The sequence below is a fragment of the Methylococcus sp. ANG genome (assembly GCF_040730495.1).
Lineage (GTDB): Bacteria > Pseudomonadota > Gammaproteobacteria > Methylococcales > Methylococcaceae > Methylococcus.
Genome location: NZ_CP160399.1, coordinates 3,826,660 through 3,883,209, shown reverse-complemented (window position 1 = coordinate 3,883,209; position 56,550 = coordinate 3,826,660). Strand labels below are relative to the sequence as shown.

Here is a 56,550-nt window from a genome sequence, read left to right as displayed (position 1 = left end):
CCTCTGCTGGTCCATGTGTTGCCCGAGGACTGGCACTTGGCCGACCTGCCCATGGAAACAGGATCGGAGCACGGCGGACATGACACGCCGGCGGATTTCGACCGACGGCGGTACAAGCTGCTCTTCAGCCGGGCGCGCACTCACCTGCCCGAATCGGTCGGGAAAGCCATTGTACGTTCGGCTTATGGTATCGATCCGTTGATCCTGGTGAGAGTCGACATCGAAGCCAGGCGCGTCACCGCGGTCGAAAAACCTCCGACCCACGTGCGTTGGGGCGATATTCCCAGCCCCCTGTTTTAGGCATTGGAACAAAATAACTCTTCCAAATACTGAGGGGTTTGTTCTAAAGTTGCGGTATGGAACATGCCGCAATCAAGAAGCGCTTTGAGAAACTCGATCGGTACCTGGACGAGCGTCTGCGGCGCTTGGTTGCCGGGGCGGAGGCGCTGGCGATTGGCCGAGGCGGAATCTCGGCCGTGTCACGGGAAACCGGTTTATGTCGAGAGGCGATTCGTCAAGGCTGCCAAGAGTTGGAACAACAGAATGCCTTGCCTCAGGGCCGTATTCGCCGGAAGGGGGCAGGCCGGAAACGGACGGTTGACCAGGACTCCACCCTGAAGGCCGATTTGGAGCGATTGATTGATCCGGTGACGCGCGGGGATCCGGAATCCCCGTTGCGTTGGACGTGTAAGAGCACGCGGCAATTGGCCGAAGCCCTCACTGAGATGGGGCACCGAACCAGCCATCGGATGGTGGGCGAACTGCTCCGCGCGCTGGGCTATAGCCTGCAAGGTAATCGAAAAACCTTGGAGGGCGGTTCGCATCCGGATCGCAATGCCCAGTTCGAGCATATCTACACCCAGGTGAAGCAGTTCCAAGGGCGGGGCGATCCGGTCATCTCGGTGGACACCAAGAAGAAGGAACTGGTCGGGAATTTCAAGCAACAGGGCCTGGAATGGCGCCCCGAAGGGCAGCCGGAAGCCGTTCGGGTGTATGATTTTCAAGACCCCGAACTGGGGAAGGTGGCACCGTATGGCATTTACGATCCGACGTTGAATATCGGCTGGGTCAATGTCGGGACGGATCACGACACCGCGCAATTCGCGGTGGAAAGTATTCGCCGCTGGTGGCACTCCATGGGCGCACCGTGTTATCCGAAGGCACGGCACTTGTTGATTACGGCCGATGGCGGTGGGAGCAATGGCTCGCGTGTGCGCTTATGGAAGCGGGAGCTTCAGGCATTAGCCACCGAGTTAGGACTGGCCATCACGGTGTGTCACTTCCCGCCGGGAACCAGCAAATGGAACCAGATTGAGCATCGCCTATTTTCCTTTATCACGATGAATTGGCGCGGTCGTCCGCTCATCAGTCACGAGGTCGTGGTGAATTTGATTGCCTCGACGACCAATCGCAAAGGCTTGCGGGTCTATTGCGAACTGGACGATAGCGAATATCCCAAAGGGATCAAGGTCACCGACGCGGAAATGGACGGCCTCAAAATACAGCGCCATGCCTTCCATGGCGAATGGAATTATACGATCCTGCCGTAGCATTCATATGGCAGATTTATTTTGTTCCAATGCCTTAGCAACGAAGGAACTGCGAGAGACGCTATGAAACCACCCGCCTGCGCAAGTTCATCGACCCGCCCCATTTCCGCACGCCCTTGGCATACCAGCGGACGAGCTTCGCTACCCTCAGCCGGAAAGCCCCCCCTGAACATCATCGTAGCGACGGCGTTGACGTTCGTATTGCCGGGATGCGCCGATCCGTCCTTCGTCGCCGGTTCGCTCGGACTCGACGGCGTCGAGGCGGTCAAGATATCCGGCATCGGCCAAGACGTCTCGGTATCGCACCCCGGTCGTTTCGATCTGGAGGTGTCAGGGGAGGGTCAGACCGTTCGGGTTCCCACAGGCAATGCCGTCAGGATGCTGCGGGTCAGCGGCATCCGCCATGAAATTGCCGTTTCGGGAGGGACTTCGGTGCAATCCGTTTGGCTCTCCGGAGTCGGATCGACCGTACACTTGCCGAAGGATGTACGCCCGGCCGTAAGCATCAGCGGCGTGGACGGACGCGTGCTCAACGATGTCGAGACCACTCGTTCGCAACGGTGATCGGCACACGGGACGACTTGTTCGGAACCTTCGACAGTGCCCGCTATACGGCGGCGCATGTTCCCCACGCCCGTTTCGTCGGCTACCCGGACGGCGGTCATCCGTGGGTCGGACGCCATGAAGAAGTCGTGTCCGAGGTGATGGACTTTCCTAAGGACGGCGGGCAAGCCCTGACTCGGAGAGCGGCGAAGCTGAATCGAGCATTACGCCGGGGAGACGCCGACCGACATCCAGCGCCCCGCCAAATGCGGCAACCCGTCCGCATGGAATCGGCGCTGCGGTCAACTTGCCGCCGGTGTGCCACGCCCGGAAAAGAAAAAGGCCCCCATCGCTGGAGGCCTTGATTTCATTGGCTGGGGGACGTGGATTCGAACCACGGTTGGCGGAGTCAGAGTCCGCTGTCCTACCGCTAGACGATCCCCCAGCAGAACTCGGTTAACGCTTGGAGTACTGCGGGCGGCGACGTGCCTTGTGCAGGCCGACCTTCTTACGTTCGACCTCGCGGGCATCACGGGTCACGTAGCCGGCCTTGCGCAGTGCCGGACGCATGGTTTCGTCCAGTTCGATGAGCGCGCGGGACAGGCCATGACGGATGGCGCCCGCCTGACCGGAAGGTCCACCACCGACGACTTTGACGTTGACGTCGAGCTTGTCGGTCATTTCGACCGCTTCCAGCGCCTGCATGACGATCATGCGGTCGGTCTTACGGCCGAAATACTCTTCCAGCGATTTGTCGTTGATGCGGATCTGGCCGGTGCCGGTCCGGGTGTAGACGCGGGCGATCGCGCTCTTGCGGCGGCCCGTGCCGTAGTACTGCGTCTGTGCCATGTGCCTGACTTATTCGTTAGATTTCGAGAGGTTTCGGTTGCTGCGCCTGGTGCTGGTGGCTTGGCCCAGCGTAGACCTTGAGCTTGCGGAACATGGCCCGGCCCAGCGGGTTCTTCGGCAGCATGCCCTTCACCGCGGTTTCGATGATGAGCTCGGGACGGCGATCACGCAGCTTGCCCAGGCTGATCGACTTCATGTTGCCGATGTAGCCGGTGTGCTTGTAGTAAATCTTATCCTGTTCCTTGTTGCCGGTCACGCGCACTTTCTCGGCGTTGACGACGACGATGTAGTCGCCGGTATCGACGTGCGGCGTATACTCGGGCTTGTGCTTGCCACGCAGGCGGCGTGCGATTTCCGTGCTCAGACGACCCAGCGTCTTGCCTTCGGCATCGACGACATACCAGTCGCGTTTAACCTCAGCCGGCTTTGCGCTAAAGGTTTTCATTCTTGTACGCTCCGTTCTGGCGTCCCAATTCAAAGCGCGGAAGTCTACCGAAACGGCCGACGGAATACAAGCGCATTTCAGCTTCGGGTCCCCGCGTCGCGGTATTCCGGTACCAGATGGCACAGCTCCCGGAAAACCGTGTTCTGGTCGAAACTGCGGCAGGCCGCATCCATCGCGGCGATTCGGGCCGCGACGAGGGAACGGTCGCAGGGGGTCGCCTGGGCCAGCATCAGCTTGGCGTAGCCGGTCGGCTGGAGCTTTTCGGAGCCGAGAAAAAGCTCCTCGTGCATTTTTTCGCCGGGCCGCAGGCCGACGTATTCGATGGCGATGTCCTCTCCGGGCCGCTTGCCGCTGAGGCGGATCATCTGTTCGGCCAGGTAGCCGATGCGGATGGGCTCTCCCATGTCCAACACGAACACTTCCCCGCCCTGCCCGGTCGCCGCCGCCTTCATGATGAGCTGGCAGGCTTCGGGAATGGTCATGAAAAACCGCGTCACCTCGGGATGCGTCACGGTGACCGGCCCACCGTTGCGGATCTGCTCGCGGAACAGCGGCACGACGCTGCCGGCGGAGCCGAGCACGTTGCCGAATCGAACGGTGATGAACCGCGTCGCCGTCTCGCCGTTGTAGCGCTGGACCACCAGTTCGGCGGCGCGCTTGGTGGCGCCCATCACGTTGGTGGGATTGACGGCCTTGTCCGTGGAGATCAGCACGAATTCGCCGACCCCGTGCTCGACGGCGGCTTCCGCCACCGTGCGGGTGCCGATGACGTTGTTGAAGACGGCTTCCCGGACCTGCTGCTGCAGCAAGGGCACATGCTTGTAAGCCGCGGCATGGAAGATGACCGCCGGTGCATGGGCGTCGATCGCCCGTCTCACCGCGGCGGCATCGGTGACGTCACCCAGTACGGCGTGAATCTCCATGTCGGGAAAGGCTTGCCGCAGTTCGAGCTCGATGCGATAGAGATTGAATTCGCTGTGTTCGAAGACGACGAGCCGCCCCAGCGAGAATCGCGCGATCTGCTTGCACAGTTCCGACCCGATGGAGCCCCCTCCGCCCGTCACCATGATGCACTTGCCGTCGAGATAACCGGCCAGTTCGGCGGAATCCAGCCGCACCGGCGCCCGCCCCAGCAGGTCTTCGATGGACACGTCCCGCAGGGCGTCGGACAGCCGCCCGCTCCACATGTCCCGCACCGACGGCAGAGTCAGGAACGGCAGGCCGGTGGTCTCGCAGATCTCCACGACGCGGCGCATTTCCCGGTCGCCGGCCGATGGCATCGCGATCAGGATGGCCTCGATGTCCAGTTTTTCGGCCAGCGAAGGGATGCGGTCGCAGGCGCCCCGCACCCGCACGCCATGGATTTCCCAGCCGCGTTTGTGCGGATCGTCGTCGACGAAAGCCACCGGCGCAAAGGCCGATTCGCTGCTTCGCAGCAGGTCCCTCACCAGGGTTTCGCCGGCCTTGCCGGCTCCCACGATCAGGGCGCGGCGTCCATTCATCAGGTGTACCGAGCGGTCCTTCCACATCCGGTACAAGGCCCGCGGGGTCGACAGAAACAGAACCAGCAGCAGCGTGTAGAGCGGGATGACCGAACGGGGCACCGCGTCCAGCCGCTCCAGGAAGAAAAGGGCCGCGACGATGAGGACGATGCCGCTGGCCGAAGCCTTGGCGATCCGCAGGAGATCGGGCATGGAAGCGAAACGCCAGATGCCCCGGTACAGGCCGAACAGGCGGAACACCGCGCCCTGGATCACGACCACGAGGGGCAGCCATTTGATGGCGACGCTCAGGTGCGGCTCCGGCACTTCGGACAGGTTGAAACGCAGCCAATACGCGCCGAACCACGCCAGCGGCACCATCAGCAGGTCGTGCAGGAAAATGACGGTGCGCGAACGCAGCTTGTCGAGGTGTGCTCGAATCACGGATTAAAGCTCGGGTTGGCCGGCTCGCAGGCGGATCGCCAGATAGAGCAGCGGCAGATAAGCCAGTATCAGCAAGGGCAGTTCCCAGGCCGGATTCCGGGCCGCAAGTCCGGCCATCGGCAGCAGCCACAGCAGGTTGATCGCCAGGACGCGACGATCGACCGGCGCGTGACCACCGAGCAGCCGCGCGGCGTGCTGATAGGCATGGGAGCGATGCGCCTCGTACCAGCGCTGGCCACCGGTCATGCGGCGGACCAGCGTGAAGCTCGCGTCCACCACGAACGCCCCCGCCAGAATCAGCCATACGGCGAGGCTCAGCGTCCCGGCCTTGGCCGTCGCGATCGCCTCGCAGCCCAGCAGGTAGCCCACGAAGCCACTGCCGACATCGCCCATGAAAATCTTCGCCGGCGGCCAGTTCCACATCAGAAAGCCCAGGGTAGCGGCGGCCAGCAGTCCGGGCGCGGGAGGCGGAGAAACGCCTGGCGGCAATGATAACAAAAGCAGGAGGGAGGCACCGGCCCCCACGCTGACCACTTCCAGCCCGGCCAGACCGTCGATGCCGTCCATGAAATTGAAAAGGTTCAGCATCCAGGCGATGACCAGCACACCGATGAAATCGGCGAAGGCTCCGGAACCGAACGACACCGGACCCAGCCGTAAAGGCATGTCGCCCGGCAGGCTCGCCACCGCCAAGGCTGCCGCCGCCAGATGGGCCAACAGACGCCAGCGGGCGGACAGATGGCCATGGTCATCCCAGAACCCCACCGCCGCGACCAGCATGCCGCCGGCCAGGATGGCGGAGCTGACGGCGAAGTCGCCGACGACGAAGCGCCAGTAGACCTCCCCCGCCAATAGCGCTACCACGATGGCAAGACCGCCGCCCCGCGGCGTCGGCACCCGGTGGGAGCTGCGGGCGTTGGGAACGTCCAGCAGGCGCCGCCGCGCATAACGCCGAACGGCGCCGGTAAGACCCAAAGACAGGGCGAATACGCCTAAGAAACCGGCTATCGAGGACAGGAAAGGCATTGAAGGGCGAATCGAACGGGAATCGGAAGAACGGCAGCCATGAAAACTTATAGGAATATATCTATTTCTTTTTATTCTTTCTCGTCATAGTTTGGCATACGTACACTTGTGCCAACTGAGCAACAAGCGTTTGCGCCTATACGAGAAAGGGGGATTCCACCATGACGCAGCATTCGCAGAAAACACCGCCGTCCGAACCGGCGCCCGCAACGCCGGAGGCTCAGGCCGCCCGGATCATCGAGGCGCTGAGTGGCATCCGCTTCGGCTCCGTCGAGATCACCGTGCATGAAGGACGCATCGTGCAAATCGAAAGGCGGGAAAAATTCCGTCCCCAATCCGCAACCTGAACGAACCGCGGACGTTCCGCCGATCGCCAAGCCAACCGGCCTTCCGGAGGCGTATCAGTATAACTAAAACCTGAATTCGCTACGGAACTGACCGGAACACCGGAAGTTCTCCGAACCGACGAACGGAGAGACTTCCCATGTACAAGAAAAAAGCCCCGAGGCTTGCAATGACGACATCGACAAGCCTCAACGCTCCGACTCTGAACGCCAAAACCCACCACGACCGCGTGGAAGCGCGTGCGCGCAAGCTCGAGTCGGCAAAACACCTTCCAAAAAACCGGGGCCACCGCCCGCCTCACTCCCCGCCTTGCTAAGCCTGGACGATTCGTCCGGGGTAAGGCGCGATCGCAGCGCGCTCCTGATAACGGGCGCGGCGAAACAACGATTTCTCCACTTTCGAGAACAATACCACTATGAAGAAACTGCAAGCGATTTTTCTCGGTACTTTCCTGGCCGGGAGCTATCAGGCGCACGCACTGATAAACGACGGCAAGTTCGGCGCACCGGGTGAAGTGTTCGTCTCGGTTTTCGACGAGGCTGGCGAGAAGTCCTACTACAAGGACCTGGGCCGGACCATAGTGCAATTCGTGAATAACCAGGGCTGCATCAACACCAACCTTGGCCAGGATCCGAACTACGCCGGATTCGCCGGCAAGCCCGGCTTGGTCTACAACGTCGCCGCGGTCAATCCGCTGGCCAAGGATTTCGGCAACGTGACGGCCTGGGGTTATGTGGCGACATCCGGCCAGGGGGCTGGGATCTTCAACACGGGCTGGAATTTCATCGACAACACCCTGCAAAAAATCCAGGTCTACATCGGGGCGCTCAACGTCGTCCCCTTCACGAACGCGCCGGGACAGGAGGCTAAAAACCTATCCGGCGTATTCGGGCCGGGTGATGCGGGCTACCACGGCAAGGGCACCTGGGGGCCGAGCATCGGGCAAACCGTCAGGGGCAGCACCCAGGGTAAGCCCGGGGCGGAGCTGGAGTTCTACTTCGTGAACAACCCCACCGGCGCCGATGATGCGGGTAAAGCTACCAAGCTCGGGACATGGTTGCTGACGGAGGGCGGGCAGCTGACCTATTCCGCACCGGGGGAGGCCTGCCCCCAAAACCGCCCGCCGATAGCCGATGCGGGCACTGACCGGACGGCGGCTGTCAATGCGCCGGTCACCCTCGACGGCTCCGCCAGCAGCGATCCGGAAAACGACCAACTGACCTATGCCTGGACCCAGATATCCGCACCCCCAGTGACTTTGGCCGGGGCCAAAGGGTCGATCGCCACCTTCACCCCGACCGAGCCGGGCGTCTACGTCTTTAAGCTCACCGTCAGCGACGGTCAGGCCAGCGCCGAGACTCAGGTCAGCATCACCGTCCAGGCGGGGGGGCCGACGGGTGCGCTCATCAAACTCGGCGCTCCCGCGGCCTGGAAGGTGAAGGAGAAACAGGCCATCGCCTGGTCCGCCCCCGGCATCCCCGCCAAGAAGCTCGTCAACATCGACTTTTCGAAGGATGGCGGCTCCACGTTCAAGCGATTGGGGAGCGTCGCCAACAAGAAGGGGCAAGCGCTGTGGAAACCCACCAAGAAGCACGTGACTGAGCAGGGCGTACTCCGGGTCTGCGCGAAGCCGGACAAGAAGTCCGCATTGGTCTGCGATCAGATCGACGTCACGGTGTCGCCTTGAACCCGGCACGACACCGCGAGGCGGCCCGCCGGCTCAGGCGAGGCCGCTAGGCATAACCACCCAATTTCTCTCAAACAGATAGGAGTCAACTCAATGCAACTCAAAAAAATCGCTGCAGCGGTCGCAGCAGGCACTCTGGGTTTTTGCGGTCAGGGCTGGGCGCTGGAACCCGGCGTTTCGCCCGACATCGAAATCTTCGTGTCCGGCGCCGGAGCCCAGGACAACAACCTGCGCCGATTGTTCGAGGAGCTGTGCGTCGCCGGTACCCTGGACACGTACTTCGACAATGCGAGTCCCGCCAGTCCCGGCGCCCTCTATACCGCCATTTTCTGCACCCTGGACTCCGCGAAGGTTCCGGGTCTGTCCGTGAACAATCCGAAAGTGCTCTTCCACAAACGCACCGCCGGCGCTGCCGCCATGGGCGTCAACCCGGTTCTGGACGCACAGCCCATCGACCAGATGGCCATCAACAACGGCAACTGCACCAGGACTCCCCCAGACCAGTTCTTCCGCTGCAGGATATCGCAGCCCGGCGATTTGGCCCCGGTGGTTTCCGATGCCGGAATATCCAACCCCGGCCCGGAAATTTTTTGGGGGACCAACACGCCGGATGGCGTTGCCCCGGTGAATCCGGGGAAGGTGATAGAGCGCATGGAGGTCAAATCCGGCGGCTCCATCCTGTTCAATGTGCCGGTGACCCGATCTCTGCGCGATGCCTTGCAACGCGCCCAGATCGACAGCGGCGAACTGGCGCCAGAGTGCGAGACCCAGGATACCGAGCCTTGCATGCCCAGCCTGAGCAAGCAGCAGATCGCAAGCCTGTTTACCGGCAGCATCGGCAAATGGAGCGAGTTCCAGGTGGTCTCCAAGAACGGCGGCTCGGCTCCCCTGACCACCTACGCGGGAGCAGGGGACCTTTCCGACGACAAGGTGCATCTCTGCCGGCGCGCTGACGGCGCCGGTGTTCAGGCCCAGGCCAATGTCACGTTTCTCAACTATCCCTGCGCCGACGGTGCGCCGACTCCCGCGCGGACGTCCAATCCGCTCCTGGGTCCCGTGGTGCTGCATGCCCCAAGCCCAGGCAGTATGGATCTGTGCCTGAAGGACTTCAACGACGGCACTAACGACAGCACCTTCAATCCGACGGGTACCAAAGCCTGGGCCATCGGCATACAGAGTACCGAGCGCAACGTCAACCTAAAATGGAATTACCGCTCGATAAAAATCGACGGCGTGGCGCCGACCTTGGGAAACGCCGCCCGCGGTCATTACCAGTTTTGGGCGGACGTCACCTACCAGTGGCTCAAGGCCGCCTTCAACGGTCCCACCGGCGACAAGCTCAAGATCATCGAAAGGCTTGCCGCCGACGCCGGCAAGCCCAGCATCCTCGCCAAAAACAATGCGGCGTTCGTGCATCCCTTCGGTCCAGCCGGTTATCTCGCGACAAGCGTCGCGGGCCACCCCGTGCCGCCCGATGGAGTTTTCGATCCGAATGTCCCGGTTAGCCCGTACACCCGAGGCCCGGGTGGTCTGTCCTTGGACACCTGCCGGGTGCCAGTGATCGACGGCAGAAAACCCAACCGCCTCTAAGCACAGGCCCCTGAGGCCGCGAGACAAGGGCGAAGCCGGCGGGTCCAGGAACCGCGGGCTTCGCTTTTCCAGCCGTGAACGCTTGCAAGCGGGAATCGATACAGCGAGCCCGGGGCGGGCGTTTTGTCATGTGGCTTCTTTAACGCAGCGCATCGCGGCATAGCCGCTCCCACAACCGGGTGGTGGGAGCGGCTGTGCCGCGACACGGGGCGGTCAAAACATCCAGGGGCACCGGCGGCCGGCGCGGCGTGAGCGATTCCGGCATGGCGACCACGGCTTCCAGCCCCATCGAGCCGTGGCGGAAGCTCAACGGCACCCTGTTCCGGTCCTATCCCTTCACCAGGACGGAGAGCATCGCGTCGGTGAAACCCGCGTCGATTTCCGCATCGCTTACGATTACCGATCGGGAAACGCTTCGCGGCATAGCCGCTCCCACAAACGGGTGGTGGGAGCGGCTGTGCCGCGACACGTGCGAATCCGCAACGAAGGAGCACAAGGAAATCGAGCGAAGCGCCTCGTACCAGCGCTGGCCGCCGCCCGCGGCGTCGGCGCCCGGTGGGAGCCGCGGGCGTTAGGAACGTCCAGCAGGCGCCGTCGCACATAGTGTAGAGCGACGCCGGTAAGACCAAAAGAGACCCGAAAAAAAACCGGCGATCGAAAACAGATGAGACATCGTAAGAACGAATCAAACAAGAATCGGTAGAACAGGAACCGCGGCAAAAAACTTATCGTTATATGTCTATTTCTTTTTATTCTTTCTCGTCATAGTTTCGCATGGGTACACTTGTGCCTGCTCAGCAACGAGAGAATCCATCATGACGCTGCATCCGCAGAAAACACCGCCATCCGAACCGGCGCCCGCAACGCCGGAGGCTCAGGCCGCCCGGATCATCGAGGCGCTGAGCGGCATCCGCTTAGGCTCCGTGGAAATCACCGTACACACCGGCGCATCGTGCAAATCGAAAGGCGTGAAAAATTCCGCCCCCAAGCCGCAACCTGAATGAACCACCGGCGATCGGCCGATCGCCATGCCAACCGGCCCTCCGGAGGCGCACCAATATAACTAAAACATGAATTCGCGACGGAACTGACCGGTACACCGGAAGCTCTCCGAACCGATTAACCGAAAAACCTCACTTATGTACAAGAAGAAAGCCCTGACGCTTGCAGTGACGACGCTGACAAGCCTCAACGCTCCGAATCTGAACGCCAAAACCCACCAGGACCGTGTGGACGCTCTGGAGGCGCGTGTGCACGAGCTCGAAGCCAAGCTCGAGAAGGCGTTGGACGCCCTGGATGCGGCCACTTCGAAACAAGCCGCCGCAACCGCCGCCCCGGCTCCGGACATCAAGAAGATCGACCAGAAGGTCAAGTTAATAGAACGCAAACTCGAAGTCGAGAAGGAGACGGCGGATGCGAAATGGGCAAAATTGCCCAAAAACGTGGAACTGGGTACCCAAGGACTCAAAGTCGTCTCGAATGACGAGAATTTCATCATGTACCTGCGAGCCCTCATTCAGGCCGACGGCAGCTTTTACATGGGTGACGACCAAGCGAGCGATTCGACCAATTCAAATGGCGACGGCTATGTGGACCGGTTTTACATGCGCCGCGTGCGCCCCATCATTGAAGGCACCGTGTGGAAATGGTTCGACTATCGCATCATGCCTGATTTCGGCATGGGCACCACTCGCCTGTTCGACGCCTATCTGGATTTCCGCTATTTCCGTGAAGCGAGTCTGGCCGGGGGAAAATTCAAGGCACCCGTTAGTCTCGAGCGATTGCAGAGTGCCACGGCGCTGCCGTTCATTGAGCGCGCTTTCCCTACGCAGCTCGCGCCCAACCGCGAAATCGGCTTTATGCTACACGGCGAATTCGACAAGCCAGGCTATGAAACTCATTTCTCACCCCTTGAGCGCAACAAGACCCATGGGGGTAATTTCCCGATGTTCCAGTATCCGGATTTCTTCAGCTACCAAGTAGGTGTATTTGACGGTTCCAGAAACAACGGCAATATCGACAGCGATACCAATGACTCGAAGGTCGTCGAAGGCCGAATCTTTTCCCATCCCTTCCTGAACACTGGTATCCAGCCACTGGAGGGTTTAGGGATAGGCATAGCCGGAACCTGGGGACAACAAAACGACGATCAGTTGTCGAATTATCAAAGCCCAGGGCTGAACAACATTTTTGTGTACAACAGCGCAGCACGCGGCGATGGAACCCAATATCGCGTGTATCCGCAAGGCTATTGGATATGGGGACCGTTCCAACTGGTTGGTGAATACGCGTTTTCGAGCCAAGTTGTCGCCAATCAGACCGTCAAGAACTTCATCACTAACAATAACCACGAGCTGACCCAGAGTGACCAAGCGTGGAACGTTACAGCGTCTTATGTGCTGACAGGTGAGGAAAATACCTTCCTGAACCAGGGACTCAGACCTCGGCATCCATTCGATCCTCTCTCAGGCAACTGGGGCGCCTTTCAGGTGGCGGCGCGGTGGAGCTATATCGATTTCGACAACGACATATTCAAAAATGTAGGGACCGACTCGAAGCCGATATATCCATTCGCAGATCCGCGCCGGTCGGTATCGGACGCCACAACCTGGGCGTTGGGCATCAACTGGTGGCTGAACCCTAATTTCAAACTAATGGCTGATTACTCACAAACCAGCTTCAACGATGGCGCCGGCATCTACAACCAATCGGGAGCGCTTACCCCAGTCATCGCAAGCCGCGAGACTGAAAAAGTTTGGCAAACCCGTATCCAGCTTGGCTTCTAAAGAAATCGGAGCTGATTCAATCGATCCAACAGGAGTCGACATTATGAAATCGCGGTTTTCTATGACCTTCGTGAAGGTCCTGCCGGTAATCTTTTTGCTGTTCAGCGCGGAAGCGTTTGCCGAAAAAATTGTCCTTCTCAATGTATCTTATGATCCAACCAGGGAGTTTTACCAGGATTACAATGAAGCCTTTGCAAAATATTGGAAAGCAAAAACCGGGGACAGTGTGAGCATTCAGCAATCCCACGGCGGATCCGGCAAACAGGCCCGGGCGGTGATCGACGGCCTGGACGCCGACGTCGTCACCCTGGCCCTGGCCTACGACGTGCACCAATTGCACGAGAAGCGCAAGTTGATCTCATCGGACTGGCAGTCCAAGCTGCCCCACAACAGCGCGCCCTACACCTCCACCATGGTGTTCCTGGTGCGCAAGGGCAACCCGCTGGGCATCAAGGACTGGGACGATCTGGGCAAAACCGGCGTGTCGGTGGTGACGCCCAATCCAAAAACCTCGGGCGGTGCGCGCTGGAACTATCTGGCGGCCTGGGGCTACGCCCTGAAGAAATACGGCAACGAGCAAGCCGCACGGGATCTGGTCGGGAAGATATACAAGAATGCCGCCGTGCTCGACACCGGCGCCCGAGGCTCGACCATCACCTTCGCAGAGCGCGAAATCGGCGACGCGCTGATCACCTGGGAAAACGAGGCCTACCTCATTCTGAAAGAATACGGCGCCGACAACTTCGAGATCGTCACGCCGTCCATCGGCATCCTGGCCGAACCCACGGTCACCGTCGTCGACACCATCGCCCGCCAGCGCGGTACCGGCGACGTCGCAAAGGCTTATCTGGAATACCTGTACAGCCCGGAGGGCCAGGAACTGGCGGCCAAGCACCACTACCGGCCGCGCGACCAGGCGGTGCTGGCCAAGCACGCCAAGGATTTCGCCCCCGTCCAACTGTTCACCATCGACGAAGTGTTCGGCGGCTGGGACAAGGCGCAACAGACCCACTTCGCCGACGGCGGCGTCTTCGACCAGATTTATAGCAGCAAATGACAGCAATGGTACCGGGCGCTCCGGAGTTCGACACCCCGTCATCGGAGCGCACTTTTTTCCGCCGCCCCTTCAATCTCGGAGAAGAGCCAACGCGATGAACCATGCAGCCCGATGTCAGTTTCTTATGACTCCCGCGTTCGCGCCGCGAATGCGGTTTCCCCAATCGGAACGATACGAACCGCCGGACACCGGCCAGACACCGCCTATCGAGGACACCGACCATGCCCCTTTCCGAACTCGTCAATTGCTTCAACCAAAAGCTTAAGGAAGAACAACTGCTCTCCGAAAATCCCCTGGAACTCCGCGGCGACCGCGTCGAGGGACGCTTCGGCGACGCCCGGCTGAGCACGGAGCTGCATCCCATCCGTTTGGCCCACGCGCCTTCCATGGTCGTCGGCTACGATGCGTCGCTCAAAGCCGCCCAGACCACAACATCCGGCGACAGCACCGAACAGGTCTATGCCCTCGCCGAGGACGGTCCGCCGGTAGTCAACCTGGACCGCCTCTGCCGCACCATCCACATGCTGAATTTTCTGCCAATCGCCCATGACGACGGCAGCCTGTTCCTGCATGTCCACCCGCGCCACATCCTCGGTGTGAAACGCAACCACGGCGCCTATTTCGAAGACGTGATCTTCCGTTGCGGGTTGTCGCCGCGCCGGGTGGTCATCACCGTGCAGGTGACGCCGGTCTACGACCGCCCGTTCGTCCGCCTGCTGGAAGGCATGAAGAGCTACCGCGATCACGGCTACGGCACGGCCATCAAGTTCGACGAGCACTCCGACCATGCCTTCCTCGAGCGCTACTGCATCGAGTTTCTCTACCGCTTCGCGCCGGACTTCGTGCGGCTCGACGCCGCCTTCTTCGCGCGCTTGAATACCCGGCCGGAATGGGCGAAAAGGAGCCAGAGCCTGCCCGCCGTCATGCGCGGACTGGATACCCAGTTCCTGCTGGAAGGCGTCGAAAAGGAAGCCGACGCCGCGCTGGCCCGGATCGTTGGCGCCGACCTGGTCAAGGGTGGCTATTACGAAAGGCTGGAATCCGGGGAGCGTGAACCCGATCGAGCCATCGCTTGATCAACACCCGGAACCTAAGGTATACGGCACACATGGCTCGCAGCGCTCAACTCAGCTCAGTGGCTTTCCGCGAACATTCCGTTCCCGGAAAGCCGTTCACCCCCTCCCTCGTTCGGCCGCCACACGAGCGCAGGCTGACCCACCTGAAGCACCTGGAATCGGAAAGCATCCACATTTTTCGGGAAGTGGTGAGCGAATTCGAGCGGCCGGTGATGCTGTACTCGATCGGGAAGGATTCGGCGGTGATGCTGCATCTGGCGATGAAGGCGTTTTATCCGGGCAAGCCGCCGTTTCCCCTGATGCACGTCGACACCACCTGGAAGTTCCGCGACATGATCGCCTTCCGCGACCGGCGGGCGCGGGAACTGGGGCTGGACCTCATCATCCACGTCAACGAGGACGGCGTGCGCCAGGGCATCAGCCCCTTCGTCCACGGCAGCAAGAAGCACACCGACATCATGAAGACCGAAGCGCTCAAGCAGGCGCTGGACCAATACCGCTTCGACGCCGCCTTCGGCGGGGCGCGCCGGGACGAGGAGAAATCCCGCGCCAAGGAACGGGTGTACTCGTTCCGCGACAAGCACCACCGCTGGGACCCCAAGAGCCAGCGCCCCGAGCTGTGGAACCTCTACAACGGCAAGATCAACAAGGGTGAGAGCATCCGCGTGTTCCCCCTCTCCAACTGGACCGAGCTCGACGTCTGGCAGTACATCTACCTGGAAAACATCCCCATCGTCCCGCTCTACTACGCCGCCGAGCGGCCGGTGGTCGAAAGGGACGGCATGCTCATCATGGTCGACGACGAGCGCATGCCGCTCGAGCCGGGCGAGGTGCCGATGCTGAAGAAGGTGCGGTTCCGCACCCTGGGCTGCTATCCCCTCACCGGCGCCGTCGAATCCGACGCCGCCACCCTGCCCGAGATCATCCAGGAAATGCTGCTGACCAAGACCTCCGAACGCCAGGGCCGGCTCATCGACCACGACCAGGCCGGGTCCATGGAAGAAAAGAAGAAGGAAGGGTATTTTTAAAATCATGTCACACCAATCCGACCTCATCGGCACCGACATCCACGCCTACCTGGCCCAGCACGAGCAGAAGGAGCTCTTGCGGCTCCTGACCTGCGGCAGCGTCGACGACGGCAAGAGCACCCTGATCGGGCGGCTGCTGCACGACTCCCAGATGATCTACGAGGACCAGCTCAGCGCGGTGCGGCGCGACAGCCTCAAGTCCGGCACCACCGGCGGCGAGCTCGACCTGGCCCTCCTGGTCGACGGCCTGCAGGCCGAGCGCGAGCAGGGCATCACCATCGACGTGGCCTACCGCTACTTCTCCACGGCCCAGCGCAAGTTCATCATCGCCGACACCCCCGGCCATGAGCAGTACACCCGCAACATGGCCACCGGCGCCTCCACCTGCGACCTGGCCATCATCCTGATCGACGCCCGCCACGGGGTGCAGGTGCAGACCCGGCGCCACAGCTACATCGTCTCGCTGCTGGGGATCAAGCACGTCCTGGTCGCCATCAACAAGATGGACCTGGTGGACCACAGCGAAGCCGTGTTCGACCGCATCCGCGCCGACTACCTGGCCTTCGCCGACAAGCTCGAGCTGCACGACGTGCGCTTCATCCCCATCTCCGCCTTGAACGGCGACAACGTGGTGCACAAGAGCGCGGCCATGCCCTGGTACGGCGGACCGTCCCTGATCGAGCTGCTCAACACCCTCGAGATCGCCCAGGACCGGAACTTCGACGACCCGCGCTTCCCGGTGCAGTACGTCAACCGGCCCCACCTCGACTTCCGCGGCTACAGCGGCACCGTCGCCGCCGGGGTGTTCAAGACCGGCGACCCGGTCCTGGTGCTGCCGGCCAAGACCACCAGCCGGATCCAGTCCATTGTGACCTACGACGGCGAACTGGAGGCAGCCTTCCCGCCCCAGGCCGTGACCCTCACCCTGGAAGACGAGATCGACGTCAGCCGGGGCGACCTCTTGGTGCATCAGGACCGCCTGCCGCACCTCGACAGCCGCTTCGAAGCGCATCTGGTGTGGATGACCGAAGCCCCGCTGATGCCGGGGAAGCAATACCTCCTCAAGCACGCCACCCGGACCCTCACCGGCTCGGTGGCCGCCATCCGTCACCGGATCGACGTCAACACCCTGGAACGGCACCCGGCCGGCCAGCTCCATCTCAACGAGATCGGCCTGTGCGAACTGGCCTTGAGCGCCCCGCTGGCATTCGACGCCTACGCCCGCTGCAAGGGCACCGGCGCCTTCATCGTCATCGACCGGCTGACCAACGTCACGGTCGGGGCCGGCATGATCTTAGGGCCGGTGCAGGGCGAGACCGGCTTCCGCAAGGTCACCGCCGAGGAGCGCGCCGCCCGCTTCGGCCAGAAGGCCGTCACCGTCTGGCTCACCGGTCCTCAGCGCCAGGACGTGGCTTATCGGCTCGAGCGGGCGCTGTTCGAACGCGGCTACGTTTGCGCGGTGATCGAAGCCGATCGGCTCTGCGCTCAAGCCGCCCTGGTGGCGGAGAACATCGTGCAGGCCGGCATCGTCTGCCTCTGCACGTCCGAAACCGCTCCGGAGGCCGACGAACGCAATCGTGTCATTACGGAAGGCTTCTTCGACCTCGAAGAACTGCTCGCTCTGTTGAGTCCTGCGCCCACCACACCGGATTTCGTGATCTGAGCCAGCGCCAGGGCATTACCGCAGTAACTCCGGCGTGCCGGGAGAGCCCCCAATCGGCTACGTAGAAATACCAAGCAGCGGCTTCAAGTCGAGAAGGCTCCTTCTTGCACGGTTCGATAGTGTCGCGCCTGAGAATGGAACATACCCGCATAAACGCCATCGAGCCCGAGCAATTCTGCATGCGTTCCAGACTCGCAAACTTGGCCGTCATCGATCACGAAAATACGGTCCGCCAAACATACCGTAGACAACCTGTGGCTGATCAAGATCGCCGTCCGCCCTTCCGCCAGTTGCCGGAACCGCTCCAGCACCCGGGCCTCGGCCTCCGGATCCAGTGCGCTGGTCGGTTCGTCCAAGATGATGATCGCCGCCGATCGTAAGGCCGCCCGGGCGATCGCGATCTGTTGCCACTGGCCGATACTCAGTTCCTCTCCGCCGGCAAACAAAGTGCCCAGCAATGTGTCGTAGCCATGCGGCAGACTAGCTATGGCTCCGTCCGCTCCGCTGAGTCCGGCCGCTCGTTCGATTCGTCCAGGCACATTCAGAGCAGAAATGTCACCAAACCCAATGTTCTCCCGGGCGGTAAATTGATAACGGCCGAAGTCCTGGAACACGACACCGATTTGCTTTCGCCACTCATCGCTCGAGAAATTGCGAAGATCGATACCATCCACGGTTATTCGACCATCCGTTGGATCGTACAACCTGCATAACAACTTGATCAGCGTAGTCTTTCCGGCACCGTTCTTGCCGACCAGGGCGACCTTTTCGCCCGCGCGAATCGTGAAATCCACTGCTTTCAATACCGGACGAGTTCCGTGCGGATAGTCGAAGCTGACGCATTCAAAGCGAATTTCACCCCGCAGCGGGTGCGGAATCACGCGTGGCGCTTCCGGTTCTTTCACCCGGGGTTCCAGCAATAGAAAGTCGTAAAAGTTCGACAGAAACAGCGTATTCTCGTAAAGACCGGCGGCGCTGGCGAATAAATCCCGCAACAACGTTTGACCCCGCTGCAGTGCCTGGTAATAGACCACCATGTCGCCGACGCTAATGGCTCGCGCCATGGTCTCGTAAGCGAGAAATGCAAGTGCGCCGTAAACACCCAACGAAGCGCAACCTTGAGTAAGCGCCTCGCCTTTGGTTCGATCGCGCGATAACGCCAAGCGGTCCTGACGAATCGACTTCCGCAAGTCCATAAACCGTTGGTGAAGATGGTTCCCCAACCCGAATAGCCTTACCTCCTTGGCGTGGTCCTGGAAGTTCAGCAATTGGCTCAAATAGCGCGTCTGACGTTGCCGAGCAGTCCAATTTTGCCAATGCCGATGCTGAAGTCGCGCATGCCGCAGCCGGACGAAAAGGATGGGCAACATGAAAAGAAACAGGCCAAGGGTCAACTCCCAATGAAACGCCAGCAGCAGCAATGCTACAGCCCCCAGGGAAACGGCATTCTGCAAAAGCCTGATGAGCTGGTCGACGATCAAAGCCGGCCGATAAGCCGCCTCGGTCTGCGCACGGTGCAAATTGTCCTGAAATTCGGGATTTTCGTAATAGCCGAGGTCCAAGCGGATCGCCTGCTTGTGAAGCAAGTCCTGCACGTAATCCGTGACTTGCTGAGATTGAATCTCACTGACATGCGCATCCAAGGCACGGAGCCAGTCGGTGAGTACCGCAATGCTCAAAGCCGCGACGAGCACGCCTCCGATGCTTTCCCACTCCGGCGCCCCCGGCGCGGTCACCGTGTCGATGATGAGTTTGACCAAGTAGAGGCCCGCCACCGGCAGAAGCCCCAGAACCAACATCAAGCCCCCATGTATCAGCGTCGACTTCCGGCTGCTTTGCCAGACGAGTTGCACGGACCGGCGGAGCTGCCAGAGCCGATGCAGGCGGTAGCGATCAAACATTCGCGATATCGTTGGACGGAGCGCAGGTGCCCGCTGCGCCGCCCCACGAAGCGTCAGCGGAACTCCGATCAAACTTCAAGGGTACAGCCGGTCCAGCAGACGCGCATAGGAATACTTAGCCACGCCGCGCAAGACGGTGACGAAGTTGTCATGCCAGAACGCCTGATTCGCCAGAAAAACAAACGGACCGGGCGGCTTGCTCCTGGCTTGTCGATAACGCCTGTTCAACAACCGACGAAGCGCACGCGACAACTCCCATTGCTGGGCTCGTGACCAGACGATATCCATGTCGGGCTTGCCGTGATTCAACAGAAACCACAGATCCCGCTCGACCCTGGCCGGATCGAAGTAGATGTCCGAGCTGGCGTGCAGGATGACCAACAGGAATAAATCTTCTATTTCTGGATAGCGGAAACCGGGTCGTCCGGAAGGTTTCGCGCGAGTAAGGATCTCATCATATGGAATCGGGCGTAAGAGAATTTTGTCGAGACATCGATGCAGTTCGACCAAATTCGGCAATCGTTTTCCTTGCTGAACAAAGCTGCGATCTACGAAATGGAAATGCGTAGAATGCGGTGGAATTTCCTCATAACCCAATCCCGTCAAAACATCAACGACGGCTTCAGCCTCGTCGCCCACCAAAATGTCTACGTCACCAGCTAAACGAATCTCTCCCTTCGGAAACGCGAGATCGACAACGGCCTGTCCCTTGACAATCACGGGCGCCAGCCCAACCGCCGCGAACTCCTTCCCTAACATGCTCAGGCGGTGTTCATAAAACAGCGAAGCCGCCACCGTTTTAGCGGATGGGGCTTGTCCTGACGGAGTAGGGACGTCGTCCATGCAGAAATCCGGGAGAGGTGAGTTAGAATGATTGTTCCTCACGTTCCACCCACTGGCCTTTAACGTTTTACAAGGAATGCATGGAACCATATGACGGTTAAGTGACATTCAATTCCCCTACTCCCGCCCTCTCAGGGACACCAAGAGACATTTCAGGTAGCGCGGGAATCCCCTATCCCACCTCTATGAGTTTTTTCTCTTTCAACTCGCTGATCAGATTCGCCAAATCCTGTTCGAGAACGTCGACAGCAACGTCATATTCATGATGCATGGATTCTACAACGCGCACAGGACTTTTTGTAGCGACGAGCAACTCCCACATGCGGCTACCCGACGGATTGAGTCCGAAATAGGCTCCGGTTTCGAGATTAAGCAGCACCATCTCGTCGCCGACTTTCTCGAAAACCACTTCTTCTGATATAGTAATCATCATATCGCTTAATGACATGATTATTATGCTTCCTGTTCGATTTGCTTCTGTCGGCGTTGACTCTTTCTTATTTCTGGTAACAACTTATTTTCCATCCACAATTTTGATGCCACACGTAAGCGTTGAGCCTTGCTATCCGCGAGTCGCTCCCGCACTATGTTTACGAGTTCGGTATCGTTAGTGATATCCAGGCATAGCTCGCAAATGCCAGAGTATTCCGGGCGGGCCTTGAAGCGCTCTCGCCCCACTGGATGATCTCTAAGTAACTGGTAGAGGCCGTACGGTCCCGCAGTGAAAATGATTTCCAGGATCGGATCCTGGACTGCGCGTCCCAATATGTCTTCGAGCGGCTCGTCATTAGTATTCCCGAGCTTTAAGGGCGAGAATTTCCCACAATAATATGCAGGACCGCAACAAGCATAGACAGCACCATCGGGCTCAATGACGGGAGTCAGGACAACAGCGCATACCCCTAAAGGCGGCTCTTCCGTGCGAACGAAATGCTGCGGCGGCAGAGAAGTCGCTCGTCCCAATTTAACGGGGGCTTGAGATTGCAAATATACGGGCAAGCCATCGAACATGGCGTGATACTCTTCTTTCTGGGCCTCCGTGATGGCAACGACGCGAACAGCCACACCCAATCCTGCTTCAATGGCAAGACGTGCCAGCCGCAGAGGCCGTTCGCGTGATGAAAACTCTTCATGATACTGGTCCCAGGAGATACAGATATGTCCCAATCCCGCTGCAGCCAAGGTATTAATGCGTGACCTGGTCGAGGACTCGCCTCGCACCCATCCAGCCCCGGTAACAAGAGATGATTTAAGTCCAAAATCCCTCGCCTGGCGAACCAGTTCCAAGATATCCTGATAATACAACATGGGCTCGCCCCCGGTGAAGCAAACGCCAGGGGCGAACGATGGGATCACCTTGAGATATTCACTGACTTGTTCCATCTGCATCTTGCCCTTGATATGGGGCGAGGACTCCGTGATGCAATGCCGGCACGTCAGCGGACAAGCCCTAGTGTATGTCAAACCAATGAGGTCATATCGAATCATGGAGTTCCCCAAGGTGAGCCAAAATGGTTTCATACACTTCCGGTAAACGCGATAAATCGCGAGGGACACAGAGTTTGGCCACGGGAATCGAGGCAGCCAGTTCGGCGAGACGGGAAAAACGGGTCTTCGCCAACTCGGTAAACTTGTTCGAAACCCTTAGCCGGCGGTTCCTCGCGAGCGCCACTGCTACCGGCAGTCCCGCGCGCGGTATTACCCGCGCTGGTCCATCGGACAGCTCAAGCAGATAGATAGCCCGTAGCGGCAAAGGCTGGGAAGCGAATCGCTCGACCGGGTTCCCAAGATCCTCGAACTCCCGGTACGGACGGACAAAAGGGACGCTGGGAATTGCCAGGAATACGTCCCTTCGAAAAATACCCAGATGATCGTCGGTCAATAGGCCGTGCCCTTGCTGGACGAAGAAATTAGCAAGCGTAGATTTTCCACCCATGGCATCGGCCAGAAACGCCACGCCTCCGCCATCAATATCCACTGCCGAACCATGAAGAAAATCGAATCGGGGATCCAGCAAGAGATAGACAGGAAGCACGTAATGCATCAGCCAATAGCGCACTCTCTCCATGGAAGTTCCCGGCATGAGGCGACAGCAAATCGCTGATTCCTCAGGACAGAGATGAAACTCTCCCACTTCGTCAATGCGAAATACAGGACTTCCCCCCCCCGCACACACAATATTTACCCATCCTTTAGGCGATTCTATTATGCGTTTCTGATCCGCCAACGTATGGTGAGGGCATCCCGATTTAAACTTTACTGCGCTGACCGGCTTGCCAGAAGGAGGCGGCAAACCGGTCAACGGAATTTCTGACTCAATGAAAGTCCCATAGGCAGAGAAGCGCATGGACGATAGACTACCCCCCCGCCACATCGGCTAAAGTGGCAGTCAGCGGTGTTACAACGGACAAAACTAAGCTACCTTGTGTCAAGGTAGTCATATTTCCGTATTCGCTCAGTACTGGCACCGTGTAAAGTTTTTTTGGCTCTTCGTTGATAAGCCGAATATCTTGCTGTTCAGATACGTTCATGTTTGATCTCCTATTGGTTTGAAGTAAGTGCTATACCAAATTTCCAGGGCAGCCAGTTGCCACAAAACAAGCGAACTCATGGGAGTGGGCTGGACTGTTCGATGTTCGATAACGCTTGCCACCCTGTTTGCTTCCACAATCCCAACCCGGGTGAGCGTGAAAGAGCCCGGATCGAATTTTATAGAATCGAGTATCGATGCGAAGACAGGTGAGAACTCCGCCTTACCTTTGCGCAGTCGTATACTTTCTGGTAATACGGTTTTCATCGCTTCGCGGAGAATATATTTGGTAGTTCCTTGCCGTCTTTTTTCCTCGGATGGAACCGACATAAGAAAGTCCATCAGTCTGGCATCATAGAAAGGATGGCGAAACTCCAACGTGCCGCGATGGCCTAACCCATCCCACTCACCGTCTAGAGCCATACTGCTTCCCGGATTAGCGATGAAACTCGCCTCTTGCCAAGCGCTGGCGCTCTCAAAACGGGCGCGCACTAGATAGGGGTGTTCCTGCCCAACTCCTAGCGCCTCATTTCCCAACAACAACGACGCATCGCTATGAGGCCGTATAAATTCCTTTATCCGCCTGCCGAGCCTGCAAAGCCATTCTGGCAATACGGGCTCCATCATCCAGTACCAGAGTATATTTGGCGAAAAACGATACTGTATCAATTCACCGGCCAAGGCGCTCCAACGACCCGATGTCAGCAGGTCGGCCAGATAATAGGGACTCCCCTGGATCACGGAGTCGCCGCCGACACCAGTCAGCATCACCCTCACCCCGCGGCTCTTGGCCTCGTCCAGCAAGGGCCAGAGGGCTCTCATGGGCATACCCTGGATCGGCCAGTCCCGGTGTAAGCCGTAGCAGGCTTTAAGGCCACCCCAACCCTCGACAGGATCCGCATCCGCCACCGTGAAGATCCGCTCCACGCCAGCTTCCCGGGCCGTCTGTTCGATGAATTTACGCTCATCGCAGGGGAACCGGTCGAAGATCATAGAATAGCTGGTCAGCCGTGCCTTATCCGGGATGAGGCGGGCAGCCATACAAAGGACCGAGGAAGAATCCAGCCCTCCACCGAGTAGGCAACCAATCGGAAAGGCACTACGCGATTGCGCCCTGACGGCTTCACCGAAAAGATGGCGGAACTCCTCGACGTGCCTAGCCAGGTCGGGCTTTCGACTGCCTTGGGCGGGCACAGGCTCCCAGTACCGGCGCACAACCAAGCGTCCATTGCAAAGTACTAGGTTGCAGGCCGGAGGTAAGCGTTTGATCCCCTCGAACAGGGTTCTATCGAAAGCTGTCGCGAATTTCGTAACGACTTCTCGTATGGCGTCCCGGTTGGGCAGCTTTTCCAGACCGGCAGCCTTAAACAGCGGGAAAATCTCGGACGCGAAGACGAATACTCGCCCTTCCCGATGATGGTAATAGAACGGCTTAATGCCAAGTCGGTCTCGGGCTGCGAAGATTGTGCGTTTTCTCTTGTCCCAGATAGCGAACGAGAAATCTCCGACGAGTTTCGTCGGACAGTTTTCGCCCCAAGCCTCGTAGGCTGCCAGGATCAACGCACTGTCAGGGATATCTACAGATAGGGGAAGATCGAGCTGGCGGGCGAGATCGTCGCGGTTGTCGATTCTAGCATCCGCGGTTATCACGAAATTGCCACTCGAACTGACGAGAGGCAGTTGTTCCTTCAGCGACTCGGGAGTAGTCCAGAGCATCCGATGCCCGAGACCGACGGAGCCGTCCAGCCAGATGCCGGAGCCATCCGGGCCACGGTGAGCGATGGAATCGGTTATGCGCTCCAGCTCAGTGCGGTCGACCGAGCGACCATCCTGATAACAAATCCCTATAATTCCGCTCATCAGACCATCCTTATCGTTTCAATACATGTAACGTAGTGAAATCCGCTTTAGTACCGACTACTGGGCGACCGCCGCACTCTACCCAAGCATGAGCACCAAATTCGCCATTTGGTTTTGCCACTCCAATGCAGAGTTCGGCAATATATCCTTGCCGGCTCAACATCAAAATCCCCGCTAAAGCCTGCATCAGGCAGGTAGTCCCTGGAACATATCGACTAGCCCGAGCGAGCGCTGTTCCTGTTTTTTCGGGCTGAATCACAATGCGCTGCTGCATATCACGAGTTCCAACTGATTTCATCCCGCCCAGGTATTTCCACAACCGCTGAAAAGGAACCACAACCAGCGCTACGCGGAACAACAATATAAGAAACAGCGCCTGAAAAAAAAGCCTGCGATCTATCGCTGATAGAGATAGGAATCGCCGCACGCCCCTTGCACCGCGCATCTTGAAGCTCCCACCTGACGTACCAAATCCCCTCGAACGCGACAACCTAAAGATGTCTAACTTCTATTTGTAGTCTAAGCATCGCTCCCTGTCAAACCAAGCCGAATTTTTTTGCTCATCATGAGCTACGCGTCCCCCCGGGGGTTAAGACTCAGCCCCTATAACAATAATGTCAATCTATTTATATTTTATATAGTTAAATTATAGCAATGCGATGTACCACCGCATATATGAAGATTTTGTGAAGAAGCTGAGCGATCGAGTCCGGCTTGGAAAACCGCAACCGTTCATGCCTCCCGCTTCTTTGTTGCTGGGATCGCGGCCGTCTTGGCCGCTTTTTCAGCGGGCGGGACGCCCGCGCTCCCAGGGAACCGAACGGTTACGGAAGACCCGTTCACGATGGCAACACACTCGGTCAGGTCACATCAGGAGGAGGGGCGCACAACAAATCCCGTTCCCCGAAGCATGTTCCCGCGTCATCAGCCGTTTACGCTGAACCACGGCGCCCCCAAAGATAGCAGGCCACTCACATACCCCCGCTCAAAAAAAAACGCTGCCGAAGCAGCGTTTTTTTGGGACCGGCTCGTGTCAGAGCCAGTACACGAAGATGAACAGTCCGAGCCAGACGACGTCGACGAAGTGCCAATACCACGCCGCGGCTTCGAAAGCGAAATGGTGCTCCGCACTGAAGTGGCCGCGGATGCTGCGGAACAGCACGACCGTCAGGATGATCGCACCGATCGTGACGTGCAGACCGTGGAAACCGGTCAGCATGAAGAACGTAGAGCCGTAAATCCCGGAGCCGAGGGTCAAGCCCATTTCGGTGTAGGCTTCGTGATATTCGAAAGCCTGCAGGATGACGAAGAGGAAACCCAGCGCCACGGTGGCGATCAGCCCCTTGATGAGCTGGCCGCGGTTGTCGGCCAGCAAGCCCCAGTGCGCCCAGGTGACGGTGCCGCCGCTGGAGAGAAGGATCAGGGTGTTGAGCGCGGGAATGCCCCAGGCCGCCATCGGCTCGAATTCGCCGCCCACCTTGCCCGGACCGTTGGTCGGCCAAACCGCATCGAATCCCTTCCAGAGGATTTCGTTGGTCAAGCCCAGCTCGCCCTCGCCGCCGAGCCAGGGCAGCGCGTAGATACGGGCGTAATACAGCGCGCCGAAAAAGGCGGAGAAGAAGAACACTTCCGAGGTGATGAACCAGATCATCCCCCAGCGGAAGGAATGGTCGACCTGGTCGCTGTAGATTCCGGCGACGCTTTCGTGGATCACCGTACCGAACCAGCCCACCAGCATGGTCACGAGAATGCCGGCGCCGAGAATCATCATGGTCGGCCCGATGGAAAGGCCGTTCAGGTAGTTCGCAAAACCCGCCAGCAGGCTGGTCAAGCCGATGGAACCGACGATAGGCCAGGTCGCCTTGTGCGGAATGTAGTAGGAAGCTGCGCTAGTCGCCATGTAAATCCCCTGATGAATTTCGAAGAAGGTACAACTTTAGTCTTTCTGAGTATTGGAAATATCGAAAAAGGTGTACGAAAGCGCCATTTCCTTGACGTCCTTGGGCAGACCCGGATCGATCACGAAACGGACCGGCATCTCCCGGCGCTGGTGCGGTTCAAACTTCTGTTCCGAAAAACAGAAGCACTCGGTCTTTTTCAGGTACGCCGTCGCGGTACCGGGCGTGATGCTCGGTATGGCACGCCCCACCATGGGTCTGTCCGTCAGGTTCTCGCCATAAAATTTGACGGTGTAATACTGCCCGGGATGAATCTTCATCTTGGGCGTCTCCACACTGAAGGCCAACGGCATACGTTCGTTCAGCTCGGTGATGAATTCGATCGTAATCTCGCGCGAAGCATCGACGTCGTAGGCAACCTCCTCGACCGCTTCGGTGCGCACTTTTCCATTCAGGCCGGTGATTTCGCAGAACAGGCTGTAAAAAGGAGCCAGGGCAAATCCGAAACCGAACATCGCCAGTGCGACGAAGACGATGCTCCAGACGAGGCGCCCGTGTTTTTTGCTCTCGGTATCCTGATGGTTCACGACGGCGAAGACGATGAAATCACTTTATAAATGGAGAAGAGATACAGCCCGATCACGATGACGACGATGACTCCCGTCAGGATCAGATTCTTCTTGCGTAAGTCCATGGGCCTTGCCGTAGCGGACCCGCCAAAAGGCGGGCCCGAGTCACGTACCGGTTATTTGATGTCCGGCGCGGTGGTCCAGGTGTGGTATGGCGGCGGCGAAGGCAGGGTCCATTCCAGACCGTGCTCGCTCGCGCCTTCCCAGACCTCGTCCGTGGCTTTCTCACCGCCGCGGATCGCCTTGATGACGACCCACACGAAGATCAACTGGGCGAAGCCGAAGATGAAGGCTCCCACGCTCGACATCGCGTTGAACTCGGCGAACTGTACGGCGTAGTCCGGGATACGGCGCGGCATGCCGGCCAGTCCCAGGAAATGCTGCGGGAAGAACAGGACGTTGACCGAGACGGTCGACAGCCAGAAATGCAGCTTGCCGAGCTTTTCGTCATACATATGGCCGGTCCACTTCGGCAGCCAGTAGTAGGTTCCCGCGAACAGCGCGAACACCGCGCCCGGCACCAGCACGTAGTGGAAGTGCGCCACGATGAAATAGGTGTCGTGATACTGCAGGTCGGCCGGCGAAATGGACATCATCAGGCCGGTGAAACCGCCCATGGTGAACAGAACCACGAACGCGATGGCGAACAGCATCGGCGTTTCGAAGGTCATTGCGCCCTTCCACATCGTGGCGACCCAGTTGAACACCTTCACGCCGGTCGGCACGGCGATCAGCATGGTGGCATAGGTGAAGTAGAGCTCGCCCGCCAGCGGCATGCCCACGGTGTACTGATGATGCGCCCACACGATGAAGGACAGGAAGCCGATCGAAGCGGTCGCATATACCATCGAGGAATAGCCGAACAGCGGCTTGCGCGCGAAGGTCGGGATGATGGTCGAGATCACGCCGAAGGACGGCAGGATCATGATGTAGACTTCCGGATGGCCGAAGAACCAGAACAAGTGCTGGTACAGCACTGGATCGCCGCCGCCGGCCGCATTGAAGAAGCTGGTGCCGAAGAACTTGTCGGTGAGCAGCATGGTCACGGCGCCCGCGAACACCGGCATGACGGTGATCAGCAGGAAGGCGGTGATGACCCAGGTCCACACGAACAGCGGCAGCTTCATCAGGGTCATGCCGGGAGCGCGCATGTTGAACACGGTCACGATGATGTTGATCGCGCCCATGATCGACGACATGCCCAGAAGATGGACCGTGAAGATGGCGAACGGCAGGTGCGCGCCGCCCTGCAGCACCAGCGGCGGATACAGCGTCCAGCCCGCAGCCGGGGCTCCGCCATCCATGAACAAGGTGCTGGCCAGCATTACGAAGGCGAACGGCAGGATCCAGAAGCTCCAGTTGTTCATGCGCGGCAGGGCCATGTCCGGCGCGCCGATCATCATCGGGATCATCCAGTTGGCGAAACCGACGAACGCCGGCATGACGGCGCCGAACACCATGATCAGGGCGTGCAGCGTGGTCATCTGGTTGAAGAAGTTCGGGTCGACGTACTGCATGCCCGGTTCGAACAGCTCGGCCCGGATCACCAGCGCCATGGCGCCGCCGACCATGAACATGATCAGCGCGGTCACCAGGTAAAGAGTGCCGATGTCCTTGTGGTTGGTCGTGAACACCCAGCGCATGAAGCCTTTGGCCGGACCGTGATGATCGTGTTCATCGTGATGGCCGTGGGCGATATGCTCGTCATGGATGGCGTGTTCTTCGTGAGTTGCCTCTGTCATGGCTCTATGACCTCATCGAAAGCGTTGAAAAATCAGTTCCGCGCGGAAACATCCGACGGTTGAACCAGATCGCCCTTGTTGTTGCCGAAGCCGTTGCGCTGGTAGGTCACGACGGCGGCGATTTCCACGGGGCTCAGGGAGTCGCCGAAGGCGGGCATCATCTGGCCCTTGCCTTTGACGACCACATCGAGATGGGTATTCAAATCGCCTGTGGCCACCGCACTGCCCTTGATGGCCGGGAACATGCCCTGCATGCCTTCGCCGTTGGCCATGTGGCAGCCCGCGCAGCTCGCGTTGTAAACCTCTTCGCCCTTGGCCATCAGCTCCGCCATCGAGTAGGTCTTGGCGGCGTCGGCGACGGCCTTTTGCGCCTGAGCCTTCTGTGCTTCCACCCATTTGTTGTAATCGGCTTCGCTCTTGACGTCGACGACGATCGGCATGAAGCCGTGGTCGCGGCCACACAGCTCGGCGCACTGGCCGCGATAGATTCCCGGCTGCTCGACCTTGGTCCACGCGTCGGTCACATAACCGGGGATGGCATCCTTCTTCCAGCCGAACTTCGGCACCCACCAGGAGTGGATCACGTCGGCGGCGGTGAACAGGAAGCGGACCTTCTTGCCGGCAGGGATCACCAGCGGCTTGTCGACCTCCAGCAGATAGTTCGGCACCGCCTCGGGGTTGGACCGGACACCCAACTGGCGCGCCTCGTTACTCTTCGCATCCAGCGTGCTGAAGAAGTCGATGCCGTTGTCGAGGTAGGTATAGCGCCACTTCCATTGGTAGCCGGTGACCTTGACGGTCATGTCGGAGGCGCTCGTGTCGTAAGCCTCGATCATCACCTTGGTGGCCGGAATCGCCATGGCCAGCAGGATGACGAAGGGGATGATGGTCCAGATGACTTCCAGTTTGGTGTTCTCGTGGAAATGGGCGGGCACCACGCCCTTCGACTTGCGATGGTGCATGATGGAATAGACCATCATGCCGTATACGCCCACACCGATCGCCACGCAGATCCACAGGATATACATATGAAGGTCATAGATATCCCGGCTCAACTGGGTGACGCCCGGCGAGAGATTCAACGCATAGTCGGCATTCGCCTCCCCGAACGTTGCGATCCCCAGCCCGGTGATCAGTAGCTTAAGTTTTTTCACGGAGCCCTCTCCTCGGTATCTCAGGTCAATATCTTGCGGATCGAACCACTAGCCATTCGTCAATTCTTCTTTCAATTCCCGGTACAGCGCCTCGCGCTCCGACTCCACCAGGAAACGACCGATCTCTATCTTCCTGCCGTGGCGCTTCAGGCACAGCCGGCTCGGATGCCCCGCCGCCGGCCCGTCCAGACTGACACCGAGCCAGGCGCGGCGGAACCGGTAAGTCTGTTCGGGCCCCCGTATGCCGCGCTCCAGCAGGACATCAGTGTCGGTCACCGTGATCACTTCGCGCACCGCGGACTGCCTGAAAGCCAGACTGAAACAGTAGGCCAATACCAGCCATTCGGCGCCGGCAAACGGCAGGACGAACCAGCAGCCGATGAATGCGAACGCCGATCCGATGGAAGCCAGCACCAGGGCGAACCCGCCCAGCAGCAAATACGCCTGCCATCGTGTCAGCGACGCGTTGGGCTTCAAGACGATTCGCTTGCCACCTGTCTGTGGATCCCGCTCGGACTCAACCATGGAACCGGCCCGTTCCCTGTTTCAAGCGCCCGTAGGAAACCCCGTTTCAACGCCCCGCTCAGGCATCATTCGGTCATTACCCCCAGTTTTCTGTGGGAATTCACTCACGACACAAAATCCGCAGAACTTTAACGTAACAGTCTGGGCAACGCAAGGAAGGAATGGACCTGACATTTTCCCGATGTTTGACGGAACAACCCGGATTTGTGGATAGTGACTTTTGTTCAGGAGCAAGCATATGACCAAGATCAAACCGGAGGAAATTTATGTCAGCGTGGACATCGAAGCGGACGGCCCGATACCCGGCCCTCATTCGATGCTCAGCATCGGAGCCGTGGCCTACGGTCCCCACGGCAGCCCGATTGGTGAATTCACTGTCAACCTGGAAACCCTTCCAGAGGCGACTCCTCATCCGACCATGACGGAATGGTGGCAGCAGTTCCCGGACGCCTGGAACGCTCACCGCCGGAACACGCAGCCGCCGGCGGAAGCCATGAACGCCTTTGCCGACTGGCTGGAAGGACTGCCGGGCAAGCCGATATTTCTCGCCTGGCCCGCAACCTGGGATTTCATGTGGATCTACTGGTATCTGATCCGCTTCACCGGACGCCGGCCTTTTTCGGAACACGGTATCGACGTCCGATCGTATGCCATGGGAATGCGCCGCCAGACCTTCGGACGGTCGAGTAAAAATTATCTGCCCAAGCGCTGGTCTTCACCCAATCCGCACACGCATGTCGCCCTCGACGACGCCCGCGAGCAGGGCGATCTCTTCATCGCCATGTTGCGGGAAAACCTGGGAATCAGGAACGAGTGAGCGATCGTGAAGACGGTTCATTCACCCTCTGCGCACGAAATGTCGACGGTGGACGTCCGGAATTCCACCGGCAGGGCGCTACGCCGGATTTTCGCCCAGACATACGGCTGGGTCAGGACCTGCGCCGTCATGCAACCCGCTCCCGGCCGGTCAAGTACAAGGTTCACTTGGATGCGCCGGTCCTTCTCTTCAATGCCGGCAATGCCGAGACGGTAGCCTCCGCTGTTCTTGGCACCGGCGAATGCGGCGATCACCATCTCGCCGGAAAAATCCACTTGCGGCGGTGAGGGAGCGGGAACGGAACCCGCGCCATGCGAGGCCCACAGCGAGCGGAACGCTGCTTCATCGAGAAGCACCACGGTCCGCTCGTCCTCGATACCGCTTTGAGAGCCCTGCGCCAGCACCGTGAAAGGAATGGGGCCCGCACAGGAACCGGGCGACGCGGCCATGGCCGCCGCCAACACCATTCCCTGCCACACAAACGAACGTTTCATCGGCAGCCTCATGCGGGGAAGGGGCCGACAGCGCCCCTCCCCGATTCAAGAAACGCTATTGCGTCATTGCGTCACCGCCAGCTCCACGTCATCGACGAGGAAGCTGGTGGCCCGGGACGAATTCTCGACGCCCCGGAATTGGAGGCGGATGGTTTGTCCCTTGTACTCGGAAAGATCGAAGCTCCTTTGCACGTATCCCGAGGAGCGGTTCCTGTTCGAATAGGTCGCCAGGGTCTGCAACACGGTGCCGGCGGTATTGCGCACCGTCACCGTCAGCGTGTCGCGCGCCGGCGCGCTGGTGAATTCGCTGGTAGCGATCCGCAGCCAGAAACTGAAGTTCGCGGTGCAGGCGTCGACCGGCACCGTGACCTGCTGATACAGGTCGTCGGTATGCGTCGTGCCATAGCCGTTCAGCCACGCCTTCCAGTTTCCGCTGTGCGCCGGTGCCGAACTGGAATCGTCTATGACCCCCGCGGACGCGGTCCATGCCGCCGTACCGCTTTCGAATCCGGGATTCGCCAGGAGCTGCACGGTCGTGGAACATGCGGGCGAAGGTTCGCCGCTGTTCGCCGTGTCGGCGCTGACCGAATTCGAGACGGCCGAATTCCCGGCATTGTCGGTGGCGATCGCGTCGAAGACATGGGAGCCGTCCTCAACCGACGCGGAGTCCCAGCTTACGCCGTACGGTGACGATGCGTCGGTCCCCACCACATTGCCATCGACGCGGAATTCGACCTTGGAAATGCCGCTTCCTCCGTTCTCGTCCGCGGCGTTGGCGGCAAGATTCACCGCCCCGCTCAAAGTGGCCGACGCAGCCGGCGCCGTGAGCGTCACCTGCGGCGGCGTCGTGTCGACGGCGGGCGCCGCGATGAAACCCGTGTACAGCAGGCGATTGGGAGACCCCGTGCCCGCCCCGCCGACCTTGTTGAGAGTCGCGTCGGAGGTCAATGCCGATGCGACCTGTGCCGGCGTCGCGCCCGGGAAGGCTGAGAGATACAAGGCGGCAGCCCCGGCGACATGTGGCGTCGCCATCGACGTGCCGCTCATGACCTGGGTTGCGTTGTCGCCGGCGTTGCTCGCGGAAGTGATGCTGCTGCCCGGCGCGAAAATATCCAGGCAGGTTCCGTAGTTGGAGTAGCTCGCGCGGGCGTCGGAAGAAGTGGTGGCCCCCACGGTCAAGGCGGCAGCGGTGCGGCCGGGCGACTCGTTGCAGGCATTCCTGTTGGAATTGCCGGCGGCGACCGCATAGGTCACGCCCGCATCGATCGAATTCTGCACCGCGGTGTCGAGCGCCTGCGAGGCGCCTCCGCCCAGGCTCATGTTGGCGACGGCGGGAAGCTGCCGGTTGGCGGTGACCCAGTTCACTCCGGCGATCACTCCGGACGTGGTTCCCGAACCATTGCAATCGAGGACCCGTACCGAAACCAGTTTGACGTCCTTGGCGACGCCGTGAGTCGAGCCGCCGATGGTTCCCGCGACATGCGTGCCGTGGCCGTCGCAGTCGCGGGCGCCCCAACCGTCGTTGATCGCCGTATAACCCTCGCTGGCCCGGCCGCCGAACTGCGAATAGCTGGTCCTGATGCCGGTGTCGATCACGTAAGCCGTGACGCCCTGGCCCGTGGTGTTGTACGTGTAGGTGCCATTCAGCGGGAGACCGGCCTGGTCGATCCGGTCCAGCCCCCAGGTTGCGCCGGACTGGGTGGCGTGGATCGAAATGATGCCGTCCTCCTCCACCAGGGCGACGGAGGGATCGTTCGCCAGTGCCGCGGCCTCCACCGGCGACATCCTGGCCAGAAACCCCTTGACGGCGTGCCGCCAGACGTCCGCCGGCGCGGCGTTGTATATCCGGCCCAGCCGGTTCAGCAGGCCATCGAGGCCCGAAGCGCTCGCGGCTTCACTCCGGAAGATCACGATGTACTGCCCCGGAATGGGTCTGGCGGCGTGCCGGAACGTGCCCGCCTGGGCCTCGCCGGCCAACACGGTCGACAGTCCGGCGACTGCAATCAAAGGCACCGCGAAATGCCGGTTCACGAATGGTTCCCGTTCCTTGCTCATTGTTCACCCCTCTCCGCTATGTTGCCATTGTTCGGGAATCGAGTCCCGGCAGTCCGCCGGGACACCTTTCGGTATTCGTGCATCCGTCTGACGATGCGCGACTTCGAGCGTTCGAAAATCCCGGTGACTTCAGGCGGCTACCACGCGCCAAAGCCGCTTCCCTCCGGTATCTCGCCCGCCGAGGGGGCGATACGGTGGAACGCGTCCCAGCGTCTGGCCGGCCCTTCATCCGCCGCCTTGTCATACCAGCGGAACGCCTCTTCGAAATTGCGCGTCACGCCGCGGCCCTGCTCGTACATCAGACCCAGATGGAACTGCGCGTCCGCATGGACGCGCTCGGCCGCAAGCCGGAACCAGTCTACCGCTTCGGCGTCGTTGCGCTCCACACCCAGGCCTTCCATGCACAACCGCCCGAGTTCGAACTGGGCCAGCGGATTGCCCAACCCCGCGGCCCGCCGGTACCAGCGGGCCGCCTCGGCGTAGTCCTTGGCCACGCCATGGCCGGCTTCGTACATGGCCGCGAGCGCCGCCTGGGCGGCGGGGTCGCCGTACTCCGCCTGCCGCCGCCAGGTTTCCAGGGCCTTGCCGTACCAGCGCAGGGAGCCGTCCGCGTCGCGCGCCATGCCCAGCCCCAATTCGGCCATCAGGCCCAGGTTGAAACAGGCGCGGGCATGTCCCTGGAATGCGCCGGCCCGATAGCAACGAACCGCTTCGGCATAATCGCGGACGACGCCCAGACCGTCCTCGTACAAGCGCCCCAACGCCCACTGGGCATGGGCACAACCTCGTTCCGCCGAACGGCCGTACCATTTCAGAGCCTCCCGGTACCCGGCCGCGACGCCTGCTCCCGCCTCATGGCAGAGGCCGAGGACGAGCTGCGCCACGGCATCACCGCCTTCCGCGCGCGCCCGCCACTGGTCCAGCGCCACACGGTACCACTTTCCCGCCTCGCCATGGTCGGGGGGGAATCCGAGGCCGGCCTCGAGAATGAGCCCCAGTTCGAGCGCCGCCGCCGGCTCGCCTTGCGCGGCGGAACGCCGGTACCAGGCGATCGCCTGGTGGATGTCCCTGTCCGTACCGACGCCATCCCGGAAACACAGGCCGAGGCGCCGCTGCGCCCCGGCGTCCCCGGCTTCGGCTTTCGCCACCCACGCCTTGAAGGCCGCCGCAGGGTCGCCGCTCTCGAACTCGGGCGAGGCCGGACCGGCAGCGGAGGGAGAAGGACCCGTCACCTTCCCTCCCGAAACCCGTTTTCCGTCCAACTCCATTCGAATCTCCTCGCTGCGCGCCGACGCCGATCTTGCCCGACACCGGCGGACCGCACAAGTGCCAGCCTTGTCCAACGGAAGATGAGCCTGAAGGAGGGGCGTGATTCCACCGGAAGGTGAGCCTGAAGGGGTGGGTTTTGGGATCATCGGAGGATGATCGTGAAACTGCATACCCAACGCCTTCAAACCCTCGACGAGATCCGGGCCTTCCTGGAGGGCGCCTCACCGCTGGACTTCACCGTACCCTCCCGCCCGGAGGCCTATGGCTGGATCGAGTCCTCGCTCTGTCAGCTCGGCTACTTGCGCCTCGGCAAGGCCGACAAGGGGATCGTCCGGGATTACCTGATCAAGGTCAGCGGCTTCTCCCGCGCCCAGATCACCCGCCTGATCGCGCAGTACCGCCGAACGGGACGGGTACGCGACCACCGCGGTCGGCCGGCCAACGCCTTTCAGCGTCGCTATCTGCCCGCCGATGCCGTGCTCTTGGCCGAACTCGATGCCCTCCACGGCACCCTCTCCGGCCCCGCCACCCGCAAGCTCTGCGAGCGCGCCTTCCACGTCTTCTCGGATCAACGCTTCGTCCGCCTCGCCCGCATCTCCAACGGCGGCCTCTACAACCTCCGCCACTCCACGGCCTATCGACGGCAGCGCACTCACCACGACAAGACCCGACCCACGCCCGTGGCCATCGGCGAGCGCCGCAAACCCTTTCCGGACGGACGCCCCGGCTTCCTGCGCGTCGATTCCGTCCATCAGGGCGATCTCGATGGCATCAAGGGCCTCTACCACCTCAACGCCGTCGACGAGGCCACCCAGATGCAGTGCGTCGTCAGCGTCGAACGGATCAGCGAGCACTTCCTCATCCCGGCGCTCAACCCGCTCCTCGACAGCTTCCCCTTCGTCATCCGCGGCTTCCACTCCGACAACGGCTCGGAGTACATCAACCACCGGGTCGCCCAACTCCTGGAGAAACTGCGCATCGACTTCACCAAGTCCCGCGCCCGCCAGACCAACGGTAGAGTCGAGATGTGGCGCGGTGGTCTAAGGCTCGGCCTATCTGTTGCCGCCCCTTTCGTCTGGCGGTGCCTCATTAGCCTGGCCATCACCCCGTTTCCACATCCCGCTCGTCAAACCGGACGTGCGGCTTTCCCGCATCCGGCTTTCTTTCGACCCTCAGGCCTTCGCATTCAGCAGGTCAGTACGCTTTAGCGGCAGTTGGTAGAGCCTCAAGGTTTCGTAGAGATACTCGTCGGGATACTGGCGATACCCCGTTCCCTTTTTTCCGCTCCGGCGCATCAACCAGATTCGCAGTCGTCGGTCCGTGTAGCCTTGCAGGTCTCGATAGATTTTCGTGACCGGTCCTTGATTGAAGTAGTTCGCCCAGCCGCGCAGCATGGGGTTGATTTCGGCAACCCGGCTTTCGACCGTGGTGGCGTTCCACCGTGACGACGTGGCGTCGTGGATACCCTGTTTTAGCCGTTTGATCGCTTTCTTGGACGGACGGGTTCCCCAGTAAGGGCGCCCATCCTTGCCATGGAACTCGCCGAATGTGTAACCGAGAAAGTCGAAGTGCTCACCCGGTAGCTTGACCAGCCGAGTCTTCTTCTCGTTGATCGTGAGTCCCAGCCGGGACATGATCTGGCGCATGGCCTCCATGGCCGCTTCCCCCCGCCCGTTCGGGCAGAGGATCACCAGGTCATCAGCGTAATTCACCACTTCCGCCCGGAGCCTTTGGCCGAAGCCCAACTTCTGCCAGGCCAGGAGAAAACGCCGGAAGTACAGATTACTCAGCAAGGGTGAGACAATCCCCCCTTGGGGCGTGCCTCGGTTCTTGTCCTTAGCTTCTGTGGTCCGTTTCTCGCTGCCTTCGCAGCGCTCGACCACAGGCACTTTCAGCCATTGTCGAATCACCGACAGCACCGTGCCATCGGCAATCCGCCGGCTGATGCAGCGCATCAGTTCGCCATGCGGAATGGTGTTGAAATAGTCGGACAAGTCCGCATCCACCACCTCCCGCTTCCCTCGTTGGGCAATGCCGAAGTGGGTCATCCTGATCGCCATCTTGGCGTCTAAGCCTGGCCGAAATCCATACTGCCGCGGCAACAGGTCCGCTTCGAAGATCGGGCCGATCACCAGCAGCATCGCCATCTGTACCACGCGATCCCGGATCGTCGGTATGCCCAAAGGACGCTGTCCGCCCTGGGCCTTGGGTATCCATACGCGCAGCAGGGGCTGAGGTCGGTATTCGCCCGCCATCAACTCCTGCCGCAATCTTTCCAGCCATCCGTCCACACCTTGGTCTTCGATCTGTTGGAAACTGATGTCGTCGTAGCCCGGCGCACCGCGATTGGCGCGGCAACGCCGATAAGCCACCCACAGCACATCGGTCCGGCAGACCTTGTCCCACAGGCTGTAGAAGCGGAAAGCCGGTTCTGCCTTGGCTTTCGCCTGCAATGAGGTCTGTAACGTCTGAACCGTACTACTCGAAGTTGCTAGACTCACGTCAATCCCCTGGTTCTTGTCACTTTCCCCATCTCGTTTCGAAACAGGGCGCCTTCGCTCTTCCGGCATTACCCGGCCTCAGCACTACTACGCGCCCATCCGCCATCCCCGCAGGCCGGCTCTATCCCTCACGGGATCGCCGTTGCCCGGTGCCGCCGGAAACCCGCGGGGACTTCCCTTGTTGCCCATCTGATCTCTCCCATGCGTGCTGCCACCACTACCCCGGTGGAATCTTTGGGTGCCCGTTTCGCTCTCTTCCCCAAAGACAACGGCCTTCCCCGGCATTATGGTGGGTCGGCTTCCACAACGGCATTTCGAGGCCTGCTCAGTGTTCACTCGCGTTACGGCCCGCATGGCCCGCTGGTCTCCCAAGGAGACCTTTTCTCGGAGTGCTTCAGCCCGTTCGTTACCTCCCGAACCGCCCCGAGTGCTTCCGGCCGGAGCGAAAGTTGGCCGGGTCGGATTTGCACCGACGAAACAGATGCGCCTTAGCAAGGCACACACAACGCCCTGGTCGAAGCGGCGCGCGATCTGGGCGCCGGGGAATGGACCGCCGTCCGCCGCATCGTGTTGCCGCTGGCGTTGCCGGCCGTCGCCGCGGGCTGGCTGATGAGCTTCACCCTGTCGCTGGACGACGCGGTGGTCAGCTTCTTCGTCACCGGACCCGATTTCGAAGTCCTGCCGCTGCGCATCTATTCCATGGTCCGGCTCGGCGTGAAGCCGGAAGTGAACGCCCTCGCCTCGCTGCTGTTCGCCGTCTCGCTGAGCTTCGTGGTGCTCGCCCAATGGCTGCTGCGGAAGGACCGCGAATGATCCGACGCCGGCTGGCCGCATTCGCGCTCGCGGCATTCCTCGCGCCGCTCGCGGCGGGGCAGCGCGAGCTGCGCTTCTTCAACTGGTCGGATTATCTGCCCCCGGCGGTGCTGGAGAGCTTCACCCGCGAAACCGGCGTCCAGGTGCACTACGCCACCTACGACAGCAACGAAGCGATGTATGCCAAGGTCAAGCTGCTCGACGGCGGCGGCTACGACCTGGTGGTGCCGTCCACCTACATGATCGACCGGATGCGCAAACAGGGCTTGCTGCGCCCGCTTGACCGCTCGCGGCTGCCCCATTTCGGCAATCTCGATCCGCACCACCTCGACCTGCCGTTCGATCCAGGCAACCGTTACAGCGTGCCCTATCTGTGGGGGACGACCGGCATCGCGGTCAACGCCGAACGGATAGCCCCCGCCAGTCTGCACGCTTGGGCCGACCTCTGGCAGCCGCGGTTTCGCCGCGCCCTGCTGCTGCCCAACGACATGCGGGAGGTGTTCCACATGGCCATGCTGGTGCTGGGGCTGCCGGTCAATTCGACCGACCCCGCCCACATCGACGCGGCCTACCGCAAGCTGCGCGAACTGATGCCCAACGTGCGCCTGTTCAGCTCCGACGCGCCTCAGATCCTGTTCATCACCGGCGAAGTGGACGCGGGGATGATCTGGAACGGCGTCGCCTGCCTGGCCGCGCGGGAAGCCCCCGCCGTCCGCTTCGTCCAGGCCGCGGAAGGGCCTCTGCTGTGGATGGACAACCTGGCGATCCTCGAGAACGCCGAAAACCCGGAAGAGGCGCACGCGCTCATCGATTACCTGCTGCGGCCGGAAGTGGCCCGGCTGATAAGCGAGACCGTAGGCTACGCCACCCCGAATGCCGCCGCGGTCGCGATCCTGCCGCCCGAAATCAGGAACGATCCGGTGATCTACCCGCCGGCAAGCGTGATCGGACGTGGGGAGTACCAGGTCGACCTGGGCGAGGCGATCGGGCTCTACACCGAATACTGGGAGAGGCTGAAAGCCGGGCAGTGATGGCTATAGGGGCACGGCGCGCAATCAGCCGTCGTCGATCGGTTCGCGCTGTGCGGCCTGTCCCGCCCGATCCTGCCCAACCGCCCGCGCCAAGGCCGCGGCATTGGCCGGCGTCGACAGCAAGTAGTCGGTTTCCATCGAAGGCAATGACGCCGCCACGATCCGCCGTATCGCCGCTTCGTCCGCTTCGATGCATTCCACCAACCGGAATTGTACCCGCGCCCGGTGGAGATTCTGGCCGCGGCTTTCTGTGCGGAAGTACACGTCGCCGGCCAGATGATCGGCCAGGAAACGGATGCCGAGTTCGAGCGGAATCAGGCGGATGGCGTCGTAGAGGTGCTCGCGGTCCTCCGCCGTCAGCATGTGTCCCGCCACCGAGAGATACCCTCGCAGTATGGCCTCGCACAGCGCCAGGTCGAAGCGCGTCGCCCCAGGGTCTTCGGGGGATTCGCCGGAGCGGTTGCAGCAGGAGCGCAGGCAGTCGCCGATGTCGTAATGCACCAGGCCCGGCTTGACCGTGTCGAGATCGATGAGCGTCAGGGCACGCTCGCCTTCCCGGTCGAACAGGATGTTGGCCAGCTTGGGGTCGCCATGGATGACTCGGGAACGCAAACGGCCGGCGGCCTTGGCCCGCTCCAGCACCGGCACGAACTCCCGGCGCGCCTCGACGAAACCCAAGGCCCGGCGGACCGCGGGATCGCCCAGCCCGGCAGATGTCCGGACGGCATCCAGATGGGCGAGATACCCCGGCGCAATGTGGAAATCCGGGAGCGGATCGTCCAGCGAGGCGCTGTCGACTTCGGCCAGCGCGGCATGGAAGGCCCCCAGCACCCGGCCGACCTCCAGGGCTTGGCGCTCCGTCGCGATCCGCTCCAGGACTTGGCTGCCTTCGATGTAGCGCAGCGCCCGCCAGTGGCCGCCTTCGGCATCGACGAGCGCATCGCCGCCCTCGCGCGGCGCGATCAGGTCCGGCCAGTGTTCGGCGAAGTCCGAATCGCCGCCGTGAACATGGGCCTGGATCCGGCGCAGATTGGCGGCGATCCGCCCCGGATGCGCAAACACTCGGGCGTTGATGCGCTGCAGCACGAAACGGGCTGAGGCGGCGGGAGACACCAGCCAGGTCTGGTTGATGAGGCCGTCGCCCAGGGGCTCGACACGGAAGCCCTCGCCTTCCGGCAGGAAGCGCGCCCCGATGGATTCCGGATCGGCGCTCATCGCGGCTTGATCGAGGTCAGGCCCAACTTCTGGCGGGTGATCTGCTTTTGCTTCTCGCTCTTCCGCAGCATGACGTACACGGCGCCGGTGCCGCCGTGCCAGCGCTGGGCGCTGTGGAAGGCGAGCACTTCGTCGAACTGGGGCAGCCAGCGGGCCACGTAGCTCTTGAGATAGGTCGGCTTGCCCGCCTCCCGCCCCCCCTTGCCATGATTGATCAGCACCGTGCGCACGTCGTGCTTCATGCAATCGCGGATGAACTCGAACACCGCCGTGCGTGCCTCCTCCACGCTCAGGAGATGCAGGTCGAGCACGGCCTCGACCTCATAGGCGCCCTGCTCCAGCTTGCGGAACACCGCGTGCTGGATGCCCTGGCGGCGGAAGCTCAATACCGCTTCGCGGTCGACGAATTCGACGAAATCGGTAGTCAGGAAATTGGCGTCGCGGCCCAGAGCCCGCTGCGCCGCCGAACGGCGGTAGAGCTGGCCCGGCGTCGGCGCATCCCTGGGGCGCAAGGGCGCCTGGTCCGTGGGCTTGAGCGGCGTCACGCCTTCCATCTCACGCTGGAACAGTTCTTTGTCATCGGTATTCATTGGACGATTCTTTCATGGGAGAGACGCTTCATTGCGCGCACGCTACGAGAGAACGACCGCGCATCCGGCCCGGAGTTCCTTCAGTCACGGCCATGGCGCATCTGACGCCGGCTGCCTGCGTTTTCGACCCTGCGCGGTGATTCGGCCGTCCGGCCATCGAGCAGGCAGCGGGGGCTGCGCTTGGTGCCGCTCGACATGTAATCGGCCGCCACCGCCCACCGGACGCTGTCCTCATCCTCCGCGCATTCGCCAGTGAGAAATTCGAAGACGAAATCGTACAAACGGTCGAGCGCGATCTCGTGGGTCTTGCCCGTGCGGGCATACAGCCAATCGGAAAAAGCCTGGAATCGGGCGAAGGGACGCTCCCCCAGCAGGACCGGACGGACCCGCTTGAAGCGTCCGGAGTTGCCCACCAGGTCCCAGTAACGGGCGAACCGGTTCAGGCGCTGCAGAGCAGCGAAATCCAGGACGTCGGTCCGGACCACGTTGTAAGGGGGATAGGGGTTGTAGCGCATGCCGCAGGATCGGGTGTGGCGGTCGATCGGCGCGCCGCGCAGGCGCTTCAGGATGCCGACCTGGATCTCATGCGGGTCGAGGGCGATCAGGCGGTCGAAGCCGCGCGCGAACCCCTCCAGCGTCTCGCCCGGCAGGCCGGCGATCAGATCGACGTGCAGATGAGCGTGGGTGTGCCGGCGCAGCCAGCGCAGATTGGCTTCGGTCCCGGCATTGTCCTGGCGGCGGCTGATGCGCGCCTGCACCTCCGGATCGAAGCTCTGCACGCCGATTTCGAGCTGCAGTGCTCCCGGCGCGAACCGCGCCAGTGCCTCCTTCAGGCGATCCGGCAGATGGTCCGGAATCACCTCGAAATGCAGGAACAAGGCCGGGTCCGCCTTGTCCCGGAAGAATTCGAGGATGCGCAGGCTCGTGCCGATATTCAGATTGAAGGTCCGGTCGACGAACTTGAAATGCCGCGCACCGCGCCGGTACAGCCCGTCCATGGCGGCGAGGAAACGCTCCGGCTCGAACGGCCAGGCCGTGCGGTCCAGCGCCGACAGGCAGAATTCGCACTTGAACGGGCAGCCGCGCGAGGCTTCGACGTAGATCAGCCGGTGGGCGATGTCGCGCTCGTCGTAACAAGCATAGGGCAACTCCAATTCACGCAGGTCCGGGGGCTCGGCACGGATGAAGCGGCCGGTGGGCGGCGTGCCGTCCAGGATGTCCCGGCACAGGCGGGGAAACACCAGCTCGCCGGGGCCGCCGACGATATAATCCGCCAGCCGGACGATCGGCTGGTCCTCCCATTCATGGCTGACCTCCGGGCCGCCGAGCACGACGACCAGCTCCGGCCTCACGGCCTTGAGCAGAGCGACCAGCCGGGTGGTCTCTTCCACGTTCCAGATGTAGACGCCCAGCCCCAGGATGCGCGGATTCAGCGCCAGCAGTTTCTCGGCGACCTCCGCGGGACGGTCGGTGATGATGAATTCGGCCAGCGTCGTCTCGGCCCGCAGCTCGCCCAGGTTGGCCAGGAGATAGCGTAAGCCGAGGGATGAGTGGATGAAACGCGCGTTGAGGGTGGACAAGACGATGGCCGACACGGCTTTGGAGATTCCTGACTTGCGGAGTCGACATTTTAATACAGGCGGAAGCGGCGGCTCCGCACGGATGACACAGCGATAGGACAGACCTTGCCGATCTTCAAATTCTTTCGGAACCTGCGCCGCCGCCGGATCCTCGGTAGCTGTCCGATCACCCCGGCAGCGTTCCGCGCCGCCATCGGCGGCGTCCCGCTGCTTGCCCGCTTGCCCGAAGCGGAGCGTGAAAACCTCCGGCGCCTGGCGACCCTGTTCCTCCACGAAAAGGTCTTCGAATCCTCCGGCAATCTGGCTCTGACCGAGGCCATGAAGATCCGCATCGCCGCGCTGGCCTGCCTCCCCGTACTCCATCTCGATCTCGACTGGTACGCCGGCTGGCACACCGTTCTGGTGTTTCCCACGGAATTCGTGCGGCCACGGGAAGCCATGGACGACATCGGCGTCATGCACGAATGGGAGGAAACCATCGGTGGCGAAGCCTGGGAACTGGGTCCCGTCATCCTGTCCTGGGCCGACGTGGAAGCTTCGGGACGGGGCGACGGCTACAACGTCGTCATTCACGAAATGGCCCACAAGCTGGACATGCTGAACGGCCCGTGCGACGGTTTCCCCCCGCTGCACCGGGGCATGAGGGCATCGGCGTGGTCGAAGGACTTCACCGGCGCGTTCGAAGATTTCAATGCCCGGCTGGACCGGGGCGAACACACCGTCATCGACCCTTACGCCGGCGAATCGCCCTCGGAATTCTTCGCGGTGTTGAGCGAATATTTCTTCGAACAGCCCGCCTTGGTGGAGAACGAATACCCCGAGGTCTACGCCCAGATGTGCCGTTTCTACCGGACGGACCCGCGGCAGTGCACGCATGCCCCCGTCATGGGGTAGGATTCATGCCGGGCAATCCTTGCCCGGCACCCTGCGGGCAGGTGCCCATCCGCTCCCGGCGGATGGGTCATGCCGGGCAATCCTTGCCCGGCACCCGTCGGGCGCCCTCCGAGCGTGCCAAACGTCCATCCTGACGTTTGGTGCCTCCCCCAATCGAGCTTACGAGAAGACTTCAATGCAAGACGAATTCGACGACCTGGACGACGCGGCGGAGGAAGAAAGCTACGGCCGCCGCAGCCACGCGAAAATGAAGCGCGAGAGCGCGGAGCTGCTGGAACTCGGCCGGGAACTGGTCCTGCTGCCGCGGGAAAGCCTGGACCGGCTGACGCTGCCCGAACCGGTCGCGGAGGCCGTGCGCCTGGGGAGGACCATCAGCGCTCACGGGGCGCTGAAACGGCAGATCAAGTACATCGGCAAGCTGCTGCGCCAGATCGACGCCGACCCGATCCGCGGCGCCCTCGACGACATCAAAAGCGACAGCGCGACGGCTGCCAGGCGGCAACACTGCATCGAACGATGGCGCGACCGGCTCATCGCCGAGGGCGACGAAGCCGTCAATGCGCTGATGGGGGAGTTCCCCGGCGCGGACCGCCAGTTGCTCCGGAAGCTGGTCCGCGGAGCCCGCGAGGAGCGGGACCAGGCCAAGCCGCCGCGCCACGCCCGTCAACTGTTCCAGGAAATACGCAGGCTGCTGGCGGACGCCGCCGAACTCTCCGAATGAGTCAGCGGTCCCGGCCGGAAGGCCGGTCCGCCCGTTCTCCGAAGGGGAACGGCATGGCCTCGGTCTCGTAGGTCAGGAACAGCTGGAGCGTCGCCATTTTTTGCGAAACCCGACGGGACATCCCAGTCACCCTCGGGAGCAAAAAATTGGCGACGTCTTTGCCTTCGGCGGCCCGCGCCGTCCTGCGTCCGCCTCGGCTTCGTCCGTCTCTCCGCGACGCACTCCGCCAAGGCTCCCACAATGGCTCGACGCCGTGTCGGTTCCCTTATGTTTTGTCTCCGCCCGCGATGAAGCCGCGGACTCCGACAAAACATCCGGGCCTACGGCTTCGCGGGGGTCGTCGCACTCGCTCGCTTCGCTCGACTTCCTTGTGCTCCTTCCATGATGCGGTAGATGTATTCGGCCAGCCTGGCGCCGCTCGTGACGGCGTTGGGATTCACGCCGCCGGTGAAAAGATGGCTCAGGAACTGGAAGGCGACGATGGCCCAGAACACGAATCGGACAGCGCCCAGCACCACCATGAAAAACACCATGAAGACCAGCCGGCGGCCGATCCCGGTTATCGCAGGACGTTCGAAAGTCTCGTCAGACATGAGTCCCCCTTAGCTGCATCGAATCAGCCTTGCTGGAGCAGGTTGCGCAGATCGATCGTCGCCGCGTTGGCGCGGGCGATGTAATTGGCGAGGGTCAGCGAATAATTGGCGAAGATGCCGAAGCCGTCGCCGTTCAGGATGATCGGGCTCAGGAACGGCGCCTGGCCGTCTTCCAGTTCGTGGATGATCGACTGCAGCGAGACCAGCGCGGTCTTGTTGCCGAGGATGTCACGGAAATCGAATTCGATGGCCTTGAGGATGTGGATCGCCGCCCAGCTGTAGCCGCGGGCTTCGAAGAAGATGTCGTCGACGTTCCACCAGGAGGTCTTGGTGACCGCCCCCCTTTTTTCGTCCGCGCTCGTCTGGCTCATGTCGCCCGCGCTCGCGCTCAGGCGGTTGGACAGGCTGCCCAGGCGCTTTTCAAGGATTTCCAGGTACTGCCGCAGATTGTCGGCGCGGGAGAAGAAGCTGGCCTCGCGCTTCATCAGCCGGGCACGGTAGCGCATCATGGCCTCGATGCCTTTCTGGTATTCCGATTCGGACGAGGGCAACTGCCAGGAGGTATGGTCGAAGTAGAAGAACGGTTCCGCCTGGGCCAGGTCGGGATCCTCCTTGGATTGCGACTGGGCTCGGGCGATGTGGTTGCGCAGGGCCGAGGTGGCATCGCGCAGCGCGGTCAGCGCTCCGTACTCCCACATCGGCATGTTGTCCTCGAAGACGCCCGGCGGGAACATGTCGTTGACCAGGAATCCACCCGGCTTGTAGAGCAGGGTTTCGCCGATGTCGATCAGCGTCGTCGCATAGGTGTAGCCCAGCGGCAGCTCACGGGAATTCTTGACGCCGGCGTCCTGGATGGCGGAAGCGAGCACGTCGAATTCTTCCGGTTCTTCGCCCCAATACTCCGCGACCGCCAGGAAAATCCCCAGCGTCAGGATGGTCAGCATCGTCACGGTCCAGAGCAGGCCCTTCTCGCGCATGGTGCGCGGATGGTACGCGCGTAGGACGGCGCCGAAGAAAGACTTCAGCAGACCAGGACGTTTGGGTGACGCAGCCATGAGGAATCCTGTAGGGGTTGCCCGTCGCGGGAAGATGGGATTATATCCAAAAAACCCCGGGGAGGCTCAGGCTTTCCGGGAGCGGTCGCGCCGCGCACGGGGGTGGGCCTGGTCGTAGACGGCGGCCAGCCTCTGAAAGTCGACGTGCGTATAGATCTGGGTCGTGGCCAGCGTGGCATGGCCGAGCAGTTCCTGCACGGCCCGGAGATCGCTGCTGGCTTCCAGCATGTGGCTGGCGAAGGAATGCCGCAGCATGTGGGGATGGACCCTTTCGGACAGCTTCAGCTTGCCGCGCCAGCGTTCCAGCCGCATTTCGACGGTGCGCGGCGCGATGCGCCTGCCCTGCCGGCTGAGAAACAGCGCCGGCCGCACCGCGCCGGTCCGCGGACGGCGAACCTCCAGCCATGCTCCGATGGCCTCGAGCGCCTTGGCGCCGACCGGGACGTAGCGCGCCTTGCCGCCCTTGCCCTTCCGGACGAACACGCTACCGGCGGCGAAATCGACGTCGACGACATCCAGCCCTACCAGCTCGCTCAGGCGCAGGCCGGAGGAATAAAACAGCTCCCACATCGCCCGGTCGCGGGTCTCCAGCCCGTCGTCGGCGGGCGCATCGAGCAGCCCGGCGATCGCGTCCACGTCGAGCAGGCGCGGCAGCCTGCGCCCGGTCTTGGGCGGACGCACGCCACGCGCGGGGTTGGCTTCCAATATCCGTTTTTTCAGCAGATCGTCGAAAAATCCGCGAATGGCGGAAAGGCCGCGCTGAAGACTTCGGGCCGACAATTCGTCTTCATGATGCCTGGTGCCGACGTAGGCCCTGATCCTGGCGCCGTCGACGTCCGCCCAGCGAGCGACATTCACCGACTCGCAGTACGCCTGGAAGGCGCGGAGGTCCCGCCGGTAGGCCGCATGCGTGTGTCTGGAGCCCCGCCGTGCCAGCCGGCCCAGGTAGTCGTCGAGCTGCTCGAGGGACTCCGGCTCCACGGAGCTTTCAGCGCTCGCGGTCGATCAGAGCGACGAGGCGGGCGGCAACGATTTCGCCCATCTGCACCAGGAACAGATTGCCCATGTCCGGGCTGAACCGGCCTGTGTCCAGGCTGCCTATCGCCAACAGCCCCTTGATCCCGGCATGGCAAAGCGGCACCAGGGCGCAGGACGCCACCTCGGGAGCATCGGCGCCGAAAAGGAACTCCAACAACGGTTCGGGCGGCGAACCGCAGACCGGTTCACAGGAGGCCAAGAGGGGTTCCAGCAGGATACTCACGGCCGGCTCCGGCATCACGTGCAGGTCGCCTACCGCGGGATGCGAGACGGTGCGAAACACCCGGACGGAAACGAAGTCGGCCTGGAACCCCTCGTGCAGGCTCCATTTCAGCCCCGCCAGCATGTCATCCACCGAAGCGGCATCGAGCAGACTCAGCGTGAGCCGGTGAAAGCGGACGAACAGCGCGTCGTTCTCTCGGGCGATCTTGAGTATGTCGTTCAATTGCCCCTGCTGCTTCCGGTTCTGGCCGCGCAGCAGCTCGATCTGGCGCGCCACCAGCGAAACCGCCTCACCGCAGGGATGGGGCACATGCATGGCTTCCAGCAGATCGAGCTGATCGTGGAAAAAGTCGGGGTGCTTCCACAGGTAGTCCGCCACCTGGGAGGCCGACAGCTCCTCGTTGTCCGCGCGCCTGGCCTTGCCGAAATTCATGCTTCTATCTTCCCCTCGAACACGGTAACCGCCGGGCCGCTCATGTAGACCGGCGTACCCCGCCCCTGCCAGCCGATCCGCAAGGTGCCGCCCGGCAGATCGATGCGCACGGGATCCTGCAGCGTCCCCTGCAGTATGCCTACCACCGCTGCGGCGCAGGCGCCGCTGCCACAGGCCAAGGTTTCCCCCGTCCCCCGTTCGTGGACCCGGAGGCGCGCATGATGCGGGTCCAGGACCTGCATGAAACCGATGTTGGCGCGTTCGGGAAACAGCTCGTGCCGCTCCAGCGCGGCGCCGACTCGCGCCACCGGCGCCTCGTCGACGTCGGGCACCGTGATCACCGCATGGGGATTGCCCATGGATACGGCGCCGAACACCCAGTCCACCCCCTCGACACTGGCCGTGTAGCCCGGTCGCTCCTCGTCCGCCAACAGCGGCACCTCGGCCGGCGCATGGCGCGGCACGCCCATCTCCACCCGGACTTCACCGCCCGCCTCCAGCCGCAGCACCATGCGGCCGGAAGCGGTTTCCACCCGGATTTCGTCGCGGTCGATGAGTCCCTTCTCGCGGACGAAGCGGGCGAAACAGCGCGCGCCGTTGCCGCATTGCGCGACCTCGCCGCCGTCGGCATTGAAAATCCGGTAGCGGAAATCCACCCCGTCCGACGTCGGCGGCTCCACCAGCAGAATCTGGTCGCAGCCTATACCGTAATGCCGGTCGGCCAGCCGGCGCAATCCCGCCGCATCCAAGTTCACTGTCTGACGAATGGCATCGATCACGACGAAATCGTTGCCCAGCCCCTGCATCTTGGTGAAACGCAGCATGGCGACCCCTACGGCAACAGCCGCTCGCCGGCGAACAGCTGGGCAACGGTCTCCCGCTCGCGGATCAGGTGCACCGTACCGCCATCCACCAGGACCTCGGCCGGACGCGGCCTGGAGTTGTAATTCGAACTCATGCTGAAACCGTAGGCTCCGGCGGAGCGCACGGCCAGTAGGTCGCCCGGGGCCAGCGCCAGATCGCGCGACTTGCCCAGGAAATCGCCGGTCTCACAAACCGGTCCCACGATATCGTAGGTGTGCGACTCCGCATCATCCGGGCGCGGCGCGACCGGAATGATCTCCTGCCAGGCGCCGTACAGCGCCGGGCGCAGCAGATCGTTCATCGCCGCGTCGACGATCGCGAAGCGCTTGGTCTGGTTGGCTTTGAGATACTCCACCCGGGTCAGCAACAGACCTGCGTTGCCGGCGATCGCGCGGCCCGGCTCGATCAGGATTTCGAAATCGTGGCGGCCGAGCCGGGCGAAAAGCTGCTCGGCGTATTCCGTCGGATGCGGCGGATCCTCGTCGCGGTAGCGGATACCGAGGCCACCGCCCAGGTCCAGGTGGCGGATCGCGACGCCTTCGCTGCGCAACTGAGCGACGAGCGCCAGCACCCGGTCCAGTGCGTCGATGAACGGCATGGAACTGGTCAGTTGCGAGCCGATATGGCAGTCGATGCCGACGACTTCCAGGTTGGGCATCCGCGCCGCGCGGCGGTACTGCGTGAGCGCCTCTTCGACTTCGATGCCGAACTTGTTCTCGCGCAGGCCGGTCGAGATGTAGGGGTGGGTGCCGGCGTCGACGTCCGGATTCACCCGCAGCGATACCGGCGCCTTGACGCCGCGTTCGCCGGCCAGCCGGTCGAGCCGGTCGAGCTCTTCGGCCACCTCGACGTTGAAGCAGCGGATACCGGCGTCCAGGGCGCGCGCCAACTCGTCCTCACGCTTCCCGACCCCGGAAAACACGACCCTGGAAGGATCGCCGCCCGCCGCCAACACCCGTTCCAGTTCGCCCGCCGATACGATGTCGAAGCCCGACCCCAACCGCGCCAGGAGATTCAGGATGGCGATGTTGGAGTTGGCCTTGACGGCATAGCAGACCAGATGCGGGCAGCTTCCCAACGCACCGTCGAAGGCATGCCAGTGCCGCTCCAGCGTGGCGCGGGAGTAGATGTAGCAGGGCGTGCCATGGCGTTCGGCAATGGCGGACAGCGGCACGTCCTCCGCGTGGAGGAGGCCGCCGCGATAATTGAAATGATCCATGGAACCTTCAGGATTTCTGCTCTTCGGTCCGCGCCGGTTCCCGGTCGGGGAGATACAGCGGACCTTTCTGCCCGCAGGCGCCCAACAGCAAAGTCAGCGCCACGGCCAGCCAGAGTGCGGGATGATTCTTGCTCATACCGGATGGTCTTGCGATAAGGCATTGGAACAAAATAAATCTGCCATATGAATGCTACGGCAGGATCGTATAATTCCATTCGCCATGGAAGGCATGGCGCTGTATTTTGAGGCCGTCCATTTCCGCGTCGGTGACCTTGATCCCTTTGGGATATTCGCTATCGTCCAGTTCGCAATAGACCCGCAAGCCTTTGCGATTGGTCGTCGAGGCAATCAAATTCACCACGACCTCGTGACTGATGAGCGGACGACCGCGCCAATTCATCGTGATAAAGGAAAATAGGCGATGCTCAATCTGGTTCCATTTGCTGGTTCCCGGCGGGAAGTGACACACCGTGATGGCCAGTCCTAACTCGGTGGCTAATGCCTGAAGCTCCCGCTTCCATAAGCGCACACGCGAGCCATTGCTCCCACCGCCATCGGCCGTAATCAACAAGTGCCGTGCCTTCGGATAACACGGTGCGCCCATGGAGTGCCACCAGCGGCGAATACTTTCCACCGCGAATTGCGCGGTGTCGTGATCCGTCCCGACATTGACCCAGCCGATATTCAACGTCGGATCGTAAATGCCATACGGTGCCACCTTCCCCAGTTCGGGGTCTTGAAAATCATACACCCGAACGGCTTCCGGCTGCCCTTCGGGGCGCCATTCCAGGCCCTGTTGCTTGAAATTCCCGACCAGTTCCTTCTTCTTGGTGTCCACCGAGATGACCGGATCGCCCCGCCCTTGGAACTGCTTCACCTGGGTGTAGATATGCTCGAACTGGGCATTGCGATCCGGATGCGAACCGCCCTCCAAGGTTTTTCGATTACCTTGCAGGCTATAGCCCAGCGCGCGGAGCAGTTCGCCCACCATCCGATGGCTGGTTCGGTGCCCCATCTCAGTGAGGGCTTCGGCCAATTGCCGCGTGCTCTTACACGTCCAACGCAACGGGGATTCCGGATCCCCGCGCGTCACCGGATCAATCAATCGCTCCAAATCGGCCTTCAGGGTGGAGTCCTGGTCAACCGTCCGTTTCCGGCCTGCCCCCTTCCGGCGAATACGGCCCTGAGGCAAGGCATTCTGTTGTTCCAACTCTTGGCAGCCTTGACGAATCGCCTCTCGACATAAACCGGTTTCCCGTGACACGGCCGAGATTCCGCCTCGGCCAATCGCCAGCGCCTCCGCCCCGGCAACCAAGCGCCGCAGACGCTCGTCCAGGTACCGATCGAGTTTCTCAAAGCGCTTCTTGATTGCGGCATGTTCCATACCGCAACTTTAGAACAAACCCCTCAGTATTTGGAAGGGTTATTTTGTTCCAATGCCTAAGTGGGGAACGGGCTTGAAACACGTCATGTAGGGCCGGCATTCTAAAGCAAACACCGCCCCCTGTAACGACTGATTCGTGACCTCCATGCCGCTCTCCAGCTTTCAGCAGGCCGTGCTCGACTGGTTCGATCCGCACGGACGCCACGACCTGCCCTGGCAGCGGCCCCGCACCCCCTATCGGGTGTGGATATCCGAAGTCATGCTGCAGCAGACCCAGGTCGCCACGGTCATCGGCTATTTCGAGCGGTTCATGCGGCAGTTCCCCGGTCTTGCGGACCTGGCCGCCGCGGACGTCGACGAAGTGCTGGCGCTGTGGTCCGGCCTGGGGTACTACAGCCGCGCCCGCAACCTCCACCGCGCCGCCCGTATCGTCGCCGAGCGTCACGCCGGCGAACTGCCCGCCGATCTCGCCGGACTGGCCGCTCTGCCCGGCATCGGCCGTTCCACGGCGGGCGCGATCCTGAGCCTGGGATTCGAACGCCGGGCGGCGATCCTCGACGGCAACGTCCGCCGGGTGCTGGCGCGCCACCACGGCGTCGAAGGCTGGCCGGGAGAATCGAAAGTGGAAAAGGAATTGTGGCGGCTGAGTGAGGAGCTGACGCCTTCGAAGCGGTGCGCGGACTACAACCAGGCGATGATGGACCTGGGCGCAACGGTGTGCACGCGCGGCTCGCCGGCCTGCGAAGCCTGCCCGCTGGCCCGAACCTGCATCGCCCGGCGGGAAGGCCGGCAGACCGAACTGCCGGCGCCTCGCCGTGCCGGGCCGACCCCGGTGCGCTCGACCTTCATGCTGCTGATGGTCGATCCGGCTAGGCGGGTACGGCTGCAAAAGCGCCCCCCCGCCGGAGTCTGGGCGGGTCTATGGGCATTTCCGGAATTCGACGGACTGGAGCAGATCGCCGCCTGGTGTGCGCTACACAGCATTCACTCCCGCCGGATTGAGCCCTTGCCGCCGCGCCGTCATACTTTCAGTCATTTTCATCTGGACTACACGCCGGTCGTCGTGCATTGCGATGCGCGCCACACCGGCGTCGAAGAAACGACGCCAGGCCTTTGGCACCCCGCCGGCGCCGAGATCGGGTTCGGCGTCCCGACGCCGGTCCGTCAACTGCTGAACGAACTCGAACGACTCATCTGAACCCGGAGAACACCATGGCAAGACAGATCATTTGCGCGAAACTGGGCATCGAAGCCGAAGGGCTGGACGCTCCGCCGTTTCCCGGCCCCCAGGGCCAGCGCATCTTCGAGCACGTGTCCAAAGAGGCCTGGCAGGACTGGCTCAAGCTGCAGACCATGCTGATCAACGAACACCGCCTGACTCCGTTCGAAGCCAACGCCCGCAGGTTCCTGGAGCAGGAGCGGGAGAAATTCCTGTTCGGCGAAGGCGCCGCCACACCGGAAGGCTACGTGCCGCCCAAGTCCTGACGGTCTACGCGGCACTTCGGGAATCGAAAAAGGGCCGTTGGGAGACGGCCCTTTCCTGTACCCGCTGTAAGGAAACCGTTCAGAACAGGCTCTCGGTCGACGGGCGCTCCTCGGTTCCATAAGAGGTGGCGGGGTCGCTCACCCTCGGCGCTTCGATCTGGGTTTCGTAGCGCGGCGCGGACGGCTCCTCCATCGCGGCCCGCGGAGCATACCCGATTTCGCCGCTCCGCGGCTCCACGTCGCCGGCCGGCGAATAAGGGGCTGAGGCCTCGAGCGGCGCGGCGCCGGACAGGCTGATGACGGTGGGAATGCCGGTGGGTTCCTCGACCGCCTTCCTCAACGCCGCCTCGTCGATGGTGACGGGGCGGGTGGCGGTTTCCTTCTGGATCAGGCTCACCGCTTTGGCCATGAGGTCGGCGGGGCTCAGCCGGTCCTCGTCCAGCGATTCGCTCACTTCGATGTAGAGCGCATCGCCCTTCCAGCCCAGCTTGACCGGCTGGTTCACCAGATTGACCGGGGTGCCGACGGCGACTTCGGGAAACAGCCTGGCGACATCTTCCGGGTACATGCGGATGCAGCCGTGGGTCACCCGCATGCCGATGCCGTACGACTTGTCCTGATCGGTCCCGTGGATGAGATAGCCGGGCACGCCCAGGCGCATGGCGAACTGGCCTAAGGGGTTGTTGGGGCCGGCCGGGACGACATCGGGCAGGATTTCACCGTTTTTGGCATGCTCGGCCTTGATCGAGGCGGGCGGGCGCCACACGGGGTCCTTCACCTTGGCCACCACCTTGGTCACGCCCAGCGGGGAGCGCCAGTCCATCCGGCCGATGCTGATGGGATAGGTCACGACCGTGGTCGGCTTGGCGCCCTTGCCCGCGCTGGGATAGAAATACAAGCGCATCTCGGGGATGTTGACGACGATGCCGTTGCGCGGCGCATTGGGCAGGATGAACTGCCGCGGCACCGTGACCTGGGTGCCCGCACCCGGCAGCCAGCGATCGACCTTGGGATTGGCCATCACGATCTCGTCCTGGCCCACGCTGTACTCCCTGGCAATGTCGATCAAAGTGTCTTCCTGCCGCGCCGGAACGTACTTGGTCTGGCCGACCAGGTCCGAACCGTCGGCCGGCAGCGGTAGCACCTCGGCGCAAACCGCGGAAGACAACAGGCCGCCCAGGGTAATCGCGGCGCATTGCCGCGCCAACAAGGTCATCCGATTCGCACTCATGAACTCTTCTCAGCTTGATTTGTCCGCCAACGCTTGTCCTTGGACGGCTTCGCCGCCGAAGAGTTCGACGAGCCGCGCCAGAAATTGTGACAGCTCCAGCGTCATGATGGCAAAGTCCGCATCGAAACGCTCCATTTCGTCGGTTGCGTCGATTTCCGCCGCCTGTTCCTGGATCACGTCCAGGAACCGCAGTTTCTTGATTCCCAGCGCATCGTCCAGGGTGAAGCTCAGGCGGTCGTTCCAGGTCACCGCCAGGCGCACGACTTCCTTGCCGGCATCGATGTGGTTGCGGATTTCCGGCGCCGACAGGTCCTGGCGGCGGCAGCGGACGATGCCGCCCTCCTCGTCCGGCGAGCGCAGCTCGCACTCGTCCTCGATGACGACGTCCGAAGGCAGGTCCTGCTCCAGCAGCCACGCGGTCATCACCGCCGGCGGACGGCCCTGGGTCGCGACCGGCGCCACCGGCAGGGAGCCGAGGGTCTGCCGCAGCAAACCGACCAGTTCCTCCGCCTTCTTGGCGCTGGCACTGTCCACCGCCAGCCAGCCGCCGCGCGGATCCACATAGGCATAGGTCCGGCGTGTATGGCTGAAGGCGCGGGGCAAGAGGCTGTTGAACACCTCATCGCGCAGGTCACGGCGCTCCTTGCGGCCGACCGGGGTCCCGCGCCGCGCCTCGATTTCCTCGGCCCGCTCTTCCAGCGCCTCGTTCACCACCGAGGCCGGAAGGATTTTTTCTTCCTTGAGCAGGGAGACCATCAGGTAGCCGCTGGCGGCATGCACCAGCGGCAGATCGTCACGGCGCAGCGGCGGATGCCAGCCGGCACTGGCCAGCTCCATGCTGCCGCAGGGCGCGAAACGGCGCGCCTCGAGGGCTTCCTCCAATTGTTCCGCGGTATGGGTGAAGGCTTCGGTGAATCGGTAGAGGACGAGGTTCTTGAACCACATGGCAATCGGTCAAAAAGTGTTGGATTATCGGCGCAATCGGACCGGCTGTCACGGACGCCGCGCCCGATTGCAGCCGCCCCCCGTTTGACGGATCATGGACCCCCCGCAGTTCGTCCACGACAAGGAATCATGAACGGCCATCCCGCTGCGCTCCCCCCCGACCGTCTCCATACCTCCTGCGATCCTGCCCGATTCTGGTTCGAAACGACCGCCGAACTGGCGGACACCGACGTCATCATCGGCCAGCCCCGCGCCCTGGAAGCGATCCAACTGGGCCTCAAAGTCGCCCAGAAGGGGTTCAACGTGTTCGTGCTGGGGCCGCCCGGCAGCGGCAAACTGACCGCCGCGCGTGAACTTGCGGAACGCATCGCCGCCAGCCAGCCGCCGCCGAGCGATTGGTGCTACGTCAACAATTTCGCCAGTCCCGCCCAGCCCAAGGCGCTTCGCCTGCCGGCCGGCTGGGGGAGGCATCTGGCGCACGACATGGAAGTGGTGGTCGAGGATCTGATTTCCGCCCTCCCGGCGGCATTCGAAGGCGAGGAATACCGCAGCCGCGCCGAAAAGATCGAGCAGCAGGCGCGCGAGCGGGAGGCCGAGGCGGTCAATCGGCTGAGGGCGGAGGCCTTGCGGAGCCGCATCGCCCTGATCGAGACCCCGACCGGTTTCGCCTTCGCGCCGATGCTGCGCGAGGAAGACGAGATCATCAGTCCGGAACAGTTCCAGAACCTGTCGGACCAGGAACGCCAAACCATCGAGTCCACCGTCGCCGATCTGCAGCAGCAACTGCAGAAAGTCCTCCGCCAGTTCCCCGCCTGGCGCAAGGAGGCGCGCGGCAAGCTCAAGGCGCTCAACCGCGAGATCGCCGAATTCACGGTGTCGCATCAGTTCGCCGACCTCAAGGCACGCTACGCCAGCCTGCCTGGCGTGATCGACTACCTGAATCTGGCCCAGGCCGACATCATCGAACACACCGAATCGTTCCTCCCCAAATCCGAAGGGGTCATCAGCCTGTTCGAAGGGCCGCAGAAGGCGCCGGCCCAGCGCTACCGCATCAACCTGGTGGTCGATCACAGCGAACACACCGCGGCGCCCGTCGTCCAGGAAGAGCTGCCGACCCACGGCAACCTGATCGGCCGGATCGAACACCAGGCCCACATGGGATCGCTGGTGACCGATTTCACCATGATCCGCGCCGGAGCGCTGCACAAGGCCAACGGCGGCTATCTCCTGCTCGATGCGCGCAAGCTGCTGACCCAGCCGTTCGCCTGGGAGACGCTGAAGCGCGCCCTCCATGCCGGCGAGATCCGCATCGAGTCGCTGGAGCGCAGCCTCAGCCTCATCAGCACGACCAGCCTGGAACCCGAGCCGATCCCGCTGGATCTCAAGGTCATCCTGTTCGGCGAGCGCCTGGTCTATTTCCTGCTGGACATCTACGACCCGGAATTCCGC

Annotated in this window: 56 protein-coding genes and 1 tRNA gene (2 of these 57 cut by a window edge); 21 read left to right on the top strand and 36 right to left on the bottom strand. The window is 61.8% G+C overall.

The annotated features are described in order from the left end of the window. The 3 genes from ABZN20_RS19010 to ABZN20_RS19000 form a co-directional block, all read left to right on the top strand. Positions 1-300 carry the end of a methyltransferase family protein gene (locus ABZN20_RS19010; RefSeq protein WP_367026270.1) on the top strand. 846 nt of this gene lie to the left of the window's left edge, so only the last 300 of its 1,146 coding nucleotides appear in the window; the start codon falls outside the window, past its left edge; it ends in the stop codon at positions 298-300. 56 nt (positions 301-356) lie between these two features. Further along, the gene (locus ABZN20_RS19005) at positions 357-1,550 is read left to right on the top strand and encodes an ISAzo13 family transposase (protein WP_367025483.1); all 1,194 of its coding nucleotides are present in this window, start codon (positions 357-359) and stop codon (positions 1,548-1,550) included. Positions 1,551-1,739: 189 nt separating this feature from the next. Then, the gene (locus ABZN20_RS19000) at positions 1,740-2,114 is read left to right on the top strand and encodes a hypothetical protein (protein WP_367026269.1); all 375 of its coding nucleotides are present in this window, start codon (positions 1,740-1,742) and stop codon (positions 2,112-2,114) included. 350 nt (positions 2,115-2,464) lie between these two features. Here the strand turns inward: ABZN20_RS19000 and ABZN20_RS18995 are convergent. The 5 genes from ABZN20_RS18995 to ABZN20_RS18975 form a co-directional block, all read right to left on the bottom strand. Further along, positions 2,465-2,538, bottom strand: a tRNA-Gln gene (locus tag ABZN20_RS18995). An 11-nt stretch (positions 2,539-2,549) separates the two neighbouring features. Then, positions 2,550-2,942 (bottom strand): 30S ribosomal protein S9, encoded by a 393-nt coding sequence (gene rpsI / locus ABZN20_RS18990; RefSeq protein ID WP_218805944.1) that lies wholly within the window; start codon positions 2,940-2,942, stop codon positions 2,550-2,552. A gap of 16 nt (positions 2,943-2,958) precedes the next feature. Next, positions 2,959-3,387: a 50S ribosomal protein L13 gene (rplM, locus tag ABZN20_RS18985; protein ID WP_010960215.1), complete on the bottom strand. Its 429-nt coding sequence runs from the start codon at positions 3,385-3,387 to the stop codon at positions 2,959-2,961. 77 nt (positions 3,388-3,464) lie between these two features. After that, entirely contained in the window at positions 3,465-5,312 is a 1,848-nt protein-coding gene (locus tag ABZN20_RS18980; RefSeq protein ID WP_218805943.1) for a polysaccharide biosynthesis protein, read from the bottom strand. Between the two features lie 3 nt (positions 5,313-5,315). After that, positions 5,316-6,338 (bottom strand): MraY family glycosyltransferase, encoded by a 1,023-nt coding sequence (locus ABZN20_RS18975; RefSeq protein WP_367026268.1) that lies wholly within the window; start codon positions 6,336-6,338, stop codon positions 5,316-5,318. Positions 6,339-6,499: 161 nt separating this feature from the next. On the opposite strand from ABZN20_RS18975, the gene ABZN20_RS18970 reads away from it, so the two are divergent. From ABZN20_RS18970 to ABZN20_RS18960, 3 genes are all read left to right on the top strand, one after another. After that, positions 6,500-6,685, top strand: coding sequence for a YezD family protein (locus ABZN20_RS18970; protein ID WP_218805941.1), 186 nt, complete (start codon positions 6,500-6,502; stop codon positions 6,683-6,685). Between the two features lie 413 nt (positions 6,686-7,098). Continuing rightward, positions 7,099-8,370 carry a PKD domain-containing protein gene (locus ABZN20_RS18965; RefSeq protein WP_367026267.1) on the top strand — a complete coding sequence of 424 codons (1,272 nt, stop codon included), beginning with the start codon at positions 7,099-7,101 and terminating at the stop codon, positions 8,368-8,370. A gap of 93 nt (positions 8,371-8,463) precedes the next feature. After that, positions 8,464-9,960, top strand: a complete 1,497-nt coding sequence (locus tag ABZN20_RS18960) for a hypothetical protein (RefSeq protein ID WP_367026266.1) — start codon at positions 8,464-8,466, stop codon at positions 9,958-9,960. A 139-nt stretch (positions 9,961-10,099) separates the two neighbouring features. Here ABZN20_RS18960 and ABZN20_RS18955 read toward each other — a convergent pair whose 3' ends face one another. Next, on the bottom strand, positions 10,100-10,276 hold the full coding sequence (locus tag ABZN20_RS18955; RefSeq protein ID WP_367026265.1) for a hypothetical protein: 177 nt from the start codon (positions 10,274-10,276) through the stop codon (positions 10,100-10,102). 499 nt (positions 10,277-10,775) lie between these two features. Here ABZN20_RS18955 and ABZN20_RS18950 point away from each other — a divergent pair, with 499 nt between their 5' ends. From ABZN20_RS18950 to cysN, 6 genes are all read left to right on the top strand, one after another. Continuing rightward, the gene (locus ABZN20_RS18950) at positions 10,776-10,964 is read left to right on the top strand and encodes a DUF2292 domain-containing protein (RefSeq protein WP_367026264.1); all 189 of its coding nucleotides are present in this window, start codon (positions 10,776-10,778) and stop codon (positions 10,962-10,964) included. 135 nt (positions 10,965-11,099) lie between these two features. Next, a complete protein-coding gene (locus tag ABZN20_RS18945) occupies positions 11,100-12,746 on the top strand; it encodes an OprO/OprP family phosphate-selective porin (RefSeq protein WP_367026263.1) in 1,647 nt (548 codons plus the stop codon). 61 nt (positions 12,747-12,807) lie between these two features. Next, positions 12,808-13,803, top strand: coding sequence for a sulfate ABC transporter substrate-binding protein (locus tag ABZN20_RS18940; RefSeq protein WP_367027586.1), 996 nt, complete (start codon positions 12,808-12,810; stop codon positions 13,801-13,803). A 221-nt stretch (positions 13,804-14,024) separates the two neighbouring features. Next, positions 14,025-14,879, top strand: coding sequence for an EAL domain-containing protein (locus ABZN20_RS18935; RefSeq protein ID WP_367026262.1), 855 nt, complete (start codon positions 14,025-14,027; stop codon positions 14,877-14,879). Between the two features lie 32 nt (positions 14,880-14,911). After that, entirely contained in the window at positions 14,912-15,907 is a 996-nt protein-coding gene (gene cysD, locus ABZN20_RS18930) for a sulfate adenylyltransferase subunit CysD (RefSeq protein ID WP_367026261.1), read from the top strand. Positions 15,908-15,911: 4 nt separating this feature from the next. Beyond that, positions 15,912-17,570: a sulfate adenylyltransferase subunit CysN gene (gene cysN, locus ABZN20_RS18925; protein WP_367026260.1), complete on the top strand. Its 1,659-nt coding sequence runs from the start codon at positions 15,912-15,914 to the stop codon at positions 17,568-17,570. A gap of 83 nt (positions 17,571-17,653) precedes the next feature. Here the strand turns inward: cysN and ABZN20_RS18920 are convergent, their stop codons facing one another. The 13 genes from ABZN20_RS18920 to ABZN20_RS18860 form a co-directional block, all read right to left on the bottom strand. Next, positions 17,654-19,471 (bottom strand): ABC transporter ATP-binding protein, encoded by a 1,818-nt coding sequence (locus ABZN20_RS18920; RefSeq protein WP_367026259.1) that lies wholly within the window; start codon positions 19,469-19,471, stop codon positions 17,654-17,656. Positions 19,472-19,546: 75 nt separating this feature from the next. Further along, positions 19,547-20,314 (bottom strand): nucleotidyltransferase family protein, encoded by a 768-nt coding sequence (locus ABZN20_RS18915; RefSeq protein ID WP_367026258.1) that lies wholly within the window; start codon positions 20,312-20,314, stop codon positions 19,547-19,549. A gap of 172 nt (positions 20,315-20,486) precedes the next feature. Next, positions 20,487-20,762, bottom strand: coding sequence for a PqqD family protein (locus tag ABZN20_RS18910; RefSeq protein ID WP_218805933.1), 276 nt, complete (start codon positions 20,760-20,762; stop codon positions 20,487-20,489). 5 nt (positions 20,763-20,767) lie between these two features. Then, positions 20,768-21,802 (bottom strand): radical SAM/SPASM domain-containing protein, encoded by a 1,035-nt coding sequence (locus ABZN20_RS18905; protein WP_367026257.1) that lies wholly within the window; start codon positions 21,800-21,802, stop codon positions 20,768-20,770. Further along, complete coding sequence (locus tag ABZN20_RS18900; RefSeq protein ID WP_218805931.1) at positions 21,789-22,382, bottom strand: hypothetical protein; 594 nt, start codon at positions 22,380-22,382, stop codon at positions 21,789-21,791. Before ABZN20_RS18900 ends, ABZN20_RS18905 begins: the two co-directional genes overlap by 14 nt. A 289-nt stretch (positions 22,383-22,671) precedes the next feature. After that, a complete protein-coding gene (locus ABZN20_RS18895; protein WP_367026256.1) occupies positions 22,672-22,845 on the bottom strand; it encodes a hypothetical protein in 174 nt (57 codons plus the stop codon). Continuing rightward, a complete protein-coding gene (locus tag ABZN20_RS18890) occupies positions 22,842-24,704 on the bottom strand; it encodes an asparagine synthase-related protein (protein ID WP_367026255.1) in 1,863 nt (620 codons plus the stop codon). Before ABZN20_RS18890 ends, ABZN20_RS18895 begins: the two co-directional genes overlap by 4 nt. Before the next feature lie 10 nt (positions 24,705-24,714). Next, on the bottom strand, positions 24,715-25,149 hold the full coding sequence (locus tag ABZN20_RS18885; protein ID WP_218805928.1) for a lasso peptide biosynthesis B2 protein: 435 nt from the start codon (positions 25,147-25,149) through the stop codon (positions 24,715-24,717). Positions 25,150-25,737: 588 nt separating this feature from the next. Continuing rightward, positions 25,738-26,604, bottom strand: a complete 867-nt coding sequence (locus tag ABZN20_RS18880) for a cytochrome c oxidase subunit 3 (protein WP_218805927.1) — start codon at positions 26,602-26,604, stop codon at positions 25,738-25,740. Between the two features lie 36 nt (positions 26,605-26,640). Next, a complete protein-coding gene (locus ABZN20_RS18875) occupies positions 26,641-27,189 on the bottom strand; it encodes a cytochrome c oxidase assembly protein (RefSeq protein ID WP_218805926.1) in 549 nt (182 codons plus the stop codon). Positions 27,190-27,347: 158 nt separating this feature from the next. After that, complete coding sequence (gene ctaD, locus ABZN20_RS18870) at positions 27,348-28,973, bottom strand: cytochrome c oxidase subunit I (protein WP_218805925.1); 1,626 nt, start codon at positions 28,971-28,973, stop codon at positions 27,348-27,350. Between the two features lie 32 nt (positions 28,974-29,005). Beyond that, positions 29,006-30,127, bottom strand: coding sequence for a cytochrome c oxidase subunit II (coxB, locus tag ABZN20_RS18865; protein ID WP_367026254.1), 1,122 nt, complete (start codon positions 30,125-30,127; stop codon positions 29,006-29,008). Positions 30,128-30,175: 48 nt separating this feature from the next. Beyond that, on the bottom strand, positions 30,176-30,604 hold the full coding sequence (locus ABZN20_RS18860) for a DUF2244 domain-containing protein (protein WP_367026253.1): 429 nt from the start codon (positions 30,602-30,604) through the stop codon (positions 30,176-30,178). A 286-nt stretch (positions 30,605-30,890) separates the two neighbouring features. On the opposite strand from ABZN20_RS18860, the gene ABZN20_RS18855 reads away from it, so the two are divergent. Further along, positions 30,891-31,469, top strand: coding sequence for an exonuclease domain-containing protein (locus ABZN20_RS18855; protein ID WP_367026252.1), 579 nt, complete (start codon positions 30,891-30,893; stop codon positions 31,467-31,469). 17 nt (positions 31,470-31,486) lie between these two features. Here the strand turns inward: ABZN20_RS18855 and ABZN20_RS18850 are convergent, their stop codons facing one another. The 3 genes from ABZN20_RS18850 to ABZN20_RS18840 all read right to left on the bottom strand — a co-directional run bounded on the left by ABZN20_RS18850 (position 31,487) and on the right by ABZN20_RS18840 (position 35,286). Next, positions 31,487-31,963 carry a protease complex subunit PrcB family protein gene (locus tag ABZN20_RS18850; RefSeq protein WP_367026251.1) on the bottom strand — a complete coding sequence of 159 codons (477 nt, stop codon included), beginning with the start codon at positions 31,961-31,963 and terminating at the stop codon, positions 31,487-31,489. 63 nt (positions 31,964-32,026) lie between these two features. Then, the gene (locus tag ABZN20_RS18845) at positions 32,027-34,018 is read right to left on the bottom strand and encodes a S8 family serine peptidase (protein ID WP_367026250.1); all 1,992 of its coding nucleotides are present in this window, start codon (positions 34,016-34,018) and stop codon (positions 32,027-32,029) included. Between the two features lie 137 nt (positions 34,019-34,155). Then, complete coding sequence (locus ABZN20_RS18840) at positions 34,156-35,286, bottom strand: SEL1-like repeat protein (RefSeq protein ID WP_367026249.1); 1,131 nt, start codon at positions 35,284-35,286, stop codon at positions 34,156-34,158. Between the two features lie 159 nt (positions 35,287-35,445). On the opposite strand from ABZN20_RS18840, the gene ABZN20_RS18835 reads away from it, so the two are divergent. After that, positions 35,446-36,495, top strand: a complete 1,050-nt coding sequence (locus ABZN20_RS18835) for a hypothetical protein (RefSeq protein WP_367026248.1) — start codon at positions 35,446-35,448, stop codon at positions 36,493-36,495. Here the strand turns inward: ABZN20_RS18835 and ltrA are convergent. Next, positions 36,460-37,788 (bottom strand): group II intron reverse transcriptase/maturase, encoded by a 1,329-nt coding sequence (gene ltrA, locus ABZN20_RS18830; protein WP_367025431.1) that lies wholly within the window; start codon positions 37,786-37,788, stop codon positions 36,460-36,462. The two genes, ABZN20_RS18835 and ltrA, sit on opposite strands and share 36 nt — an antisense overlap. Before the next feature lie 510 nt (positions 37,789-38,298). On the opposite strand from ltrA, the gene ABZN20_RS18825 reads away from it, so the two are divergent. Next, on the top strand, positions 38,299-38,601 hold the full coding sequence (locus ABZN20_RS18825; RefSeq protein ID WP_367027585.1) for an ABC transporter permease subunit: 303 nt from the start codon (positions 38,299-38,301) through the stop codon (positions 38,599-38,601). Next, positions 38,598-39,632, top strand: a complete 1,035-nt coding sequence (locus tag ABZN20_RS18820; protein ID WP_367026247.1) for an extracellular solute-binding protein — start codon at positions 38,598-38,600, stop codon at positions 39,630-39,632. Before ABZN20_RS18825 ends, ABZN20_RS18820 begins: the two co-directional genes overlap by 4 nt. 24 nt (positions 39,633-39,656) lie before the next feature. Here the strand turns inward: ABZN20_RS18820 and ABZN20_RS18815 are convergent, their stop codons facing one another. The 3 genes from ABZN20_RS18815 to ABZN20_RS18805 all read right to left on the bottom strand — a co-directional run bounded on the left by ABZN20_RS18815 (position 39,657) and on the right by ABZN20_RS18805 (position 43,032). After that, positions 39,657-40,847, bottom strand: a complete 1,191-nt coding sequence (locus ABZN20_RS18815) for a phosphotransferase enzyme family protein (RefSeq protein ID WP_367026246.1) — start codon at positions 40,845-40,847, stop codon at positions 39,657-39,659. Continuing rightward, positions 40,844-41,437, bottom strand: coding sequence for a DNA endonuclease SmrA (smrA, locus tag ABZN20_RS18810; protein WP_367026245.1), 594 nt, complete (start codon positions 41,435-41,437; stop codon positions 40,844-40,846). Before smrA ends, ABZN20_RS18815 begins: the two co-directional genes overlap by 4 nt. An 80-nt stretch (positions 41,438-41,517) precedes the next feature. Further along, positions 41,518-43,032: a B12-binding domain-containing radical SAM protein gene (locus ABZN20_RS18805; RefSeq protein ID WP_367026244.1), complete on the bottom strand. Its 1,515-nt coding sequence runs from the start codon at positions 43,030-43,032 to the stop codon at positions 41,518-41,520. Positions 43,033-43,122: 90 nt separating this feature from the next. Here ABZN20_RS18805 and ABZN20_RS18800 point away from each other — a divergent pair, with 90 nt between their 5' ends. Next, a complete protein-coding gene (locus tag ABZN20_RS18800) occupies positions 43,123-43,911 on the top strand; it encodes a zinc-dependent peptidase (protein WP_255556302.1) in 789 nt (262 codons plus the stop codon). A gap of 175 nt (positions 43,912-44,086) precedes the next feature. Next, a complete protein-coding gene (yjgA, locus tag ABZN20_RS18795) occupies positions 44,087-44,632 on the top strand; it encodes a ribosome biogenesis factor YjgA (protein WP_218805909.1) in 546 nt (181 codons plus the stop codon). Positions 44,633-44,952: 320 nt separating this feature from the next. On the opposite strand, the gene ABZN20_RS18790 is transcribed toward yjgA, so the two are convergent. The 8 genes from ABZN20_RS18790 to ABZN20_RS18755 all read right to left on the bottom strand — a co-directional run bounded on the left by ABZN20_RS18790 (position 44,953) and on the right by ABZN20_RS18755 (position 51,440). Then, positions 44,953-45,225: a DUF4389 domain-containing protein gene (locus ABZN20_RS18790; protein WP_367026243.1), complete on the bottom strand. Its 273-nt coding sequence runs from the start codon at positions 45,223-45,225 to the stop codon at positions 44,953-44,955. Positions 45,226-45,248: 23 nt separating this feature from the next. Further along, positions 45,249-46,280: a DUF2333 family protein gene (locus ABZN20_RS18785; RefSeq protein ID WP_255556300.1), complete on the bottom strand. Its 1,032-nt coding sequence runs from the start codon at positions 46,278-46,280 to the stop codon at positions 45,249-45,251. 66 nt (positions 46,281-46,346) lie between these two features. Next, the gene (xerC, locus tag ABZN20_RS18780) at positions 46,347-47,261 is read right to left on the bottom strand and encodes a tyrosine recombinase XerC (RefSeq protein WP_218805907.1); all 915 of its coding nucleotides are present in this window, start codon (positions 47,259-47,261) and stop codon (positions 46,347-46,349) included. A 7-nt stretch (positions 47,262-47,268) separates the two neighbouring features. Continuing rightward, a complete protein-coding gene (locus tag ABZN20_RS18775; protein ID WP_218805906.1) occupies positions 47,269-47,973 on the bottom strand; it encodes a DUF484 family protein in 705 nt (234 codons plus the stop codon). Continuing rightward, positions 47,970-48,797, bottom strand: coding sequence for a diaminopimelate epimerase (dapF, locus tag ABZN20_RS18770; RefSeq protein ID WP_367026242.1), 828 nt, complete (start codon positions 48,795-48,797; stop codon positions 47,970-47,972). Before dapF ends, ABZN20_RS18775 begins: the two co-directional genes overlap by 4 nt. 8 nt (positions 48,798-48,805) lie before the next feature. Beyond that, positions 48,806-50,056: a diaminopimelate decarboxylase gene (lysA, locus tag ABZN20_RS18765; protein ID WP_367026241.1), complete on the bottom strand. Its 1,251-nt coding sequence runs from the start codon at positions 50,054-50,056 to the stop codon at positions 48,806-48,808. A gap of 7 nt (positions 50,057-50,063) precedes the next feature. Beyond that, positions 50,064-50,192: an LPS translocon maturation chaperone LptM gene (gene lptM, locus ABZN20_RS18760; protein ID WP_218805903.1), complete on the bottom strand. Its 129-nt coding sequence runs from the start codon at positions 50,190-50,192 to the stop codon at positions 50,064-50,066. Between the two features lie 54 nt (positions 50,193-50,246). Further along, positions 50,247-51,440 carry an ISAzo13 family transposase gene (locus tag ABZN20_RS18755; RefSeq protein ID WP_367025483.1) on the bottom strand — a complete coding sequence of 398 codons (1,194 nt, stop codon included), beginning with the start codon at positions 51,438-51,440 and terminating at the stop codon, positions 50,247-50,249. 136 nt (positions 51,441-51,576) lie between these two features. On the opposite strand from ABZN20_RS18755, the gene mutY reads away from it, so the two are divergent. After that, entirely contained in the window at positions 51,577-52,638 is a 1,062-nt protein-coding gene (gene mutY, locus ABZN20_RS18750) for an A/G-specific adenine glycosylase (protein WP_423246416.1), read from the top strand. A gap of 14 nt (positions 52,639-52,652) precedes the next feature. Next, the gene (locus ABZN20_RS18745; RefSeq protein ID WP_218805901.1) at positions 52,653-52,925 is read left to right on the top strand and encodes an oxidative damage protection protein; all 273 of its coding nucleotides are present in this window, start codon (positions 52,653-52,655) and stop codon (positions 52,923-52,925) included. A gap of 79 nt (positions 52,926-53,004) precedes the next feature. Here ABZN20_RS18745 and ABZN20_RS18740 read toward each other — a convergent pair whose 3' ends face one another. Together ABZN20_RS18740 and rdgC are read right to left on the bottom strand one after the other, a co-directional pair. Further along, positions 53,005-54,156, bottom strand: a complete 1,152-nt coding sequence (locus ABZN20_RS18740) for a L,D-transpeptidase family protein (protein WP_367026240.1) — start codon at positions 54,154-54,156, stop codon at positions 53,005-53,007. A gap of 9 nt (positions 54,157-54,165) precedes the next feature. Continuing rightward, entirely contained in the window at positions 54,166-55,101 is a 936-nt protein-coding gene (gene rdgC / locus ABZN20_RS18735; RefSeq protein WP_367026239.1) for a recombination-associated protein RdgC, read from the bottom strand. 129 nt (positions 55,102-55,230) lie between these two features. Here rdgC and ABZN20_RS18730 point away from each other — a divergent pair, with 129 nt between their 5' ends. Beyond that, positions 55,231-56,550, top strand: the 5' portion of a protein-coding gene (locus ABZN20_RS18730; protein WP_367026238.1) for an ATP-binding protein. 1,101 nt of this gene lie beyond the right edge of the window; the window shows 1,320 of its 2,421 coding nt (coding positions 1-1,320); the start codon lies at positions 55,231-55,233; its stop codon lies beyond the right edge, outside the window.

Excerpts from the sequence above, each read along its gene's own strand:
- ABZN20_RS18815 (WP_367026246.1), bottom strand. The coding sequence starts at position 40,847 with ATGAGCGCCGATCCGGAATCCATCGGGGCGCGCTTCCTGCCGGAAGGC.
- ABZN20_RS18745 (WP_218805901.1), top strand. The coding sequence starts at position 52,653 with ATGGCAAGACAGATCATTTGCGCGAAACTGGGCATCGAAGCCGAAGGG.
- smrA (WP_367026245.1), bottom strand. The coding sequence starts at position 41,437 with ATGAATACCGATGACAAAGAACTGTTCCAGCGTGAGATGGAAGGCGTG.
- lysA (WP_367026241.1), bottom strand. The coding sequence starts at position 50,056 with ATGGATCATTTCAATTATCGCGGCGGCCTCCTCCACGCGGAGGACGTG.
- ABZN20_RS18900 (WP_218805931.1), bottom strand. The coding sequence starts at position 22,382 with ATGGAGAGAGTGCGCTATTGGCTGATGCATTACGTGCTTCCTGTCTAT.
- ABZN20_RS18895 (WP_367026256.1), bottom strand. The coding sequence starts at position 22,845 with ATGAACGTATCTGAACAGCAAGATATTCGGCTTATCAACGAAGAGCCA.
- ABZN20_RS18920 (WP_367026259.1), bottom strand. The coding sequence starts at position 19,471 with ATGTTTGATCGCTACCGCCTGCATCGGCTCTGGCAGCTCCGCCGGTCC.
- ABZN20_RS18820 (WP_367026247.1), top strand. The coding sequence starts at position 38,598 with ATGATCCGACGCCGGCTGGCCGCATTCGCGCTCGCGGCATTCCTCGCG.
- ABZN20_RS18945 (WP_367026263.1), top strand. The coding sequence starts at position 11,100 with ATGTACAAGAAGAAAGCCCTGACGCTTGCAGTGACGACGCTGACAAGC.
- ABZN20_RS18790 (WP_367026243.1), bottom strand. The coding sequence starts at position 45,225 with ATGTCTGACGAGACTTTCGAACGTCCTGCGATAACCGGGATCGGCCGC.
- ABZN20_RS18940 (WP_367027586.1), top strand. The coding sequence starts at position 12,808 with ATGACCTTCGTGAAGGTCCTGCCGGTAATCTTTTTGCTGTTCAGCGCG.
- ABZN20_RS18890 (WP_367026255.1), bottom strand. The coding sequence starts at position 24,704 with ATGAGCGGAATTATAGGGATTTGTTATCAGGATGGTCGCTCGGTCGAC.
- ABZN20_RS18905 (WP_367026257.1), bottom strand. The coding sequence starts at position 21,802 with ATGATTCGATATGACCTCATTGGTTTGACATACACTAGGGCTTGTCCG.
- ABZN20_RS18975 (WP_367026268.1), bottom strand. The coding sequence starts at position 6,338 with ATGCCTTTCCTGTCCTCGATAGCCGGTTTCTTAGGCGTATTCGCCCTG.
- ABZN20_RS18885 (WP_218805928.1), bottom strand. The coding sequence starts at position 25,149 with ATGCGCGGTGCAAGGGGCGTGCGGCGATTCCTATCTCTATCAGCGATA.
- ABZN20_RS18845 (WP_367026250.1), bottom strand. The coding sequence starts at position 34,018 with ATGAGCAAGGAACGGGAACCATTCGTGAACCGGCATTTCGCGGTGCCT.
- ABZN20_RS18880 (WP_218805927.1), bottom strand. The coding sequence starts at position 26,604 with ATGGCGACTAGCGCAGCTTCCTACTACATTCCGCACAAGGCGACCTGG.
- ABZN20_RS18740 (WP_367026240.1), bottom strand. The coding sequence starts at position 54,156 with ATGAGTGCGAATCGGATGACCTTGTTGGCGCGGCAATGCGCCGCGATT.
- cysD (WP_367026261.1), top strand. The coding sequence starts at position 14,912 with ATGGCTCGCAGCGCTCAACTCAGCTCAGTGGCTTTCCGCGAACATTCC.
- ABZN20_RS18855 (WP_367026252.1), top strand. The coding sequence starts at position 30,891 with ATGACCAAGATCAAACCGGAGGAAATTTATGTCAGCGTGGACATCGAA.
- ABZN20_RS18960 (WP_367026266.1), top strand. The coding sequence starts at position 8,464 with ATGCAACTCAAAAAAATCGCTGCAGCGGTCGCAGCAGGCACTCTGGGT.
- dapF (WP_367026242.1), bottom strand. The coding sequence starts at position 48,797 with ATGCTGCGTTTCACCAAGATGCAGGGGCTGGGCAACGATTTCGTCGTG.
- yjgA (WP_218805909.1), top strand. The coding sequence starts at position 44,087 with ATGCAAGACGAATTCGACGACCTGGACGACGCGGCGGAGGAAGAAAGC.
- ABZN20_RS18915 (WP_367026258.1), bottom strand. The coding sequence starts at position 20,314 with ATGGACGACGTCCCTACTCCGTCAGGACAAGCCCCATCCGCTAAAACG.
- ABZN20_RS18950 (WP_367026264.1), top strand. The coding sequence starts at position 10,776 with ATGACGCTGCATCCGCAGAAAACACCGCCATCCGAACCGGCGCCCGCA.
- rpsI (WP_218805944.1), bottom strand. The coding sequence starts at position 2,942 with ATGGCACAGACGCAGTACTACGGCACGGGCCGCCGCAAGAGCGCGATC.
- ABZN20_RS18785 (WP_255556300.1), bottom strand. The coding sequence starts at position 46,280 with ATGGCTGCGTCACCCAAACGTCCTGGTCTGCTGAAGTCTTTCTTCGGC.
- ABZN20_RS18910 (WP_218805933.1), bottom strand. The coding sequence starts at position 20,762 with ATGTCATTAAGCGATATGATGATTACTATATCAGAAGAAGTGGTTTTC.
- lptM (WP_218805903.1), bottom strand. The coding sequence starts at position 50,192 with ATGAGCAAGAATCATCCCGCACTCTGGCTGGCCGTGGCGCTGACTTTG.
- ABZN20_RS18935 (WP_367026262.1), top strand. The coding sequence starts at position 14,025 with ATGCCCCTTTCCGAACTCGTCAATTGCTTCAACCAAAAGCTTAAGGAA.
- ABZN20_RS18755 (WP_367025483.1), bottom strand. The coding sequence starts at position 51,440 with ATGGAACATGCCGCAATCAAGAAGCGCTTTGAGAAACTCGATCGGTAC.
- ABZN20_RS18775 (WP_218805906.1), bottom strand. The coding sequence starts at position 47,973 with ATGAATTTCGGCAAGGCCAGGCGCGCGGACAACGAGGAGCTGTCGGCC.
- ABZN20_RS18965 (WP_367026267.1), top strand. The coding sequence starts at position 7,099 with ATGAAGAAACTGCAAGCGATTTTTCTCGGTACTTTCCTGGCCGGGAGC.
- cysN (WP_367026260.1), top strand. The coding sequence starts at position 15,912 with ATGTCACACCAATCCGACCTCATCGGCACCGACATCCACGCCTACCTG.
- rplM (WP_010960215.1), bottom strand. The coding sequence starts at position 3,387 with ATGAAAACCTTTAGCGCAAAGCCGGCTGAGGTTAAACGCGACTGGTAT.
- ABZN20_RS18840 (WP_367026249.1), bottom strand. The coding sequence starts at position 35,286 with ATGGAGTTGGACGGAAAACGGGTTTCGGGAGGGAAGGTGACGGGTCCT.
- ABZN20_RS18970 (WP_218805941.1), top strand. The coding sequence starts at position 6,500 with ATGACGCAGCATTCGCAGAAAACACCGCCGTCCGAACCGGCGCCCGCA.
- ctaD (WP_218805925.1), bottom strand. The coding sequence starts at position 28,973 with ATGACAGAGGCAACTCACGAAGAACACGCCATCCATGACGAGCATATC.
- ABZN20_RS18850 (WP_367026251.1), bottom strand. The coding sequence starts at position 31,963 with ATGAAACGTTCGTTTGTGTGGCAGGGAATGGTGTTGGCGGCGGCCATG.
- ABZN20_RS19005 (WP_367025483.1), top strand. The coding sequence starts at position 357 with ATGGAACATGCCGCAATCAAGAAGCGCTTTGAGAAACTCGATCGGTAC.
- rdgC (WP_367026239.1), bottom strand. The coding sequence starts at position 55,101 with ATGTGGTTCAAGAACCTCGTCCTCTACCGATTCACCGAAGCCTTCACC.